Origin of the sequence: Natronomonas sp., assembly GCF_028274965.1 — an archaeon.
GTDB lineage: Archaea > Halobacteriota > Halobacteria > Halobacteriales > Haloarculaceae > Natronomonas.
In genome coordinates, this window is sequence record NZ_JAQCNO010000048.1 from 1 (window position 1) to 52,755 (window position 52,755).

Consider the following 52,755-nt stretch of genomic DNA (forward strand, 5'->3'; position numbering starts at 1 on the left):
CTACCGTACGCATCGGTCTTCACACGGGGGGTCTCGGGGTACGTGTGGCATCTCCCCGTGACCTCTGAGCCTGCCAAAGCACTCGGGGTCGACATCTGGGGATACCCGAAGGAGGTCGCCGACATCACCCACGATGACGACGGTTCAACCCGGCACACGTCCGTCCACATCGACGATCAGCATCTCATCGACGTGACGGTGGAGCGTCCGCCGATGCTCAGCCAGAGCGACTCGAGCGTGGGCTACACTACCAAAGACGGGAGTGTTCTCCGCGAGGAGTTGCAACTCGACGGCGACATCGGCATCTGGCCGTACAGTAGCGGCATCTCGTATACCCTGGGCGATCATCCGCGCGCACAGCGTCTCAAAAACTTGGACCTGAGTGAGCGTGCTCTGATGCGGTTCGCGGCCGACGCCGAGTTCGTCATTCACGAGGGGCAACGGATCGGCCCGGTATGAGACACGGGGTCCAGCGATTGGTTCATATCCGCGATAGCCAACCGTTCACCGCTACTGTTCGGTGTGACTGATACACGCTCTGTAGTTCGTGTAGCAGTTAGTGACAATACCTTAGCCCGGTGGTCGAGCGAGATCGGTACAGGCCAACGAGACAGGAGGTGTTGATTTACGTCCGCGCGACCGAAGGGAGCGTCCGGCCTTTTTCACCGATGTTTTTCAACGAGCGGTTCGCCGCAGGCGACCCCGACGCAGGAAAAGATCGGGACCCACAAGCGTTTAATCGACAGCGGCGGTACTGAGTGGTATGCCCGATTGCCCACTCGCGGACGATTGCCCCAGTTTCTCAGAACGCATCGAAGGCATGGGCTGTCAACACTACGGCGACCGCGGCGGCGCCGAGTGGTGTTCGCACTACAACCAGCCGATCAACGACCTCAAACAGCAGCCGGTCAAGCTCGGCGAGGAGGTCGTCGTCGACGTCGAGGACATCCACGAGTCGGGCGCCGGCGTCGGTCGGACCGAGGACGGGTTCATCGTGATGGTCGACGGCGTGCTGCCGGAGGCGCGCGCGCGAGTCAAGATCACGGAGGTGCGGTCGAACCACGCCCGCGCCGACGAACTCGAACGCCTCCCGATGGAGGACGACGAGCAGGACGGCGACGCGGCCGAGGCGGACGACACAGACGAGACGGACGAACGGGGCGATCGCGAGCGGGCACTCGACCGCGAACGGCTCGGAAGCCGCGAGAACTTCTGGGGCAACTGATCGCGGGGCAGAGACGTGTACGACAGCCAACCGCGGACGGCGGGCGGGCGAGGGCGATGACGGTTCCGGACGCCGACGAGTTGCTCGAACGGGCGGGGTTCGACGCACAGACGAACGTGCTGACCCGCCGGCAGGCGGAGGTGCTCGTGCTCCGCGAGGCGGGCGTATCCCAGGCGGACATCGCCGAGGAACTCGGGACCTCCCGCGCCAACGTCTCGAGCGTCGAAGCGAGCGCGCGCGAAAACGTCGCCAAGGCCGAGGAGACCGTGGCCTTCGCCGACGTCCTCAACGCGCCGGTGCAGTTGACCGTCGAGGCCGGCACGGACCTCTACGACGTGCCGAACCTGGTGTACTCGGCCTGCGACAGCGCCGACGTGAAGGTCAACCGCACCGCGCCCGACCTGATGAAGCTCATCGGCGACGCCGCGGGCGACGCCGTCCACGGCCGCGCCGTCCAGCGGGAGATCACCGTCACCGTGACCGGCGACGGCGAGGTCAGGGTCCGGACCTAAGCGGGGCGGGAAACCGGGAGGCCGGCAGGGGTGTTTATTTTCTCGGGCGCCGTGTCGGCTCGTATGGATCTCGGGATCGAGGGCAACGCGGCGCTCGTCACAGCCGGGACGGCCGGACTCGGGCTCGCAAGCGCGGCGGCGCTCGCCGAGGCGGGCGTCGACGTCGCCGTCTGTGGCCGCGACGAGACGCGACTCGAGGAGGCGACGGAGCGACTGGAAGGGATCGGCGGCGGCGACGCCCTCGGCGTCCGCGCCGACATCACCGAGCCGCGCGAAATCGAGCGCTTCGTCGAGCGCGCCGTTTCGGCGTTCGGACGGCTGGATCACGTCGTGACGAGCGCCGGCGGGCCGCCGCCGGGGTCGTTCCTCGAAACGGACGACGAGGACTGGTACGCAGCGTACGACCTGCTCGTGATGAGCGTTGTCCGGACCGTCCGGGCGGCCCACCCGACGCTCGCGGAGGGCGGCGGGACCATCGTCACGATCACGTCGCGGTCGGTCCGGGAGGTGCTCGACGATCTCGTCCTCTCGAACGCCGTCCGACGGGCGGTCACGGGGCTGACGAAGACGCTTTCGCGGGAGCTGTCCCCGGAGATCCGGGCGAACAGCGTCCTCCCGGGCGCCCACGAGACCGACCGGATCGAGGAGCTGATCGTCGACGGCGTCGAGCGCGGCGAGCACCCCGACTACGAGACGGCCCTCGAGGAGTGGGCCGCCGACGTGCCGGCCGGCCGGGTCGGCGATCCGAGCGAACTCGGCGCGGCGGTCGCGTGGCTCTCGAGCGAGCGGGCGTCCTACGTCAACGGCGTCGCGCTCGCCGTCGACGGCGGGTCGATGCGGAGTCTGTGAGGGACCGACCCCCATCGGCGGCCCGAACGTCTCGGGCCGGTATCGCCGGGGGGCGGGCACATCGGATCCCGAAACCGATCCTGAGTTTAAGTTATCCAGGCCGTAACCTGCGTCCGGATGGTCACCGCCTTCGAGTCGGTTCTATCCGCCGAGACGGCCCCGGAGCGGACGCTCGCCGTCGTCGACGGGACGCAGCCGGAGCCCGTACTGGACCTTTTTCAGGAGGCCTTCGGCAGCGTCGGCGCCGACCTCGAGTTCGCGCGGACGGAGCCCGCCTCGGACGCCGAGACGGCGGTCGCCCTCATCGAGGACGGCGAGGTGGTCACGACGTCGCCGATGGAGGCGGTCCGGAACGCGGTGCTTTTGGTCAACTCCGATCTCTACACGAGCGGCCTGAGCGGGATCGACAAGTTCGACGCCCCCGACGTGCTCACCGAACTCGACGATCAGGTGTACACGCTCCGCGGGTTCCCCGAATCGACCAAGGAGAAGCTCCTCTTGATCGTGATGTCGCGGTACATCGAAGCGCGGGCGCTCGAGGCCGGAGCGGGGCGGCTCGACGCCGCCTTCCAGGAGCTCTCCCGGGTGACCGACGAGTACGGGACCGAACGCGTCTACCAGCGGCTTGCGGACTCCGGCGTCGAGGTTCACGCCTACGGTCTCCCGGACGAGGACGCCCCCGGACCGGCGAGCATCGACGGGCTCCGGGTGCATCCGGGGCGCGACGAGCACTACCGGCGGTCGTGGTTCGTCGTGTTCTCCCCGTCCACGCCGGAGGCGGACCCGGCGGCGCTGCTCGCGGTCGAGACGGATCCGAGCGTCTGGCGCTCGATGTGGACGTACGACCCCGATACGGTCCGGCGGATACGCCGGCGGATCGACCGCCGGTTCCGGTAGTGAGCCGCCTATCGGTCCGTCTCACCAGGTCTCAATCCGCCCGTCGCGGACGTCCTCGACGCAGCCCCGACAGTCCGGGTGCTCGGCGTCGTAACAGGCCGGACGGCCCTCGGGGTCGACGGAGACGGCGCGCTTTTCGGCGTGGCGGCGACAGACGATCCGGGCGCGCCCGTCGTCGTCGGTCGGGAGGTCGGCCGTCGTCGCCGCTTTCGCGTCCGCGTAGGCGCGTTTCGCCTCCTCGAACTGCTGGCCGGCCGCGTTGAGTTTCGTCCGGAGGAGTCGCTCGAGGCGGCGACGGTTGCTCACGGACCACAATAGGGGCTGGGGAAACAAAGAACCGTCGGCGCCCGGCGGGGCTCATCGGAGCGGGTTCGCCGGTCGCGGTCCGGGTTCGGTTTCAGTTTCACTTTCACTCCGGGTCACCGACGGTTTTTATACCGACACGAACCAATTATCGTACGTCTCCCACTGAAAACACGCGGAGACGGAACCGCCATGACAGACCTGCGACAGCACGCGACAGAGATACGCGAACAGTTCTCCGACACCCTCGACGTCGGTGTCGACGAAATCGAATCACGCCTCGAGACGCTCGTCTCCGAGTACCGGGTCCCGATCGAGGAGGCCCGGCGCAGCGTCGTCTCGACGTACCTCGACGAGGCCGACATCGAGCGCGACGAGCTCGGCGGCGGAACGAGCGAGTCGGCGACCGTCACCGACATCGACGCCGCCGAACGGTGGATCGACCTCACCGCCAAGGTCGTCGACCTCTGGGAGCCCGGTGCCGACTCGATCGCACAGGTCGGGCTGCTCGGCGACGAGACCGGAACGGTGAAGTTCACCAAGTGGGCCAAAAGCGACCTCGACGAGCTCGCTGAGGGCTCGGTCTACCGGCTCGGGAACGTCGTCACCGACGAGTACCAGGGCCGGTTTTCGGTGAAGCTCAACTCCTCGACGACGATCGAGGAACTCGACGCCGACATCGAGGTCGGCGACGACGCGACGGAGGTCGAGGGCGCGTTGGTCGACATCCAGTCCGGCTCCGGGCTGATAAAGCGGTGTCCCGAGGAGGACTGCACCCGCGTGCTCCAGAACGGCCGGTGTTCGGAGCACGGCGACGTTGACGGCGAGTTCGACCTCCGGATCAAGGGCGTCCTCGACGACGGCACCGAGATCCACGAGGTCATCTTCAACCAGGAGTCGACGGAGGAGCTGACCGGGATCACCCTCGAGGAGGCCCAACAGATGGCGATGGACGCCCTCGACACCGAGGTCGTCGTCGAGGAGATGCGCGGCGACGTGCTCGGTCGGTACTACCGCGTCGCCGGGCCGACGCTCGGCCGGTACGTGCTCGCAAACGACATCGAACGGCTCGGTGCGCCGACCGACGCCGAGAGCGTGCTGATCAAAGCGAGGTCGATCTGAATGAGCGGCTCCGTCCCTAGCCGCGAGGTCGCCAGACGCGCCTTCGCGGCCGAGTTCAACGACGCGACGTACACGTTCAAGGAGTCCGACGACGAGCGCGCGCCGGTGTACTCGCTGTTGCCGAGTGGCCAGCGGGCCAACCGCGTCTTCGTCGTCGCCACGCTGACTGAGACCGAGGACGTCGGCGAGGACTCGGAGTACTGGCGCGGCCGCATCGTCGATCCGACGGGGACCTTCTTCGCGTACGCCGGGCAGTACCAGCCGGAGGCGACCGCCGTCCTCCGGGAGGTCGAGACGCCCGCCTACGTCGCCGTCGTCGGGAAGCCGCGCTCGTACGAGACCGACGAGGGCGAGACGAACGTCTCGTTGCGCCCCGAGTCGATCACCGTGGTGGACGACGCCACCCGGAACCGCTGGGTCGTCGAGACGGCCGACCGGACGCTCGGTCGGATCGAGGGCTTCGACGGCGCCGACGAGTACGCCGCGATGGCACAGACGCAGTACGACCCGGACCTGTCGGTGTACCGCGATCAGGTCATCGCCGCCCTCGAGGACGTAGAGGACGACGCCGAGGTGACCGCCGAGGCCTGAGCGGGCGGCCACTCGGTCGTGGGGTCGCCCGCGGGGCGCGGCGGCTATGACAGCCCCAACGCGCCGAGGGCGCCGAACATCAGATCGCCGACGCTCACCGCGAGCACGAGTCCGACGAACATCGGGACGACGAACGGAATGCCCGGCGTGATCCAGACGCGCTCGCGGTCCGGGTCGGCGACGATTCCGAGGCCGTCGCGGAGTTCCGCGGGCGCCGTTCCGTAGGCGTCGTGCTCGGAGAGAAACGCCTCGGCGCCCCACGGATCGTCGTCTGTGGGCTCGGCGTCGCCGGGCGCCGTGGCGTCGTCGTCCCGGATCGCGCCGTCGCCGGGGTCGTTCGGTGCCGCCGGCAAAGACCCCCGGAAGCGGTCGGGATCCGAGCGCAGCGCCGCGAGCGAGCGTCCGCGCCAGCGGAGGTACATCCGCAGGGCGTCGATGTCGAGGCCCCGCCGCGTGAAGCCGTCGGCGTCTTCCAGCAGCCGCCCGTACTCCCCGGGGAGGTCGGTCAGCGCGACCGGACGGCCGACAAACATCGCGGGCGTGATCTCGCCGTTCGGGAGGTTCCGGACCCCGAGCGCGAGCGGGTACAACAGCCCGACGACGACGGTGTTCGACAGGATGCTGAACGAGAACACGCCGAGCGGGGCGCTGTGGATCGGGTAGGCGCCGCCGAGGACGTAGTAGACCGGGTACGTCGGGAACACGACGGCGAGCGTGATGATCGCCTTGGCGTCCGCGCCGCCGAAGCCGCCGATCCGCCAGAAGACGTACCCGAGCGGGGCGACGAGACCGATCGAGACGACCGTCTGTACGGCGAACAGCCGGCGCTGAAACGCCGCCCCGTCGAGCACGGCGAGGAGGTCCCACGCCAGCGCGACCGCGCCGACGACGAGAAGCGGGGCCCAGGTCCGGTTCGGTATCCGGCGCGTCTCGAGGTCCCGGTAGGCCGCCCAGGCGAAGACCCCGACGGCCGACAGACGCAGCAGATCGGGCCCGCTTGCGAATCCGAACAGGAGCGACGACACGCCGGGTACTGCGTACAGCGGCGACATAAACGCCCGGCATCGCTCACCGCCCGACCCCGGTCACGAGACCTCGATCGGCATCGCCGGCGACGACCAGCGGAGCTCCTCGCCGGCGCGGAGTTCGAAGACGAGTCGGGCCTCCCCCGCGCTCGCGCCCTCGATGCTGACGACGGCGCCCTCGACGCTCGTTTCGATGAGCCTCGAGGGCGTGTCCGCCGTCGTCCGGACCGTCTGTCGGAACGTCTCGTCGGGGCCCAGCGGCACCGCGTTGGCCCCGGCGACCAGAAACCGCGTCCGCCCCGACCGCGTCCCGCCGGCGTCGATCTTCAGGGGCGACTGGTGCCAGTGGGACTTTTCCGTGCCGTGCCAGTGGACGTACGCCAGGCGGGCGTCGTCGGCGAAGCCCGTCCGCTCCTCGAAGTCCGTATCGACGAACTCGATCGGGAACGCGGAGCTCAGATACCGGTTGTCGTCGATCGCCAGGTCCGGGTCGGGGGGCTCAGAGTCCCCGTCGGTTCCGTTCTCGGGCGCGTTCGCCTCGCCGGACCCGAAACAGCCGGCCACCGACGCGGCGAGACCGAGGGCACCGGTAGCGCCGATCTTCAACAGCCGCCGTCGCGTCCGGCCGTCGGGCGTCATATCTGCGGGATTTACGCTGTCGACGCGTTTCAACGTTGTGCGGGCGGACACGCGAACGCACGACCGCCGACGCGGCGGCGATCGGGAACGCGGCGTTTCTTTTGTGGATAAAAACGGTCGGTTCCGGCCGGGACGAGCGATCGGAGCCCGTCGGTCAACGATCAGATGACGCGGTTCTGGAGGTAGTCCAGGTGTTTCGCGTTGTAGACGATCTTCACTTCGTCGGCAGCCGGACTGCCGATGCAGGTCAGGCGGACCATCCGCTCTTCGACCTCCTCGTCCGAGAGGATCTGCTGCATGTCCATGTCGATTTCGCCCTGCTTGACGATAGCGGCGCAGTTCGCACACGCCCCGGCCCGACAGGAGAAGGGCCAGTCGTACCCCTGCGCTTCGGCCGCCTCGAGGATGTACTCGCCCTCCGCGACGTCGAGTTCGCCGTGGTCCTCGGCGTCGAGGCCGGCGTCGGCCGCCTTCTCGAAGAGGTCCTCGTCCTCCATGTCCCAGCCGTGATCGTCCAACACTTCGTAGTTGAGATATTCTACTGTTGGCATCACTACGATGTTGGGCCTCCGGTATGTTGAACCTTGCTGTTAGCACGGGCGGACACACCCGTTCCGAGCGCGTCGGCGCCCGAGACGGGCCGAAAGGGCGCCGTTTCGGCCCCGTCGGTGCCCGGTCGAGACGACGCCTCGACGGGTGCGGTTTTATTATTCCGCCCCGCCGACGGCGGTACATGTTCCCGAGGTTCGAGGTCGTTCCGGCGATCGACATGCAGGACGGACGCGTCGTCCAACTCGTCGGCGGCGAGCGCGGCACCGGAACCGAGTACGGCGATCCGGTCGAGGCGGCGACGCGGTGGGTCGAACGCGGCGCGCGAACGCTGCACCTCGTCGATCTCGACGGCGCCTTCGACGGCGAGCGGGCGAACGCCGACGCCGTCGAAGCGATCGTCGGGGCGGTCGACGCCGATATCGACGTCCAACTCGGCGGCGGCATCCGGAGTGCGGCCGACGCGTTCGGCCTGATGGACGCTGGCGTCGATCGGGTCATCCTCGGCACGGCGGCGATCGAGACGCCGGAGATCGTCGGCCGAATAAGCGACCGGTTCCCCGGCAGCGTCGTCGTCAGCCTCGACGCCAGGGGCGGCGAGGTCGTCGTCTCGGGGTGGACCGAGGGGACGGGCCTCGACCCCGCCGAGGCGGCGGCTCGCTACGAATCCGAGGGCGCGGGCGCGATCCTCTTTACCGACGTCGACGTCGAGGGGCAGCTCTCGGGGATCCGTCGGGAGCCAGTCGAACGCGTCGTCGAGGCCGTCGACGTTCCGGTCGTCGCCAGCGGTGGCGTCTCGACGCTCGAGGACGTCGGGGCGCTCAGAGACGCCGGGGCGGCCGCCGCCGTGGTCGGGACGGCGCTGTACGAAGAGCGGTTCACCCTCGAGGAGGCGATGGCGGTCTGAGCCGCTCTCGGCCCTCCGCCCTCCTGTCGGGTCCGCCTCCGGGGTTCGACCGCGGGCTCGTCGGTCCGATCCCGGGGGCAATCGCTCGGGCGGGCCTCAGACCGCGCCGTCGATCGCGTCGGCGATCCGGGGGTAGCGCTCCTCGAGGTATCCTCGGAGCAGCACGAACCCCACGACGACGGCGGCGGCGAACGCCGCGGCGCCGACCGGGCCGAGCCGTTTCGCGCCGAGTTTCCAGGCCGACCACGCGAGTCCGAGGAGTCCGAGCATACCCCGCCCTTCGGCCCGTACCTTTAAAAACTGATCCGCCGGGGGTCGGATGGCAGGCGCTCAGCGTCGGGCGTCGATCGACGGGCAGGACGGCAGGGTGAGGTGGGGTGGAGGCGGGGGCGGGGGTGGGGGCGTTCTCAGTCGTCGACGACGACCTCGACCGGCTCGTCCGTGTCGTCCTCGACGGTGTCGGCCGACCCCTGCTGTTGGTAGAACAGCGCGGCGGCGACCCCGAGGATCAGCCACGACCGCCAGTTCGCGAGGTTCAGCGTGTAGCCGATGCCGAAGGGTTTCTCGACGAGCATCCCCTTGCCCGGCTGCCAGTACGCGGACAGCATCCGACCGAGGGAGGGGCGTTCGAAGTTGTACGGGACGCCGAACAGCTCGCCGGACTGCGGCTTGTCTGACATACTGAGGGGTACGGCGCCCCGGAACTTATACCCACTCCCCGCCGGTCGGTCATCGGTACCGCCCGCGGCGCTCGATCTCTCGCAGTCGCCGGAGCACCGCCTCGTCTCCGGCCGCGGCGTAGGCGTCCTCGAAGCCCGCTATCAGCGCCGTCGGGTCCGCGGCGGTCCCGGCGAGGGCTCCCTCGAAGACGTGAAGATCCATCGCGTAGTCCTCCGTCGCGTCGGTGTGGTACCCGAGCCCGAAGTCGATGAGCCACGTCCGGTCCTCGGAGACGCGGACGTTCCGCGGCGTCGGGTCGCCGTGGACGAACCCGGCCTCGTGACAGCGCGCGAGGTGTCTGCCGACCGCACCGACCCGTTCGGCCGAGACCGCGTCGCTCAAGTCCGCGTCGCCGACGAGTTCGAACGTAAGCGTTCCGGCGGGCGGATCGACGTCGAAGACGACCGGCGTCGGGACCCCCAGGCGCCTGGCCGCGCTCGTGAGGCGGGCCTCGGTCCGCGTCCGGCGCTTCCTGAGTCGTTCGTCGAGTTCCGGGTGGCGGTACGCCTTCGCGTGTCGCCGTTTGAACGCCCGCCCGGCTCCGGCGTCGAGTTCGACCGTCGCTTCGGCCCCTTGGGTCCGTTCGTCCGCGGGGGCGGGAGAGGCGGTCGTCCGCTCGGAGCGCCACGTCACGTCGACCTCGTCCGGGCGGAAGTCGGGCCGGACGCCGGAGGCGTCGATCGAAAGCGTGTCACCGGCGTCGTACATCGCCGCGCCGAGGACCGCGATCATGCCGGCGTTGTCCCGGAGGAACTCCGGATCGGGGGCGTAAAACGACGCCCCGCGCTCGGCGCACATCGCGTCCAACATCCCCCGCAACCGCTCGTTTTGGCCGACGCCGCCGCCCAACACGAGTTCGTCGGCGCCGGTCAGCGACAGCGCCCGCTCGGAGACCTCCGCGAGCATCGCGAACACCGTCTCCTCAAGTCCGCGACAGACGTCCTCGATCGGGACCCCGTCGTCGTAGGCCGCCTTCGCCGCCGAGGTGATCCCCGAAAACGAAAAATCCATGCCCTTGACGACGTAGGGCAACTCGACGTACTCGCCCGCCGTCGCCCGGGATTCGATCTTCGGCCCGCCGGGGTGGCTCCAGCCGACGTGTCGCGTGAACTTGTCGAGGGCGTTGCCGACGCCGGTGTCCATCGTCTCGCCGAGCACCCGGTATCGGCCGTCGTGGTAGCCGAGCACGTGCGCGTTCGCCCCGGAGGCGTTCAAACAGATCGGGGCGTCGAACCCCGACCGGTAGCGGCCGATCTCCAGGTGGGCGAGCATGTGGTTGACGCCGACGAGTTCGAGGCCGAGGCGGCCGGCCAGGGCGCGCGCGGCGGTCCCGACGATCCGCAGACACGGGCCGAGTCCGGGGCCTCGGGAGAACGCGACCGCGTCGAGCGCCTCGGCGGCATCGCCATGGGTTGCTTCGATCGTCTCGAGGATCGACCCGATTACGGTCGGGACCGCATCGCGCATGTGTTCGGCGGCCTCACGGGGATGGATGCCGCCGCTGTCCGGCTGGTAGGCCTCAGAGCGGATCGAAACGTCGCCGGTCGCGCCGTCGAAAACGGCCGCGCTCGCACACCAGGCCGTCCCCTCGATGCCGAGGACGCGGGTCACGGCCTACAGGTATTCGGTGTAGCTGCACTGCCCGCAGTGCCGGCGGTCACCGTACTCGCCGAGGAACGTATCGCCACAGCGGGGACACTGCTCTCTGTCGGTCGTTCCGTCGTCATCGTAGAGTTCGTACCGGGGCATCTCAGGCCTCTTCGGCGTCGGCGTTCTCGGCGGTGATCTTGTTGCGTTCGAGGGCGTGGTCCTGTTCGACCGCCTTGGCGTCCTCGGCGGCCTCGTAGACCTTGGCGTAGCCGATCGTCTTGCGCATCCCGTACTTCGTGTCGAGTTTGCGGACGACGACCTCCTCGGCGTCCTTGTTCAGTTTCGCCGCGAGCGAGTCCCGGACGGAGAGACGCGAGGGCGTCGCCTCCTCGTGTGTCAGTTGGAACCGAACGTCGGTCCGGTGCAGCATCGGGTTCTCCTCTTCGTCGATGAGTTCGATCTCCATGGTTGGTTACGTACTCGTTCCCCGGAAACACCTAAAAGGATTTCGAAGCCCTAAACGGTCGAGACCGCCGTTTTTTCGAGAATCGGAGCGTGCGCGTCGGCGCACAGCGCGGGCCCGCTACGCCGACAGGATCGCGTCGATCCGCTCGGGGTCGCTCTGCATCCGCTCGATGAGGTTCCGACAGCGCGTCCGGCTGTCGGCCCCGACCGGGACCGACACCATCCCCTCGTCGGGTTGGCCGTACACGACCGTCCCCCCGTCGGGCGTGGCGAGCACCGCCGGCAGCGACGCGAGGTCCTCCTCGCCGTCGACGACGATCACGACCGGACCGGCGATCGCCATCGCGCTCGCCATCGCCTCGAGGAGGTCGTCCGTGATCGTCGATTGGGGGTTCGCAACGTCGATCCGCTCGTCGAACCCCTCTATCGCCTCCCGGACGCTCCGCTCGACGCGCTCGCGTTTCGTTTTCCCGTCGACGATGGCCACGTCGGGGCGGCGGCCGGCCCCGATCAGGTGGTAGGTGACGATGTCGCCGACGGCGACGATCGGGTCGCCCGCCGCTTCGAGCAGCGTCTCGGCCGCCGTGTGGATCTCGCCGAGCGGCTCCTTGAGCTCGCTCCGCATCGACTGGGGGAGCTTGGCGAGTATCGTCGCCATCTCAGCGGACCTTCAGGGCGTACCGGCCGGACTCGGTGACGCCCATCTCCTCGGCGATCCGGCTCTCCTCGGGGTGGGCGATGACGACGTAGCCGGCCCAGTCCTCCGTCAGCGAGTTCGACCCACAGACGGGGCACTGTTCGTCGCCGTCGACCTCGAGGACGCGGTGGCAGTCCCGGCAGACGAGTCGGTCGGCCATCTAATCACCCGCCTGCGCCTGGCGGCTCTGTCGTTCGTCCTCGAGCCAGCCGTGCTTGCCGAGCCCCGGCTGTTTCGCGGTCAGCCCGATCTTCGAGTCCCGGGGGTTCCGCTCGTCGATGCTCTTCGTGACGATGCGGGCCCGGACGGCGTCGCCGACGCTCAACACGCGGTTCGAGTCCCGCGAGGCGAGCTGTTGGTTCTCGCCGTCGAAGGCGAGGTACTCGTCGGAGATCTGCGAGACGTGAAGGAGTCCGTCGACGGGGCCGATCCCGACGAACGCGCCGAAGTTGACGACCTCGACGACCTCGCCGTCGACGACCTCCTGCATCTGCGGATCGAAGGTGAGCGCGTCGAACTCGGCCCGGTAGTACACGCCGGGGCGGTTCGGCAACACGGCCCCGTCGCCGATGTCGTGGACCTCGGTCACCGAGATGACGCTACCGACGTCCTCGTCCATCTGTCCTTCGAGTTTGTCCTGCAACAGCCGCTTGACTAACTCGGGCGATACGTCAGCGAGGTGTCTGGGAGGGACCTCGACCGTATCTCTGAGTCGAACCCGTTTGTACATGTTATGGTTCAGTGATCTCGAATTTGGTTTGCCCGCGTAAACAGATTACGGGAACGTCCGCCTCGAGCAGCCGTCGCCGGAGCGGGCGGTCGCTCGTGACCGCGTACTCGCTCCGGTGGCCGATCTCGAGGACCGCGTCGTCGGCGTACGACGACTCGTGATCGACGCGGGCGCACTCCCGGCGCGCGAGGTCGCGCCCGACGCTCGCGGCGGTCGCCTCCTCGCCGGCGCCGGCCGCGAGGCGGTCGAGTTCCTCCAGTACGGCCCTCGGGACGACCGGGGCGTGCGCTCCGAGGAGCCGATCGAGTTCCTCGAAGGTCCGCACGCCGGCCTCGACCGGCGCCATCAGCGCGTTCGTGTCGAGTACCACGCGCATCGCCGTCACCGGAGCGTTCCGATCCCGATGAGCCGCCAGCGCGCGCCGACGCGGCGGTTGATAGCGATCTTCGCGCCGGCCGCCGCGCAGACGGGGCGTTTCAGCTGTACCTCGCACTCCTCGTCGCGGGCGCTCGTTACCGACCCGACGGTCGTCGCCGTGCCGACGGTCAACATCAGCGGTTCGCCCGTGCTTATCGGTTCGATCTCGTCGGTCTCCTCGCCGACGACCCGATCGAGGAGTTCGACGTCCATCGTGAATCGCTCGAGGGTCGGCGGGAGCGACCCCGGCGGGCCGGCGACCTGACCGGCGAGGGCGTCGCCCTTCGTCATCGATGGATCGAGGCCGGTTCCGACGCCCAACAGTCCGCCGGGCGTGACCTCATCGACGAACTCGCCGCCGGCCTGCAGCGACCGGATCGTCGTCTCGACGGGGCGGTACTCCGAACTGCCGCCCTCCTCGATCTCGCGGCCGGGTTTGATCTCGACGTCGTCGTCGACGGCGAGTTTCCCCTGCGTGAGCGATCCGCCGAGAACGCCGCCGGTCAGGTCCTCGTGGGTCGTGCCTGGGCGGTTGATGTCGAACGAGCGGGCGACCTGCATCCGCGCGTCCGTCCCGGAGTCGCGCTCCGGCGTCGGGATCTCCGATTCGATCGTTCCGATCAGGAGGTCGGTGTTCACGTCCTGTTGGGCGGAGATGGGGACGATCGGGGCCGACTCGGCGACCGTGCCCTCGACGAAGGACTCGATCTGTTCGTGGTTTCGGACGGCCTGTTCGCGGTCGACGAGATCGATCTTGTTCTGGGCGATGACGATGTTTTCGATCCCGATGATGTCGAGCGCCATCAGGTGTTCCTCGGTCTGTGCGCGGGGGACGGGCTCGTTGGCGGCGATGACCAACACCGCGCCGTCCATGATCGCCGCGCCCGAGAGCATCGTCGCCATCAGCGTCTCGTGGCCCGGCGCGTCGACGAACGACACCGTCCGGAGGGGTTCGCTCTCGGAGCCGTCGGGACAGGTCTCCTCGACAGTGTACCGCTCGGGTTCGTCGAGGCCCGGACACTCCCGGAACGTCGCGTCGGCGTAGCCGAGGCGAATGGAGATCCCGCGTTTCATCTCCTCGGAGTGCTGGTCGGTCCACTCCCCCGAGAGCGCCTCGACGAGGGTCGTCTTCCCGTGGTCGACGTGGCCGACCAGCCCGATGTTCACCTCCGGTTGTCGGTGTTTCCGCGTCATTTAGTAACGACGTGAACATCCGCTCCTGCGATTGATAAACCTACTGTTCCGCGGTTCGACCGCCGTTCGGCCTCGATGTCCTCCGATCGGGGGTCGAAGGGGGCGCCGAACGAACGGGGCCGGTGACGCACGCGCGCCGGGACGCTCGGGGTGGTGTCAGAGGGTCGCGTTCGATCGGCGAAGCAAAAAGGGGACGAGACGAAACCGAACGGAACGGGCGATCGGGTCGCTACGCGCCGAGTTCGACGACGAAGTCCGACTGCACCCACATGTCCGGGTCCTCCCGGTCGTAGATGACGACCTCGCCGTTGTCGAGCGAGAGGTGGGCGTACCGCTCGGAGTCGAGCGGCGTTTCCGGTGGTTCGACCGACGATGGGATCGATTCGTCCGTGTCGGAGGGTGCGCTACTCATTAGCATATGTCTGCAGGCGATCACCGGGTATAAGCGTTCGGCCCGGGGTGTGTTAACACTACATTGTGTATTATGCCATTAATACGCCTTCCCGGGCGGCGCCGGTACCGCTCCGGAGGACACGGAGGCCTTGAGGCGGGCTCGGATCCGTTCTCCGGGCGCCGGAGGCCGGGCGCAGGCTCAACTTTTTTGAACGGTTCGCCCCTACGGGAAACATGGGCAAATTCGCCTTTCTCATCAACTCCCCGCCGGGCAACCCCGGACCGGTCGCAAACAACTTAGAGTACGCCCGCGACCTCGACGACGCCGGACACGACGTGGTCGTGTTCTTCGACGGGCAGGGCACGCAGTGGATCCCCGAAGCCGAGGACAACCCCGACGGCGTGGTGCACGACTACTACGCGGAGGCCAAGGATCGGGGCCTCATCGACGGGGCCTGCGGGTACTGCGCGAGCTTCTTCGAGATCGACGACGACATCGAGGCCGCCGGAGTCGCCCTCGACGGCGGCGACGAGCCCGGCGCGGAGGGTCCCGGCGACCACCACGGGCCCGACGTCGCCGGGCTCGTCGCCCAGGGGTACGAGCTGATAAACGTCGGGTAGGACCCCGTTTCGACACCGGTGCGTCCGCGTGCGCACCTTCTGTCCGGCCGGCAGAAAGCGATCGCCCGACAGAGAGCGATCGCCGCGGGCGTCCCCGGGCGCCTCCGGCCGGGCGAGGGTCAACGTTGATAGGGCCGCCGGCCGATCACCCCGGTATGTCCGACCCGACGATCTTCGAGCGGATCATCGACGGCGAGATCCCCGCAGAGATCATCCGCGAGACCGACGACGTGATCGCCTTTCTGGACGCGAACCCGCTGGCGCCGGGGCATACGCTCGTCGTGCCCAAGGAGGCCCACGAGCGACTGCGGGACGTCCCGCCGGCGCTGTCGGGCGAGGTGTTCGGCGTCGTCCGGGACCTCGCACCGGCGATCGAGGACGCCGTCGAGGCCGACGCGACCACGGTGGGGATCAACGACGGCCGGGCGGCCGGCCAGGAGATCGAACACCTCCACGTCCACATCGTCCCGCGGTTCGACGGCGACGGCGGCGGGTCGCTGCACTCGGTGATGGGCGCCGCCGGGGGCGTCGACGACCCCGACCTCGGCGGGATCGCCGACGACATCGCCGCGGCGCTGGAGTGAGTCGCCGGGGACGTTCCCCCGCGAAGCGGCACCCTTTTGTCCGCACCCGAGCGACCCGATCGTATGTCAGAGACGGTCGCGTTCGTCGGCGCGGTCGGCGGCGGGGGCACGACCCGGCTGACGCTCGCGTGTGCGGAGTTGCTTGCGCGCAGCGGCCGCGACGTTGCGGTCCTCGACGCCGCCTACGGGACACAGGGGCTCGCCGACCGGGTGTCGGGCCGGATCGATCCGGACATGACGCGGCTGTGCGTGGACGACACGCCGCTCGAATCCGGCCTCATCGAGCGGTCGGTGACGGCCGACAGCGGCGGTCGACTCGCGGTCTGTCCGGCTCGCGCGCCGTTTTGCCGCGTTGCGGAGGCAAAGGCCCCCGAGGCCGCCGAGCGGTTCGGGGCGCGGATCGACGAGGCGGCGCGGCGGTTCGGGTACGTCCTGATCGATACGCCGCCCATCGCGGCCAACCAGGCGGTCGCGGCCGCCGCGGGCGCGGATCTCGTCGCGGTCGTCTGTGACGGCGCTCGGGCGGCGTCGGCCGTCCCCCGAACGATCGACCGGCTGGCCGACATCGGGGTCGACGAGTCCGTGACGGTCCTCACGCGTACGACGGGACACCCCGATGCCGACGTGACCGTTCCGGATCTCGGGGAGGAGCCGCCGGTCGTCGGCGGCGAGACGGGTCGGAACGCCGTCCGCGACGTGGTCGAGACGACGGTGGGCGTCTCGATCGAACGCGAGTCGACAGAGGGGATCCTCCCGGACGTCCCGTTCAGATAAGCCCGTCGAGGCCGTCCCTGGCGTCGGCCAGCGGGTCCTCGTCGTCCGGAACCGACGCCGTCTCCGCGACGGCCGTCTCCGCGCCGTCGATCGGATCGTGCGTCCTGACGTACACCGCGAGGGCGAACTCCGTCTCGCCGAGTCCCGAGAGCGTCCGCGCCTCCGTTCTCGGGAGTTCGCCGGCGAGAAAGTCGTCTACGACCCGGGCGGCCGTCGGTGTGAGCGGATCGATCGGTTCGCCGAGCAAAAACAGCGTCTTCGCCGCCGTCGTCTCGGGGACCGACGCGACCGCGGCCGCGCGACCGACGGACGCGCCCTCGACGTACGCCTCGAAAAGCGTCGCCGCGGCGTCCGGCGAACAGGGCAGTCGCTCGTCGAAGGGTTCGAGTCGGTCGGCGAGCGGTGTTCCCGTCTCGTCCGCGGTGGCGACCCCGCGTTCGCGCTGTTCGGCGGTCACCTCGATGCCCGCTGCGATCTCCGAGAGCGCCATGCCGTGGGCTGCGTCCCCGTGGTTTATAAAATCTTTCTCGACGCGAAAAATACCGGACGAGAACGGACTCGAGCGTACCGGTTACCGGTACGCTTCGGGCCGCGTTTCGCCTGCGCTCTCCCCGTTTCCGTTCCGCCTTCAAGTACCATCGAGGCGAAGTTTCGCACGTGATGAGCACGACGACACAGCGGGTCTGCCCCGAGTGCGGTGGCCGTCTGAAACGTACCGGCGTCGAAACCGTCTGTGACGAGTGCGGGCTCGTGGTCGCGGAGGACGAGCTCGATCGCGGCCCCGAGTGGCGCTCGTTTGCCGACGACCGGAACGATCCCGAGCGCTGCGGCGCGCCGCTTACCCGGTCGCGTCACGACCGCGGGCTCTCGACTGAGATCGGCCGTTCGACGCGTCTCACGGGGCGCAAGCGCCGGCAGGTCGCCCGCATGCGCCGACAGCACAGCCGGGCGCAGATCGGCTCGAAGCGGGAGCGAAACCAGGTGCACGGCTTCACCGAGATCCGGCGGCTGACCGGGCAGCTCGAGCTCCCGGACGACCTCCGGGAGCGGGCCTGCGTCCTCTTCGAGTCCGCACAGACCGAGGACCTCCTCCGGGGGCGCTGTATCGAGGGGTTCGCCGCGGCGGCGGTGTACGCGGTCTGTCGGACCGTCTCCGTCTCGCGCACGCTCGGGGAGATCGTCGCCGTTGCGAGCGCCGACGAGGACGAACTGAAGGTCGCATACGGCGCGTTGAACCGCGAGTTGGGGCTACAGATCGGGCCGATCGCCCCCGCGGAGTACCTCGCGCGCTTCGCCTCGGAGCTGGACGTCCCGAACGCGATCGAGCGCCGCGCGAGACGGCTCGCGACCGACGCCCACGAGTCCGGGACGACGGTCGGACGGAACCCAAGCGGCGTCGCTGCCGCGTGTCTCTACACCGCCGCTCGCAGCGCCGGGCACGAACTCACACAGCAGGCCGCGGCGGATGTCGCCGACGTCTCCGCCGTCACGGTGCGGAACACCTACCAGGACCTCCGGGACTGATCGGCGGGCGCCGTTGTGCTCCGGCGGGCGGTCGCGACGGTTCGGCGGCTACGAGCGATCGCCCTCGGCGCCGTCCTCCGCGAGGGTCACGAACGCGCTCGTCGGCACGTCGACGGCGTCGAGTCGCTCGCACAGCCCGTCCGGAACGGTCGAGAGCCGGGCCGCGATCCGCCGGTCCCGATCGATCTCCCCGGCGAGCGTCTCGACCGCCGAAAGCCCCCCGACGGCGGCGACGGCGTCGGCGGCGGCCGTCAGGTCCTCGGCGTCGGCCAGCGTCTCGGCGGTCTCGAGGCGGCGCTCCATCCGCCCGAGCCAGGCCTCGACCGCCGACGGGCGGTCCGTCGGGCGGCGCTCGCTGTGGACGATCCGGATCGGGGCGCGATCGACGACGGCGGGGGTCGCAAACCCGATTGGCGTCGATCCGGCGGCTGCCTCGAGTGTCACGCTACCGTCGTCCCACTCGCCGACCACGGTGCCGTCGACCCGCGGCGGCCAGACGGTGCCGTCGACGTCGGTTTCGAGGCGAACCGAGCACGGGCGGTCGGATTCGAGGACGGCCTCGACGAACGTCACCGGGTCGCTCCGGACGGTTTCGATGGACAGGTTCGGCACGCGGTGTGTGCCCGCCCGATCGATTATAAACAGGCGGTCGGGTGGCGGCCGAGTGACGGCGGGCGATCAGATCCGGTACACGGGCGCTTCGAGCCATCGCTCGGCCGCGTCGCGGCCCTCGAAGCGGCGGCAGGCGAGCGTCACCGGCGTCTCGACGCGGCCGGCGCGAACGAGTGCGAGCGCGGCCGAGACCGCGTCGGCCGCCTCGAACGACGCCGGGGTCCGCGAGGGGAGCGCCCCGAGGGCCCGCCGGACAGCAGGCCCAACGGCGTCGACGAGTTCCGCTCGGGCCGCGCGTCGGTCGTTCTCGAGGCGGTCCTGCAGCCGCAGTCGCCGGTCCCGGTCGTCCCGGGCGGCCCGGGCGCGCTCGCGTGCCGATTCGAGCGCCTCCGTCGCGGCGGCGTGTTCGGTCTCGGCCTCCGAGAGCGCGCCGAGCGCCGACCGGTAGTCGTCTCTGAGAGAGCCGTCGTCGGCCTCCTGAAGCCGGCCCCTGATCGTCGCGACGCGTTCGCGCTCGGCGTCGAGATCGGCGGCCGTCTCGGCGACTCGCCGCCGGGCGTCGGCGCGGGAGGGGACCGGTTCGGCGAGCGTTCGCAGTTCCGCCTCGGTCGCGCGGATCCGCTCGTCGACGCCCGTCGTCACGCCGATCGATCGGGCCGCGGCGGCGAGGGCTCTGCGGCGCGACAGCGACAGTCCGGGGGCGACGACGGCCACGTGGGGGTAGAGCCTCACAGCTCCCGCGCCCGCAACGCGTCGGGGACCGGGTGCGGGCGGTCGATCGCGAACTTCGCGTACGGGACGTTCCGGTTCGATCGCTCCTCGTATGCCCGCGCGGCCTCCCGGACCGCCTCGGGGACGTCCCGGAACTCGTTGAACGGGGCGGTCCGCTCGAGTTGGACGTCGTCGGGGTGTTTCTCGCGGAGGCGCAACCCGAGGAACGCGCCGTGTTCGGTCGGTTCGAGCAGTGCCGCCCGCCCGAGCCGGCGGACGACGCTTCCGTCGTGGGTCCGACAGACGTTCCGGAGGGAGTTCCGCGCGGCCCGTGAGTACGTGACGACCAGCAGCACGCCCGATTTTTGAGCGAAGCGATATATTAAAATTAACCCTCAATCGATCGGTTCGACCGTCGGTGCGACGGCGCCGGTGATCGACTCGACCCGATCGCGGGCGTCCCGCTCGGAGCTCGCGAGCACGACCGTCCCGTCGCCCGAGCGGTACGCCGAGAGGTCGCCGTCGAACTCCGTCGCGAACGTCCGGACGGCCGCGCGGATGCGCCGCTCACAGCCCGCCAGGTCCGTCTCGCCGGCCTCGAGTTCCGACAGCGCCGATTCGACCCGTCGGAGGGTTGCGATCCGGTCCATCTCAGATGTTCCGGATGTAGCCGTTCTGCGGCTCGTAGAGGTCGCCGCGCTTTTTCAGCTCGGAGACCCGGTGTTCGACCTTCGACTCCTCGATCCCGGCCTCGGCGGCCCGCTCGACGATGCGTTCCATCGGCGCGCCCGGTTCGTCCTCGTACTCCTCTTGGAGCTCCTCGATGATGTTCCGGAGCGTCTTCGCGCGGTCCCGCTGGCTCTTCGATTGGCCGGTCTCGACGACGTCGGCGTCGAACTCGCCGGTCTCGGGGTCGACGCCGATGTCCTGAAGACAGGAACGGACGATCTCGATGACCCGCTCGGCGTCGTCGCTGTCGATGGTGTCAGAAAGCCGCATCCGCGCCGAGGCCTCCGCGAGCCGCACGAGCGCCTCGAGCTTCCTGGCCGTCACCGGGACGGGGGCGTCCTCGCCTTGGCCCTTCGCGCGCAGGTCGACGTAAAAATCGCGGATCTGCGCCTTGGCCTCCTCGGTCATCATGGGGTAGCAGTTCCGCTTGGCGTAGGCGATGTACTTCCGGAGGAGTTCGGCGTCGATCTCCGGTTCGACGTTGCCGGTCACGTTGTCGACCTCCTCGGCGGTGACGTTCGATGTCGTCGTGTTCTCGCGGTGGGTGTGCAACTCGCCGGCGTAGTTCGTCTCGATGATGTGCTCGGCGAGGTCGGCGTCCTCCTCGGCGTCGGGCTGGTCGGTGACGGTGAAGATCAGATCGAACCGCGAGATAAGCGCCGGCTCCAGGTCGATCTGTTCGCCGATGGGCTCGTACTGGTCGAACCGGCCGTACTTCGGGTTGGCCGCGCCCAGGAGCGAACACCGGGATTTCAGCGTCGCATTGATCCCTGCCTTGGATATCGAGATGGACTGCTGTTCGAGCGCCTCGTGCATCGCCGAGCGGTCCTCCGGGCGCATCTTGTCCAGTTCGTCGACGGCCGCGATGCCCTGGTCGGCGAGGACGAGCGCGCCGGCCTCGAGCGTCCACTGCTGGCCGTCGCCGAAGTCGTCCCTGACGGCGGCGGCGGTGAGCCCGGCGCTCGAAGAGCCCTTGCCGGAGGTGTAGACGGACCTCGGAGCCAGGTTGCGAACGTACTGCAGGAGCTTCGATTTTCCGGTTCCGGGGTCGCCTATCAGGAGCATGTGCAGATCCCCCCGCGTCCGGGACCCGTCGGGCAGGTGCTTTGTCACCCCGGAGAACAGCTGCATGATGATGGCGAGTTTCTCCTGTTCGTACCCGTAGATCGAGGGCGCCATCGAGCCGACCATCCGATCGTAGACGTTCGGCTCGTTCGAGAGCTCGATGATGCGCTTTTTGTCCTCGTCGGTGATGTCCATGTCCTCGAACTGCTCGTCCTCGATCTCGACGGAGATCCCGTCCATGTACACGTCGAAGACGGGCGATTTCTCCTGGTTCGACCCCTGTTGGTCGAGATGGAGGATCCCGGTGACGCGGACGTGATCGCCGGCGGTCACGTGGCCGGTGATGTCGTCGTCGATGTGGACGTCGATGCTCTGGGGCGTCTCGCCGCCGCGGAGCCCCTCCGGCGACTCCTGGACGCGGATCTTCTGTGCGTCGAGGAACTCCGATTGGTCGAAGTTGATGTCGAAGGGGCCCTGTCGCTCACAGCCCTGGCACTCGTGGGGCTCGTGGAACTCGCCGGAGGTCTGGGGGATGCGGGTCAGCGTGCCGCAGCGCTGGCACTCGAAGGCCGCCTCGGTGATCTTCGGTCTGACGTCGGTCGCCTTCCGGATGATGCCCGTCACCTCGACGAGTTCGCCGCGGTGACGCGCGCGGATGTCCCGGATCCCGGTCGTCGTCTGGAGCCCCCGCACCCGGACGTGGGCCTGTCCCAGTTTCACGTCGACCGGGAGGTCGTAGAGCCGAAGCGCCTCCTCGGCGTACTCGCGCATCTGGTCCGGTTGGGCGATGAAGTCGTCGGCGACGTCCGAGTCGAACCGGTAGAGGTCGCCCCACTCGACGTACAGCGAGCGCTTCTCGTTGGGGTACTTCTGGGCGAGTTGGCCGATCTCGTTGCGGTAGTAGTCCCGGTAGAACTGCTCGAACTTGTCGATTATCTCCGTGTCCTCCGCGCGAGCCATCTGAGTACCACGTCTTGACGCGGGACCGAATAAGAACTTTCGCACCCGGGCTCGGTCGGCGTCGCGTCGACCGCGGCGCTCTTGACGCTCGAGGGCGTTCGTGGAGGCATGACATCCCGGCGTCGTCGCGCGGTCCGTGGATCGCTCGTCGAACGCGGCTACGACGTCTCCGAACGCGACGGGAGACTCCTCGCCGACCCGACGGCGGGAGCCGACCCGATCGGCGTTCCGGGGGCGCTTCTCGTCGTCGAGGCGGGCCCCGACCCGACCGCGCTGCTCGAGGCGGTCGGCTCGGCGGCGGCCGCCGACCGGACGGCGCTCGTCGTTTCGGGGGCCGAGACGGCGGGGGCGATCAGGCGGACGCTGACCGATCCGCCCGGGCTGGCCGCCCGAACGGAGCGAACGAGGACGTTCTACAACGCGCCCGACCGACTGCCCGCCGGCCAGAAGGGTCTGGCGTGCTGTCGCGCGGACGCGACGCCAGTCTGGCGCGAGGAGCCGATGGAGGGCGTGACCGGCGAGGGGACGCGGTACGTCCTCTACGCCGACGGCGATCCGGTCACCGCCTTCGAGAGCGTCGCGGCGCTTTCCTGCCCGTCGGCGGCCGCCTTCGAGTACGCCTACCGCCGGGGCGACGACGGGCGCTTCCGCGTCGAGAAGCTCCGGAGCGGCCGGACGGTCGGCCGGTTCGTCTCGGTCCGGGAACTGAAAGCGAACGCCTACCGTCCGGTTCCGGTCCCGCTCGTGCCGGAGGACGTCGTCGAGGGGTACCTGCCGGAGGCCTGGGCGCTCGCGGTCGTCGAGGACGACCGCGTCGTCTCGATTGAGGGGGCCTGAGGGACGCGACGGCGTCGCCGAAAAGTGCGGGGTCGTCACTCACGGGTCGTCGCGTCTCTCGCCGTCGCTCGGCCATTCAGACATGGGATCGCCCGGATTCGAACCGGGGTCCACAGCACCCAAGGCTGCGAGTATAGCCAAGCTAACCCACGATCCCTCGGGGGATCCTACCCCGGCCACGCGTGAAAGCGTTTCGCTCCCGGCCCAAAGGGATTTAGCGGGCCTCACCGAAGGCCGCCCATGGTAGCGACACTCGAAATCGGCCTGTTGGTGGCCGCGTTGGCGCTTCTGTTCGGCGCGTACGTGGTGCTCAAAGCGATCAAGCCGCTCGTCGTCAACGCCATCGTGGGGGTGATCGTCCTGGTGATCGCGAGTTTCCTCGGAGTCGGCGTCGAGATCACGCCGGTCGCGGTGCTCGTCTGCGCCGTCGGGGGGATCCCCGGGGCGCTTCTGGTCATCCTGCTTGCTTTTAGTGGCATTGCCTTCGCCGGGGTCGCCGTTCCGGTCGGCGTCTTGGCGCTCGTCTGATCGCCGGGAGATCACTCCTCCTCGCCGAGTTCGATCTCGGCGACGAGTTCGGCGGGGTCGGCCCCAGAGCGGATCGCATCGAGCATCGCGAACGCTTCGTTCGGCGCCAGGAAGTGCTCGGTGACGACCCGGCCGAGCGGCGTCGGCTCGAACCCCTCGATGAAGCCGTACTCGAGGAGTTTGCCGACCGCGTGTTTCGTCGGGACGTCGCCGACCATCCGGTCGTTGAGCCGCTTTGCCCCCTTGCCGGCGACGGTGATGTTCGCGAGCGTCTCCTCGATCGCCGCGGTCTCGTCGTACCGCGTGACGACCGGTTCCATCTCGCCTTTCAGGAGCATGAACGCGACCTCGTCCTCGGACATCTCCATGGAGTTGTGGTAGGCGCCGTCCGGTTCGACGAGCAGGTACACGGTTCCGAGGTCGTGGTAGTCCGGGCGGCCCGCCCGCCCGAGCATCTGCTCGAACTCCTGGACGGAGAGCCACTCGATGCCCATCGCCAGCGAGTCGAAGATCACCTGCGAGGCGGGGAAATCGACGCCGGCCGCGAGCGCCGCCGTGGTGACGACACAGGCGATCTCCTGGTCGCCGAAGCGCCGTTCGACGCGCTTTCGCTCGCCGTAATCCAGGCCGGCGTGGTACGGCGCCGAGTCGTAGCTGAGCCGCCGCGAGATCTCGTGACAGCGCCGGCGGGAGTTGGTGAAGACGATCGTCTGCCCCCGGTAGCCCTTCGAGGACGTCGCGTCGAAGGCCCGCCGGACGAGCGTGTCCTCGATGTCGATCTTCTCGGTGCCGTCAGCGAAGGTGACGTGGCGCTCGATCGGGACGGGTCGCTCCTCGAACTCGATGAGCTGCGCGCCGAGGCTGTCCGCGAGGTCGGCGGCGTTGCCGACGGTCGCCGAGAGGTACACCCACTGCGTGTCGCAGCCGTTCGTCTCGCAGTAGTGTTTCAGCCGCGAGACGAGGCCGTCGAGGCGGTGGCCGCGCTCGTCGGCCCCGAGGTTGTGGACCTCGTCGATGACGACCGTTCCGATGTCCCCGAGGTCCTTGCCGGTCCGGAGGGCGTGGTCGATCCCCTCGTAGGTGCCGACGATGACGTCGGCGTCGGGATCGAAGCGGGTGCCGTCGTCGCGGATGCGGGAGGCCCCGACGCGGATCGTCACGTCGAGCGCGTCGCCGTAGTCCTCGCGGAAGTCCTCGTGTTTCTGGTTCGCGAGCGCGACGAGGGGGACCAGAAACAGCATCTTCCCCTCGCCGCGGAGGGCGCGATCGACGCCGGCGAGCTCGCCGACGAGCGTCTTGCCGGTCGCGGTCGCGCTGACGACGAGTTGGTCCCGTCCCTCTAAGAGTCCGTTCCGGACGGCGAGACTCTGGACCGGCAAGAGCGTATCGAACGCCCCAAGTCTGGTCTTCAACGCGTCGTGGACGTCGAGGTCCTCTAAGGGGACGAGATCGATCTCGTCGGTCGTCGCGCTGATCTCGTCGAACTTCGTCAGCTCCGGATCGAGCTGTCCGGACAGCAGGTTGATGACGCGTTCGAGGTCGCCGACCTCCAAGAGGAGCTCCTCGAGGCGGTCGCGGGCCCCCGATCGGAGCCCCCGGTAGCCCGCCTCCCGTTCGAGTTCCCGCGTTGCGCAGTCCGGGCAGATGAACTCCCCGTCGGCCTCGATCGCCGTCTCCGTGGTCAGCGGTGAGTACCGACCCTTGTTCGCGCAGTACCGGCAGGTCCGGACCTGCTTCGCGCCGAGTTGGTACGCCCCGAGCATCGACTCGAGATCCCGGCGGCCCCCGGGGGCGGTCTGCTCGGAGATCCGGATCCGCGAGGCGCGGCGGGCCATCTCGACGAACTGCTCCGGGCGGCGGGGAACGTCGTCGTCGCCGTCCTTGACGCGGAACCGCCCCGGGCGCGGCCCGGCGTCGGTCCGTTTCAACTCGAGCCGACCGCGGAGCAACCGCTCGCCGTCGCGTCGGACGACGACCGCGTACTCGTCGCCGGACTCGTGTAAGAACAGCGTTCCCACGTCGGCGACCTGCTTCGACACGTCACCGGGTAGTGTGCCGGAGTATTTCAGCGGTTCGGCTCCGGGGGACGGGGAGCGAACCGGGTCAGGGCTCGGGGTACGCGTCGGCCCAGGGGCGGGCCCGCTCGATCGCCGCGGCGACGGCGAGGACGTCGTCCTCGGCGTGTCGGTGCCCGACGACCTGGACGCCGACCGGGAGCCCCTCGTCGGTGAACCCGGCCGGGACCGACGCGGCGGGGTGGCCGGTCAGGTTGAACACCCAACAGAGCATGGCGTCGGTCGGCACGCCGCGGACCGACTCGCCGTCGATCTCCGTCGGGAACGGGTCCGCGAGGCGCTTGCCGTAGGGCGGCACCGTCAGCGTCGGCGTGAGCAACGCGTCGTGATCCGAGAGCGCGGCCTCGATCCCGTCGTAGGCGGCCGTCCGGGGGCGGTTCCGGGCGCGCTCGTCGGCCGCCTCGAGCCCGTCGGCGAGCTCCAGCGTTGCGCGAAGCGTCGGTTCGAGGTCGGCGGCCCCGAGATCGAGGTCGTGTCGCGCCGCGAGCTGGTCGGCGAACGAACCGAAGAAGGCCCCGACCTGCGTGACGTACGCCATCGAGAGCTCGTCGTACGGCGGCAGCGACACGTCGGGCCGCTCGACGTCCGCGCCGGCGTCCGCGAGGTCCCGGACCGTCTCGCCGACCGGCGTCCGCACCGCCGGCGCGACCGGCTGGAGGTCGAGGTCCGGACTGTACGCGATCGAGAGCCCCTCCGTCGGCCGCTCGGTCGCCGCGACGTAGTCGGCGTCCGAGGCCGGAACGCTGTGTGGGTCCCGGCGGTCGGGACCGGAGAGGACCGACAGCAGGCGGGCGGCGTCGGCGGCGCTGCGGGCCATCGGGCCGCTGACCAAAAACGGGGTGTGGACGCCGAACCCGTCGGCCGGTTCGCGCTCCGGGACGACCCCGAGCGTCGGTTTCAGCCCGACGACGTTACAGCAGGCGGCCGGCACGCGGAGCGATCCGCCGACATCCGAACCGGTTGCGAGCCTGACGGTCCCGGCCGCGAGCGCGGCCGCCGACCCCCCCGAGGAGCCGCCCGCCGAGCGGTCGTGATCGAACGGCGTCGGCGTCGCGCCGACGAGGCGGTTCTCCGTCCTGATCGTGTGCCCGAGCGCCGGCGTGCTCGTCGTGCCGACGACGACGGCTCCGGCCGCCTCGAGGCGTTCGACGGTGATCGAGTCGGCGTCGGCGACGTTGTCCGCGAGCGCGTCGAGTCCCAGCGTGTGCCTGACGCCCCGCTTTCTGCCCCGGAGGTCCTTGATCGCGACCGGAACGCCGTGTAACGGGCCGAGGTCCTCGCCCCGATCGGCCGCCCGGTCGGCCTCGCGCGCCCGCTCGCGGGCGTCGTCCTCGATGATGGTGATGAACGCGTTCAGCGCGTCGGTCGCGTCGATGCGTCGCAGGGACGCCTCGAGGAGTTCGAGCGCGGAGCGGCGCCCCGAGCGGACGTCGGCCGCGAGCAGGTCGACCGGACGGTCGAGTGGCTCCACCATGCCGGGGCGTCTCGCGGTCGGATCATAAATCCGGGCGACCGCCGGCCGCGGCCCACAATCCTTAATATATCGCCGGCGTCGCCTTAACATATGACCGTTGTCAGCGTGTCGATGCCGGATTCGCTGTTGGATCGTCTCGACGAGTTCGCCGAGGAGCACGGGTACACGGGCCGAAGCGAGGTCGTCCGGGAGGCCTCGCGGAACCTCCTCGGGGAGTTCGAGGACAAGCGACTCGAGGGCAGAGAGCTGATGGGCGTCGTCACCGTCGTCTTCGATCACGAGACCTCGAGCGCCGAGGAGCGGATGATGAGCATCCGCCACGACCACGAGGACATCGTCGTCTCGAACGTCCACAACCACGTCGGCGACCACTACTGCATGGAGCTGTTCACGCTCGAGGGAACACTCGCGGAGATCTCGACGTTCGTCGGGAAGATCAGGGCGACAAGCGACACGCTCTCGGTCGATTACTCCGTGGTTCCGATCGACGACTTCGGGGCCGCCCTCGCGGAGTGAGGCGGCTCCCGTCGGCTCTTTTCGGCTCGGTCGGGGCGGTTACGGCGGTCGCTTCGGGACCGAAACGACAGGAACGAAGGGACGCGAGAACTCGTTACCGGAGGTCCGGGACGAGCGGTGCCGCTACCTCGCCGGCGTCGTAGCGCTTCCGCGCGCCGCCGTCGGCTCGGAGCGGCGTGGTGGGTTCGTCTTCTCGGGGCATCACCGGGACCATCGGTTCGATGTCGTCTCGCATCGTGTACCTGACCGGAAGGGCCGGTACGTAATAAATGTAATGATCGATCATCATGATACGGCAAACGCTGCCGGGGGACGGCCGACCGGCCGCGCCCCGAGGCCGCAGGGACCGGGGACGCCGCCGGTGTCGGGGGTCGAAACGCCAAGGAGCTATGAACGACGAGGACGACGTGTGGCTCATGAGCGACAACGAGCCGCCGGGGCGAGGGCGGACGCCCGAGGCCCGCGAGATCGAACCGGCCGCGCCCGAATCGTTCGGCCTCACGCAGGCGTGGTGGGGCGACGGCAAGGGAAAGACGACGGCGACGCTCGGGATGGCCTTCCGGGCGGCGGGCCACGGCTACCGCGTCCACGTCCTGCAGTTCATGAAAGGCGGGGCGGCGAGCGTCGAGGACGTCCGCGGCGAGTACAACGCGATGGCGGCGATGCCGGGGCTCACCTACGAGAACCTCGGGCAGTACGGCTGGCACGCGATGAACGACGGGACCGACGAGCGCGACCACGAGGCCGAGGCGAAAGCCGGCCTCGAGCGGGCCGAAGAGCTCGTCGAGGGGGCGGCGGCCGCGGACCTCTCGACGCCGTTCGACCCCGACGGGCCGCCCGTCGAGGGGGTCCACATGCTCGTGCTCGACGAGATCCTCTATGCGGCCGACAGGGAGCTCATCGAGCCGGAGGCGGTCCTCGGGCTGATCGACGACGCGCCCGAGGGGCTCGAACTCGTCCTCTCGGGGAGTCACAACCGGCCGGAGTACCTCCTCGAGGCGGCGGATCTCGTCACGAACGTCCGCAAGGAGAAACACCCGATCGACGCCGGCCAGCGCGCACGGAAGGGCACCGAGTACTGAACGGGCGGCGGGGCCGCGGCTACCGGGAGCGCTCTTGGATGTCCGAGACGACGTCGGGGTTGCGCAGCGTGCTCGTGTCGCCCAACTCCTCGCTGTTGGCGATGTCGACGAGCAGCCGTCGCATGATCTTCCCGGAGCGCGTCTTGGGCAACTCGGGGGTGAAGACGATCCGTTCGGGCCGGGCGATCGGGCCGATCGCCTCGGTGACGCCGTCGACGATGGCCTGTTCCATCTCCTCGCTTTCCTCGTAGCCGTCTTCGAGGATGGCGTAGACGTAGACCGCCTCGCCTTTCAGGTCGTGATCGCCGCCGACGGCCGCGGCCTCGGCGACGCCCTCGACGCCGACGACCGCCGATTCGATCTCCATCGTGCCGAGGCGGTGCCCGGAAACGTTGATGACGTCGTCGACGCGGCCGAGGATCGTGATGTACCCGTCGTCGTCGATCTTCGCGCCGTCCTCGGGGAAGTACACCCACTCGTCGGTCTCGGGATCGGAGTACCCCTCCCAGTACTCCGAGACGAACCGGTCGTCGTTTCGGTACAGCGTCCGCAACATCCCCGGCCACGGCCTGTCGACGGTCACGTAGCCGGCCTCGCCGGCCGCGACCGGATCGCCGCTCTCGTCGACGACGTCGGCGCTGACCCCGGGCAGCGGCGGCCCGGCGGAGCCGGGTTTCATCTCACCGACGGCCGGCAGCGTCGTGATCATCATGCCGCCCGTTTCGGTCTGCCACCAGGTGTCGACGATCGGGCACTCCTCGCCGCCGATGTGCTTGTAGTACCACTTCCAGGCCCGCGGGTTGATCGGCTCGCCGACCGTCCCGAGCAGGCGGAGACTCGAGAGGTCATGACGGTCGGGGTACGTCTCGCCCCACTTCATGAACGCCCGGATGGCCGTCGGCGCGGTGTACAGCTGGTCGACCCCGTAGGTCTCGACGATCTCCCAGAGGCGGTCTTTCTCGGGGTAGTCCGGCGTCCCCTCGTACATGACCGTCGTCGTGCCCAACGCGAGCGGCCCGTAGACGATGTAGCTGTGGCCCGTGATCCACCCGATGTCCGCCGCACACCAGTAGGTGTCCTCGGGTTTGACATCGAGGACGGCGTGGGCGGTCCAGGCGACGTACGACAGGTAGCCGCCGGTCGTGTGTTTGACCCCCTTCGGGGTGCCTGTCGTCCCGGAGGTGTACATGAGAAACAGCATGTCCTCGGCGTCGCGGGTGACCGGATCGACCGTCTCGCCCTCGTGGTCGGCGACGAGCTCGTCGTAGTCGAGTTGGTTCTCGCCGAGGTCGTGCTCGGACTCGGGGCCGAGGCGATCGACCACGACCGTCGTCGCGTCGTGCTCGACGCCGTCGAGTCCGTCGTTGGCCTTCGAGAGGTGATCGAGCGCGTCGCCGCGGCGGTAGTAGCCGTCGCAGGTGATCAGGTACTCCGAGTCGGCGGCGTTCATCCGGGTCGCCAAGGCGTCGGCCGAAAAGCCCGCGAAGACGACCGAGTGCGGCGCGCCGATCCGGGCACAGGCGAGCATCGCGATCGGCAGCTCCGGGATCATCGGCATGTACATCGTCACGACGTCGTCCTCCTCGATGCCGATCGAGCGCAGCGCCGCCGCGAACTCGTTCACCTCACGATGGAGCTCCGCGTAGCTGAACGACCGGGTGTCGCCGAGTTCGCCCTCCCACTGGATCGCGGTCTCGTCGCCGCGGTCGGCGAGGTGCCGGTCGAGGCAGTTCGCCGAGGCGTTGAGCTTCCCCCCGGTGAACCACTCGTAGAACGGCTCCTCGACGTCGTCGAGCACCTCGTCGTAGTCGCGCTCCCAGTCGAGTAGCTCGGCCGCCCGCTCCCAGCACTCGGGCCAGTCGTCCTCGAACGCCTCGTATATCCCGGGGTCGGAGACGTTCGCCTGCTCGACGAACGACTCGGGCGGCTCGAAGGCGTCCTGTTCGGCCAGCCGTGCTTCGAGTTGTGCGTCCTCGGAGTCGGACATGGTGTCCTATTGGACAGTTCCCGGTATAATAACGATTGTTGTGCACAAAAGCGCGCCCGGGGACGAACGCGGCGCGAGGCTGCCGACGGAACGAGCGCCGCCGCGGACCCCCGGTAGCTCCCAACTGACAGGCCGACGGGGCGGCCGCACCGATAGCGTTAGGGGCGCACCCGTCGTACGCCGCGTACGTGTCACGGATCGCAGTCGAAACCGGGGTGAACGCGGCATCGGCCGCCGGGCGGGCCGCACGCGTCGCGCACGTCGATTACGTCGCCGACGAACAGACCGAACGGGCGGACGCCGTGTCGTTTCTGAGCGAGGTGCTCTCGGACCCGTTCAACCTCGCGGTCGTCCTCACAAGCGGCGCCGTCGTCGTCGTCGGCCTGCTCGCGTACCTCGCAATCAGGCCGACGATCGAGGACATCGTCGTGCTCCGGGAGACCCTCGCCGGGTACGGCGATCTCGTCCCGTGGATGCTGCGGCTCTCGGCGGGGCTGCCGCTCATCGGCGCGGGGTTTCAGGGCTATCTGTTCGCGCCGACGGCGGGGTTCGACGTCGCCGCGAACCCGGCGCTGCGGCTGTTGTTCATCGGGCTCGGCTTTACGCTCCTGTTCGGGTTGGCGACGCGGACCGTCGCGGCGGTCGGCATCGCGGCGTACGCGTGGTCGCTCACCGCCGACCTCTCGGTCGTCCTCGCCGTCGAGTACGTCCCGATCCTCCTCTCGTTGGTGGTACTGGGGGCCGGACGCCCGAGCGCGGACGACATGCTCCTCGCGGTCGCGGCGGCGGAGGGCACCTACTACGGCCGCATCGACCCGGTGCACCGCTTCAAGCGGCGGGTGGACGCGGTGGTGCGCCGCTTCGAGCGGTTCGTCCCGGTCGTCCTCCGGGTCGGGATGGGGGTGTCGTTCGTCTATCTCGGCGCGGTACAGAAGCTCGCCTCCCCGGCGAGCGCGCTGTCCGTCGTCGAGAGGTACGGCCTGACGGCGGTCGTGCCGGTCGATCCGGGGCTGTGGGTTCTCGGTGCCGGGGTGGCCGAGATCGCCGTCGGGGTCGCGCTCGTGGTCGGGGCGTTCACGCGGGGGGCGGCGGCCGTCTCGTTCGGGCTGTTCACGCTCACGCTGTTCGGGCTCCCCGACGACCCCGTGTTGGCCCACGTCGCGCTTTTCGGCCTGGCGTCGGCCGTGTTCACGCTCGGCGCGGGGCCGCTCTCGTTCGACAACCGGTTCGGACGGCCGGCGTTGCGGCCCTCGGAGTCGGCCGTCTCGACCGACTGAGCGCCCGACGGCCCGCCGCGGGCTACAGGGTCGATCCCCCGCGGTACCGGTAGTCGCCGAAGCCGAGAAGCGGCCAGAAGACGACCGGGATCAGCCACAGGCCGACGCCAAAGAGGATGCCCTGTCCGAACTCCCGGGCGATGTCGAGGCTGACCTTGATGACGGCGACGAGTTGGACGAACGGGACGAAAAGCAGCGCGAACCACCACCACGCGTTGTCGCTTATCCGGACCATCACCCAGAGGTTATACAGCGGGATGACCGCAGCCCACCCCGGTTCCCCCGCCTTCTCGAAGGTCTTCCACGCGCCGGCGATCACGACCGCGAGGAACACGAGCGACAACAGCGACCCGAACGTTCCGCCGGCGTCTCCCGCCTGCAGGGGAGCGAGCGCTCCCGTAAAAAACGACATACGGGCTCTGTGCCGCCCGAGGCTATAAACGCTGTGTCGTTTGGCGCGCCGAACGGCCGTTATCGCTCCGCCGTCCGAAATCGGTATGACGGTCCCGCCCCGAGCAGTGGTGTGTCACGCGCTCGGACGGTCCTCGTCGCCGGGACCGCGAGTCACGTCGGCAAGTCCACCGTCGCCGCGGGGCTCTGTCGGCTGTTGGCCGATCGGGGCGTCGACGTCGCCCCGTTCAAGGCCCAGAACATGTCGAACAACGCCCGGGCGGTCGCCCGCGCGGACGGCGAGGGCTTCGGCGAGATCGGCGTCTCGCAGTACGCCCAAGCGGCAGCCGCCCGGACGCCGGCGACGACGGACCACAACCCGGTGCTTCTGAAGCCCCGCGGCGACGGCGAGTCGCAGCTCGTCGTCGACGGCGAGGCGGTGGGGCACTTCTCGGCCGGGACGTACTACGAGGACCACTGGGAGCGCGCCCGCGAGGCGGCGGCGGCCGCCCACGAGCGCCTCGCCGAACGCCACGACGTCGTGGTCGCCGAGGGGGCCGGATCGATCGCCGAGATCAATCTTCACGACCGGGATCTGGCGAACATCGAGACGGCGCGGTTCGCCGACGCGGACGTGCTGTTGGTCGGCGACATCGAGCGCGGCGGCGTGTTCGCCTCCCTCGTGGGGACGCTCGAGCTCCTGCCGTCCGGCGTTGCGGACCGCGTCGCCGGGGCACTCATCAGCAAGTTCCGGGGCGATCGGGCGCTCTTAGAGCCCGGGCTCGAAGCCTTCGAGGACCGGACGGGCGTGTCGGTCCTCGGGGTGCTTCCGTACGACGATCCCGGGCTGCCCGAGGAGGACAGCGTTTCGCTTCCAGCCCCCGACGCCGCGGCGACGATCGGCGACGGCGACGAGGTCGGGGACGAGCGGGCCGTGACCGTCGCCGTCCCGCGGTTCCGGCGGGCGTCGAACGTCACCGACGTCGAACCGCTCGCGGAGGTCCCCGGCGTCCGGGTTCGGTTCGTTCCGCTCGACGCGCCGCTTTCGGCCGACGCCGTCGTCCTCACGGGCACGAAAAACACCGTCGACGACGCGATCGAAGCGAAGGAGGCCGGCCTCTACGACGCCCTCCGGGCGTTCGAGGGGCCGATCGTCGGGCTGTGCGGCGGGTACCAACTGCTCGGCGAGCGGCTGTTGAACGCCGGCGTCGAGGGGACCGGCGACGCCGAAACGGTCCCCGGCGTCGGGCTGTTGCCGGTCGAGACCCGGTTTAGCCCCCGAAAGACGGTCGAGCCGATCGAGCGACGCTTGGAGGGGTGTGGGCCCCTCGAGGGGGCAGAGGGGGCCGTTTCGGGGTACGAGATCCACATGGGCGACAGCGAGCGCCTCAAGAGGACCGCCCGGCCGTTCGACGGCGAGGGGGCCGCAACGGACGACGTCCTCGGGACGTACCTCCACGGGCTCTTCGAGAACCGGGTCGCCCGCGAGGCGTTCGTCGATCGGGTCTACGAGTCGGCCGGCCGGGACAGACCGGAGACCGACGGCGAGGACCGAGACCCCTACGACCGGGCCGCCGGGCTCCTTGAGGGGGTCGATCTCGGGGCGCTCGGGCTCGGCTAGGACGTCGGCCTCACACCGCGCCGGCCGTCACGTAGAACGGAACGGTCTCGGTGCGGCGGTACTCGCCGCGTTCGAGCTGCGAAACGGCGTCGCGGCCCATCGCCCGCCACGCCGAGCGCAGCGCGTCGAGCGCCTCCTCGTCGCCGGCCATCGCCGGGCGGCGATCCCGGAGCCCGTCGCCGCGCGCCATCCGGCCGACGGCGGCCACGTCGCGCTCGGTGTAGGGCGGCTCGACGACGAGCGTCTGCTCGTAGCGGGCCGTCGTCACGTCCGACAGCCCGACCTCGCGGAACAGGTCGGCGGCGTCGGCCCCGAGGGCGACGTCGGTGTCGACGCCGCGGAGGTACCGCGTCCGGGCCCGCTCGGCGAGGCGGCTCTCGGCGTCGACCGTCGAGTCGATCCGCACCGCGTCGTTGTCCGGCTCGATGCAGGCGACGCGGTCGCGGGCGACCCGGGCGAACTCCTCGAGGGCGCGGCGGGGCTCGGAGAGGTTGATCAAAAGCGCCTGGCAGGCGACGAGATCGAAACACGCGTCGGCGAAGGGCAGGCGGTAGGCGTCGCCGCGGACGGTCGGGCCGGCGAGTTCGGCGAGCAGCCCCCCGTCGCGGTCGCAGCCGACGGCCTCGCCCGGCGACTCCTCGCGGAGGACGCGGGTCAACGCCCCCTCGCCGCAGCCGACGTCGAGGATCGACGAACGACTCGCGAGTTCGAGCGCCGAGAGCGCGGCGCGGCTGTCGTCCCACATCCCGCGGCGCGTCTCCCGAAGGTACTCGGCGTCGAACTCCCGCATCGGGCCCCGTTGGGCGGTGCCAGTCAAAAACCCCCGGACGCGCCCCGCCGGGCGAGGACGTACGCGACGGCCCCGATCCCGAGGACGGACGCGCCACAGACCACGAGGAGCGCCCGGTAGCCGGCGCTCGGGGTCCCGAAGGCCGTCTCGGCGACGAATGTGAACGCGACCGGCCCGAGCGTCTGTCCGAGCCGGAGCACGGCGGTCCGCATCCCCATCATGCCGGCCCGGAGATCCCCCGAGACCGCGGTCACGATGGCCGTGTCGACCGACGGGATCACGAGCCCGAACCCGACGCCGAAGAGCAGAAGCGACGCGCCGACGAAGGCCGGCGAGGGCGCGATCCGGACGGCGAGCAGGCTACAGCCGTAGGCGACGAAGCCGAGCGCGACCAACTCGGTCGCGTTTCGCCACTCCGAGACGCGGCCGTACTGCGAGGAGACGACGGCGCTGGCGACGGCGACGGCCGCCAGGAGTGGTCCGATCTCGGCCGACGAGAGGTCGAACTCGTCGCTCAAAAGCAGCGGGAGCGCGGTCTGGACGGCGCCGTAGAAGACGAAAAAGACGACGAAGATCGCGCCGAAGATCGCGAGCGGGCGGGGGCGGACGGCGACGGCCCCGAGCCCGCGGAGGTACGTCCGGACGTCGCTCGGGGCGCCCGTCTCCGGTTCGGGCAGGGAGACGGCGGCGGCGACCGCGACGGCGATCCCGATCCCGAAGAACAGAAACGGCACGCTCCAGCGGATCCCCGCCAACGCCCCGCCGATGAGCGGGTAGGCGGCCGAGCCGGTTCCGATCACGCTCGAGTTGATCCCCATGACGGCGTCCCGGCGGGGCCCGTCGTAGACGTCGCCGATGAGCGTCACGGCGAGCGTCACGAGCGCGCTCGCGCCGATGCCCTGCAGAAACCGGAGCGCGAGCACGGCGGAGAACGCCTCGACGAAGGCGATCCCGGCGCCGCCGGCCCCGAAGACGAAAAGCAGCGGAACGATGGTCCGTCTGCGACCGATGCGGTCGGCGACGAGGCCGACGAACGGCGTCAGAAACACCCCCGGCAGCGTGTACGCGGTGATAACGAGCCCGATCCGCGCGTCGGTCACGCCGAAGACCCCCCGGAGTTCCGGCAGGATCGGGCTGATGAGCGACACCCCCATGACGCCCATGAGCGAACTCGCGAGGATGACGTGAAGCGTGGGCGAGCGCCACGGGACGTCCGAGCCTCCGTCCGCGTCGCTGTCTGCACACATCATCGCGTCCGACTCGGCACTGGGCGGAGGGACGATTAAGGGGCGCGGTTCGGGGACCGAACGCGCGTCCGGGGGAGAGTCGAGGGTCGACGGTCGAGGGTCGGCGTCGGGCTACCGATCGGCCAACTCGCGGACCCGCTCGACGTTCCAGGCGTAGGACTTGCCGTCCTCGGTCGGCGTCTCCAAGACGAGCGGGACGTCGGCGACCGCGTCGTGGTTGATGAACGCCGCCATGCCCTCGTCGCCGATCAGCCCCTCGCCGACGTGGGCGTGTTCGTCCTTGTTCGTGCCGCAGGCGTGTTTCGAGTCGTTGAGATGGACGCACTCGAGGCGCTCGCGGCCGATCGTCTCGTCGAACGCCGCGAACGTCTCCTCAACGCCGGCGGGCGTCGAGAGGTCGTAGCCGGCGGCAAAGAGGTGCGCCGTGTCCAGACAGACGTCCAACTCGATCGAACACCGATCGAGGACGCCGGCGAGTTCCTCGAAGCTGCTGCCGAGTTTCGTGCCGCCGCCGGCGTCGGACTCGACGAGCACCGTGACGTCGTCGGGGACCTCGAGTTCCTCGAGCGCCGAGGCGGCGTTGTCGAGACCCCCCTCGACGCCCGCGCCCGTGTGCGCCCCGAGGTGGACGTTGACGTACGGAACGCCGAGCGTCGACGCGGCGTCGAGTTCCGCCTGCATCGACACGATCGATTTCTCGCGGAGCCCCTCCTTGGGCGTACAGAGGTTGACGAGGTAGGAACTGTGGATCACCCACGGGCCGATGTCGTGTTCGGCCGCGGTCTCGCGGAACCGCTCGGCCTCCTCGTCGCCGACGTCCGGATCCTGCCAGACCTGCGGCGAGTGCGTGAAGATCTGCCCGCAGTTGCCGCCGTACTCGATCTGTTCGTCGACCGCGTTGTCGATCCCGCCCGCGATGGAGGTGTGGGCACCGATCCTGAGCATACCCACACTCCGCGGAGGCGGCGCATAGTGGCTTCGGATCGCCGCGAGCCCTCGACCCGGGTATCGCCCTCACGCCGCGGGGTCGCTCCGGGATCGCACCCAACGGTCGTGGTCGTACTTGCGTTCGCACAGCGCCGCGGCCGAGTCGCGCTCGGCGTCGGTCCACGAGCCGAACTCGGCGTCGGCCCACGCGGTCAGCGAAGCGGTCAGTTCCTCGACGAACGCGGAGCGCTCCGGGGCGGCCTCGCCGAGGACGTCACAGAGTCCACAGACGCGGTCCCCGAACTCGGCCGGCGAGAGGGGCGGATCGGCGACGCAGGCGAGGTGGGCCTCGGGGTCGGACTCGTAGGTCAACGACCCGTGTTGGACGATCGCCTCGCGCGTTCGGTACTGGGCGTTGCCGGCGATCTTCCGGCCGTCCGGTCCGACGAGGTCGTGTGCGGGATCGAGCCCGCGGAGATAACAGAGGGGGTCGTACAGCGACGGCGACTCGGCGGGGGCGAACCCGACCTCGGCGCCGACCGACTCGAAGGCGTCCACCACCGGGGCCAGGAGCCGCCGGTAGCACTCGGTCACGTCGCCGGGGAACTCCGAGGCCGGCGCGACGATCGAGTACGCGACGTCGCCGAACCCGTCGTGGTAGATCGCGCCCCCGCCGGTCTGGCGTCTGGTGACGTCGATGTCCCGGTTTCGGCAGTGGGTCCAATCGACGACCGAGGGATCGGTGCCGTACCCGAGCGTGAGCGTGCTCGGGGTCCACCGGTAGAGCCGGACCGTCGCCGGGCCGCCCGAGGCGACGGTCTCTGCGGCCACCTCATCGAGCGCCATCGCGGTCGGGCCCCCGAGTTGCTCCTCGGGGATCACTCGCCACTCCATGCCCGGGCTTCGCCGCGGAGCGAAAAAGCGGTTGTGCCCTACGGGAACAGCTGTCGGTCGAGCCGTTCGACCGCGGTGTCGGCGACCTCCCGTAGGTTGACGGCGTCCTCGCGGTTGTACGAGACGAGCGTATCGAGCGCGCCGTCGACGCCGCGCTCGTGTTCACGCCACAGCCGGACGGCGTCCTCCCCGGAGATGTCGGGGCGGTCCCGCTCGACGCCGACGGCCGGTTCGATCCGTTTCAGCCCGCCGGTTAGTCCGACGCGTCGGCAGGGGTACATGAGATCGAGATGCGGCGCATCGATCGCGATGCCGAAGGAAGTCTCGAGGAACGGAACGTCGAAACGGGCCCCGTTGAACGTGATCAAAAGCGGCGCGTCGAGGAGTTCACGGAGGTTCTCGGCGGTCAGGTCGTCGCCGCGAACGAGCGTTTCGGTCCGGCCGCCCCGGTGGGCACTGACGCAGGTCACGTCGTCGCGAGCGTGGTTCAGCCCCGTCGTCTCGATGTCGAAGAAACACGCCGCGTCGCGGAAGTTCTCGTAGAGCCGCCACCGCGCTCCGTCCGGGAGTTCCCGGTCGAAAAACGCCGCGTCCCCGTCGGCCAGTCGGGGGCGAGCGTGGTCGATGAACGACTCGATGCGGTCGGCCGTCGTCGGCCCGCAGAGCGTCGGATCGAACTCCGACCAGGTCCGTGCGCCGGCCGCCCAGATGTTCCGTTCGGTGGTTTCGCCGACCCCGTCGACGGCGATGTACGTGTTTTCGAGTCGCACGTATCCTCCTGTGTCGGGCAGGCCCCTAAATCGATCGCTCGTACTCCAACTCGCCGGCGACCGCCTCGGCGAGTGCCGGCCCGCACTCGCGTTCGACGACGTGGAGCGCGAGGTCGAACCCCGAGGTGATACCGCCGGCGGTGAGGACCACTCCGGCGTCGACGACGCGCTCCTCGCGCACGTCGACGCCCATCGCCCGGAGGTCCTCGCGTGCGGTGTGGTGCGTCGCCGCCGGTCGGCCCTCAAGAACGCCCGCCGCGGCGAGCAAGAGCGATCCGGTACAAACCGAGCCGACGGCGCCGCCGGCCTCGAACCGTTCGGCGATCGACTCGGGGATGTCGCCGCGGTCGTACTCGCGTCGGACGCCGGGCGCATCAGGGTCGTTCCAGCCGCCGCCCGGGACGAGAAGGAAGTCGGGCTCCGAGAGCGTGCCGTCGGGTTCGACCCGGAGACCGCTTCTGGCTTCGACGCGGTCGGCCGGGGCGACGGTCACGAGGGCGGCGTCGATCGCGCCGCCGCGGCGGTTCGCGATCCGGAACACCTCGTAGGGAGCGATCGCGTCGAGTTCGTCGAAGCCGTCGAAAACGAGGATCTCGGTGTCCATGCCGATCGCTCGGCCGGGGCGGACTTAGCCGCCCCGGTCGTAAACCGCATGTGACGATATCAAACGCGAACTCGTCGGAGCCGCGCCTCGGATGGTGAGTCGGACGCGAGGGTTATATGCCGGCTGATCGTTCGCCGAGCCATGCGGGTTTCAAGCGGCGTCGCGGGGCTCGATTCCCTCGTCGGGGGCGGGCTACCGGCCGGACGGCTCTACGTGTTGTCCGGGCCGCCGGGCAGCGGGAAGACGACGCTCTCGACGCAGTTTCTCGTCAACGGCGTCCGGCAGAGCGAGGCCGGGCTGTTCGTGAGCATGCACGAGTCGCGCTCGGACATCGTCGAGGACATGTCCGGCTACGAGTTCGGGTTCGACCGCGCGATCGACACCGATCGGCTCACGTTCGTCGACGTCTTCTCCTCGGAGGGCAAGCGGCTGTTTCGGCCCCCCGGGAAACACCGGGACGCGTCGAGTCTCGTCAACCGCCTCACCGGGTTCATCGACTCGAACGGGATCGAACGGGTCGTCGTCGACTCGACGATGCTTCTGAACCACTTCCTCTCGGACGCCGAGAGCAACACGGTGCAGTTTCTGACCTCGCTGAAACGCACCGACGCGACGGTCGTGTTGGTCTCGGAGATGACCGATCCGTCGGCGTACGCCGACGAGCACTACCTCGCACACGGCGTCGTCTTCCTGCACAACTTCTTAGAGGACGGCGGGATGCAGCGGGGGATACAGGTGCTGAAGATGCGCGGGACGGCGATCGATACGGACATCCACTCCCTGTCGTTCGGCGACGAGGGGCTACGCGTCGGCGAGCGGCGCGGCCGGAACTGATGTACGACCGATACTTCGAGGACGAGGAGGCGGGCGAGTACAGCACCCGGGAGACGCTGGATCGGGCCTACGCCCTCGGCGTCGCGTCGGTCTGTGGCGACCCGGACGACGACGCGTTCGAACGCCTCAAGCGGCGCTCGCCGGACGTCTACGACGAGAGCATCGTCGAACTCGCCTACGAGGAGGGCCGCGCGGAGGCCCTCAAGTTGGAGGCCGAGGGAGGGGACGACGACGAGGAGATCTGGGAGCGACTCGTCGAGGGGGCTCTCGAGGACACCTCGGAGGGCTCCGAACCGCCCGAGGGCCTCCCCGCGGCGCTGTCGGGTCCCGACGACGGCCCCGAGGAGGGGCCGCCGGACCGGCTCGATCTCCCGTCGTTTCTGCGCCGGTAGGCTCCGTATTATCGACCCGGGCGCTCGCCGGCGCGGACCTCGTCGCCGACACCGATGGTCCCGCCGCGGGAGGCCTCGGGGACCTCGGTGATGAGCATCGCGCTGAAGGGGCTCTCCAGGGCGTCCTCGTCGACCCAGGGGGGAAGCGTCTCCCGCCGGCGCTCGGTGAGCCGGCGTCGGAAGTCCTCGGTCCGCTCGCCGGTGTCGGGGCTCCGCGACGGGACGACGCACCGAACGCAGGCCTCGACGCCCTCGAAGCGGACGTCGCCGATCGCGAATCCGGCGCCGTCGGCGAGAAACCGGTCCTCCCAGAAGGCGGGGACGCCGCCGATCTCGACGTTCGGCCGGAACCGCGCCCGGGCCCCCTCGAGGGTCATGCCGTCGAACCACGAGGCGATCTCCTCGAGCGTTCCGGTGCTGACGACGGAGGGGCCGAGGTGGGGCCGATCGAGGAACCCGGGCGGATCGCGGCGACGCAGCCGCAGCGGCCGGCCGGCGAAGGCGCTGAACCACTCGCTCGCCGCGTCTCGCTCGGTCGCGAGATCGAACCGGACGGACTCCGCGCCCGCGCGGTCGATCTCGAGTACGCCCCTCGAGGCGTCGAACGTCGAGGCGATCTCGTTGAGGTTGTCGATCTCCTTGCCGTTGAACGTCCGTCCGACGGTGTCGAACTCGCCGTTGAGGTCCGTGGCGTCCGGGTCGACCATCGCGTACTCCCGATCCCCCGAGAGCGTCCCGGCCTGGGTGAGACGGGTCGTCTCGACGCGCGTCGCCTCAAGGCCCTTGATCGGGTAAATGAAGACGTTCTCGACGTGTGCCATAGGGCGCCCTCGGGGCGGGAGTGACAAAAGCCGGTCGGCGGCGTCTCGGGGTTTGATATCGTCACATGTAGTTTATTCTCCGATCGGGGCCACACGGGGCGCTTTTGCCCATCCGGGCACTATCGCCGGTGAGATGGTCCAAAACGTCGCCACGCGGATGGCCGAGTTGGAGGAGGGGGACTTCCACCTGCTGTCCGGGATCGAACACGGCATGCGGTTCTCGCGGTGGGTGGCCGCGGGCAAACTCCCGGAGTTCTCCCGGCTCGACCCCGGCGAGATCGACCACCGGATCGACCGGTGTATGGACCGCGAGTTGCTCGAGCGGAAGACGATCCAGTACACCGGCTACCGGCTCACGTTCGAGGGCTACGACGCGCTCGCGTTGCGGACGTTCGCCGAACGGGAAACCGTCGAGGGGGTCGGGGCGCCCCTCGGCGTCGGCAAGGAAAGCGACGTGTACGAGGCGCGCTCGTTCCAGCCGCTCGCGCTCAAGTACCACCGCGAGGGCTACACGAACTTCCGGGAGGTCCGAAAGGAGCGGGAGTACACGGCCGACAAGGAGCACCGCTCGTGGCTCTACACCGCGCGGAAGGCCGCCGAGCGGGAGCACGAGGCCCTCGAGTCGCTGTACCCGGCGGTGTCGGTCCCCAGACCGATCGACCAGAACCGCCACGCGGTCGTGATGGAGCGGATCGACGGCGTCGAGCTCTCCCGAGCGAAACTGGAGCCCGAACAGGTGCGCGGCGTCCTCGATCTCGTGTTGACCGAGATGGCCGCCGCCTACCGGGCGGGGTACGTCCACGCCGACATGAGCGAGTACAACGTGTTCGTCGCCAGCGACGGGGTGACGGTCTTCGATTGGCCGCAGGCGGTCCCGACGGACCACGAGAACAGCCGCGAGCTGCTCGAGCGCGACGTCGAGAACCTCGTCGGGCACTTCGAACAGACGTATCCGGGGGAGACGCCGGAACTCGACCAGAGGCGGCTCGTCGATTCGATCGTGGCGGACTCCTTCGAGGGCGTCCGCGCGGTCGGGTCCTAAAGCGTATGCGGCGATAGCGAACCGCAGACCGCCCCGGAGCGTTCCGAAGCCCTTAACCACGGCAGCGGCGAACTCCGGGCAACGCGCCGGAGAGCGGGCACCGGTGGGCGCCTGTCTACGCAGGTCGGGATGTGACCACCCGGCGGTCGGGGGGTTGAACCACGCAACGCCCGTGGTGAAACCATGGCACGAAGCTTCTATTCGCACATTCGGGAGGCGTGGAAAACGCCGAAGGAGGGACAGCTCGCGGAACTGCAGTGGCAGCGCCAACAGGAGTGGCGCGACCAGGGCTCAATCGAACGGATCGACCGACCGACGCGGCTCGACAAGGCCCGCTCGCTCGGCTACAAGGCAAAACAGGGCGTCGTCGTCGCGCGCGTCTCCGTCCGCAAGGGCAGCGCGCGCAAACAGCGGTTCAAGGCCGGGCGGCGCTCGAAGCGACAGGGCGTCAACAAGATCACCCGCCGAAAGAACCTCCAGCGGATCGCAGAGGAGCGCGCCGGGCGCAAGTTCCGGAACCTCCGCGTGCTGAACAGCTACTGGGTCGGCGAGGACGGCTCCCAGAAGTGGTTCGAGGCCGTTCTGCTCGACCCCGAGCACGGGGCCATTGAGAACGACGACGACCTCGGGTGGATCTGCGACGACAGCCAGCGGGGGCGGGCCGACCGCGGCCGGACCGCCGCCGGCAAGCGCGGTCGGGGGCTCCAACAGCGCGGCAAGGGGACCGAACACACCCGTCCGAGCGTCCGATCGAACGACAACCGCGGCAAGTGACGTCCCGGGGGGCGACACCCGCCGTGTCGGCCGCGTCCTGACCGGCGTGGACGCACACAGCAACGTTTTCAGAACAGCCGCCGTCGGAACGGTATGCGCAGCTTCGAAATCGGCCGGATCACCGGTATCCCGATCAGGCTCAACATCACGCTCGTCGTGTTTCTCCCCCTCTTGGCGTGGCTCATCAGCCGCGACGCGCAACTGGCCTTCTACGCGGACGTGGTCAACGCGATCTCGCCGCAGGCGGTCGATCTCGCCGTGATCAGCTCCGGGTCGACGCCGATTCTCGTCGGCGTCGGGACCGCGCTCGGCCTGTTCGTCGGCGTGTTGTTGCACGAACTCGGCCACTCCTGGGCGGCCCGTCGGTACGGCGTCACGATCAGTTCGATCACGCTTTGGATCTTCGGCGGGATGGCCCACATGGAGAACCTCCCGGAGGACTGGGACGTCGAACTCTACGTCGCGCTTGCCGGGCCGGCGATGAGCGTCCTCGTCGGCGCGGTCTGTTATGCGCTCCTCTTTGTCGTGCCCGCCCAGTCGACCGTGCTCTTCGTCGTCGGCTGTCTCGCGGTCATCAACGTCACGCTCGCGATCTTCAATCTGATCCCCGCGTTCCCGATGGACGGCGGCCGGGTGCTGCGGGCGCTGCTCGCCAGGAGCCGACCCTACGCCGAGGCGACCCAGACGGCGGCCAGCGTCGGCAAGCTGATGGCGATCCTGATGGCCGCCTTCGCGGTGTTCGCGTTCGCGCCGCTTCTGTTGCTCGTTGCGATGTTCGTCTACGTCGCCGCCGGGGCCGAGTCCCGGACCACCGTGCTCAGGGAACTGCTCCGCGGGATGACCGTCCGGGAGATGATGTCGACGGACGTCCGGACCGTCACCCCGGAGACGACCGTCGCCGAGTTCCTCGATCGCGTCGTGACAGAGCGGACGACCGCGTATCCGGTGATGGACAGAGGAACCGTCACCGGCGTCGTGACGCTCGGGTCGGTCCGGCAGGTCGATCCGGAGGCGCGGGCGAACACCACCGTCGCGGACGTGATGGGTGCCGCCCCGCCCGCGGTCGATCCGGGCGCGGACGCCTTCGAGGCGCTCGCGGCGATGAGTGCAACAAAGGGCGATCGGGTGCTCGTCGTCGAGGACGGTCGCTTCGTCGGCCAGTTGACCGCGAGCGACTTCACCACCGCGATCGAGGTGCTACAGGGGCTCGGTCCGCGGCGCGGGGTCGATCTGCCCGACGGGTACGCCTGAGAGGCCCGGACGCGGCGGTCCGCGGCGCCGGTGTGGCGCCGACGCCGGTGTCGACGCTGGCGCCGACGCCGACGGTTTATATCCGAACGCGCGGCCAGCGGGCGTATGGGTCACCGAACACTCGTCGCCTACGACAGGGACGGGTACGATCTGCACTACGCGCACTGGGGGGTCGATCCGGCGGCGCTCACCGCCGAAACGCCGTTCGGCGGTCGGCCGGACGAGGGGTGGGCGCGCGACCGGGCGGAGCGGCTGCTCGATCCCGAGGGCGGCCGGCTGTCGGACCCGCCGGAGACCGCAGTCGAGACCGATCCGATCGCGACGGGCATTTCGTTCGTCGAGATCGGCGAACACGTCGACGCGCTCGAACACGAGGCGCTGTACGTCGTCGCGGACGATTTCAGCGTCCGGACGTACCTGGTCTTCGCGCTCGATGGGTACGCCGTCGGGCGCGAGGGCGGTCCCGCGATCGCGCTCGTCGGGCACGACGGGGCGGCGGACGCGGCGTATCTCCGCGGGTGGCTCGCCGGCGCGCGCGCTCTCAGAGGCGTCTGCGGCCCCGACGACGGGGCGATCGTGCGGGCGTTGCGGTGGCTCGACCCCGAGCGGGGAACCGTCGTGTGGCTGGCCGGCCGCGGTGAGGCGGCCGGTAACGCTTAACCGCAACAGGCGAGTACCCGGAGCCGTGAGCGAGAACCCGGCCGACGCTGAGCGGTCCGGACCCCGGGTGCGGACGGACCCGACGGTGCCCGAGGCCGAGGCGTTCGTCAGCGCCGCGCTCGATCGCGGATCGCTCGTGACGCTTTTCGGCCGCTGTACGGTCGAGTACGACGGTCGCGCGGCGTCCGAACTCGAAAGCGGGGAGCGACACCTCATGCTGAAACCCGACGGGACGCACCTGGTCCACACCGACTCGGGGCAGCAACCGGTCAACTGGCAGCCGCCGGGAAGCGACCACGAGTGCCGGATCGAGTCGGACGCGCTGGTGATCGAGAGCGTCCGGACGGCGCCCGACGAGCGACTCGCGGCGACGGTGACGGACGTGGCCCACGCCGCCGCGTTCGACGTCGACGACGAGGCCTCCGTCGATCTCGTCGGGAGCGAGGCGGACCTGAAACGGCGGATCCTCGAATCGCCCGGCCTCGTCGAGGAGGGGTTCACGCCGCTGTCGACGGAGCGGGAGACGCCCGCAGGCGCGGTGGACGTCTACGGCGAGGACGCCGAGGGGCGGACGGTCGTGTTGGAGTTGAAGCGGCGGCGGGTGGGTCCCGACGCCGTCGGACAGCTAAAGCGGTATGTCGGGGCGCTCGGTCGGGACCTCCACGCCGACGCGGAGGTCCGCGGCGTCCTCGTTGCGCCCTCGGTGACGGGGCGGGCCGAGGAGCTGCTCGCGGAGGAGGGACTGGAGTTCGTCCCGTTGACGCCGACGGGGTGAGCGGGCGTCGGGCGCTACTCGATCTCGGAGCGGAGCCGCGACAGGATGTTCAGCGCCTCGATCGGCGTCGTCTCGGCGAGGTCGACCGACCGCAACTCGGCGACGAGCGCCTCGCGGCCGCCGTCCGTCGAGGCGGCGTCGCGATCCGGCGCGTCGGCGGCGCTCGTTGGGGGCTCGGAGGCGTCCCCGCGTTCGTCGCCGAGGAGGTCCCCGGCGCGTCCGACGACGTCGTCGGGGACGCCCGCCATCTCGGCGACCTCGACGCCGTAGGACGCCTCCGCCGGGCCGGGTCGGAGGTCGTGTTCGAACTCGACGCCGTCGGGCGTTCTGGCGGCCGAGAAGTGGTAGTTTCGCGCCCGCGGGAGCGACGCCGCGACCCCGGTCAGTTCGTGGTGGTGTGTCGCGAACAGGGTGTACGCGCCGACCGCGTCGTGGAGGTACTCCGTCGCGGCCTGTGCGATCGCGTAGCCGTCGCGCGTCGAGGTGCCGCGGCCGACCTCGTCGAGGACGACAAGCGAGTCCGCGTCGGCCCCCTCGAGGATGTCGGCGAGTTCCGTCATCTCGACCATGAACGTCGAGCGACCGCCCGCGATGTCGTCGGACGCCCCGACGCGGGTGAAGACCCGATCGAGCACCGGGAGCGCGGCCCGCTCGGCGGGGACGAACGAGCCGATCTGCGCGAGGACGCAGATCAGCGCGACCTGTCGCATGTACGTCGACTTGCCGGACATGTTCGGCCCCGTGAGGACCGCCATCGGTCGCTCGCGGGCGAGTTCGGTCGGGTTCGGCACGAACGCCGACTCGGTTCGCTCGACCACGGGGTGTCTGCCGGCCTCGATGTCGATCGCGTCGCCCCCGACGGTCGGCCGGCAGTAGTCGTACTCGGCCGCGACGGCGGCCAGCGACCGCAGCGCGTCGAGTCGCGCGATCGCCGAGGCGGTCCGTTGGATCCGCTCGGTCGCCTCCGCGACCCGGGTTCGGAGCTCACCGAACAGCTCGTACTCGCGTTCGTCGGCGCGCTCTTCGGCCCGGAGTATCTCCTCTTCTCGCTCCTTGAGCGCCGGCGTGTAGAACCGTTCGGCGTTTTTCAGCGTCTGTCGACGCCGGTACGCCTCGGGGACCGAACCGAGGTTCGGGTCGGTGACCTCGATGTAGTAGCCGTGGACCGAGTTGTGCCCGACCTTCAGGGAGTCGATCCCGGTCCGCTCGCGCTCGTCGGCCTCCAGCTCGTCGATCCAGGCCTTCCCGTCGCGCTCGGTTCGGCGCAGCGAGTCGAGGGTCTCGTCGTACCCCTCGCGGATGACGCCGCCCTCGGTGATCTCGACGGGCGGGGACTCGACGATCGCCGAGTCGATTTCGTCTCTGATCTCGGGACAGTCGTCGAGGTCGGCCGCGACGTCGGCCAGCAGCTCGCTTTCGGATCGGGCGTCGGCCAGACACGCCCGGAGATCGGGGACGACCGACAGCGTCGATTCGAGCGCCCTGAGGTCGCGGGCGTCGGCGCGCCCCCTCGAGACCCGCGACACGAGCCGTTCGAGGTCGTACACGTCGGCGAGGAGGTCCCCGGCCCGTTCGCGCTCGCCGACGCGGGTCACGAGCGCCTCGACGGCGTCGAGGCGGGCCTCGATGCGGTCGGGATCGAGAAGCGGCCGCCGGAGCCGATCGCGCAACTCGCGGCGGCCGAGCGCGCTCGCAGTCCGGTCGATCGTCTCCGACAGCGCCGCCCCCTCGAGGCCGTGGACGTGTCTCGGTTCGAAGATCTCGAGCGACCGGACCGCGACCGCGTCGAGAAGCATGTACTCCCGGGGGTCGTACCGCGTGAGGTGGTTGAGATACGACAGCCGGGTCGTCTCGCCGTCGGTCGTCGCGCCGCGGGCGTACTCGGCGTAGTCGAGCAGCGCGCCGCAGGCCCGGATCTCGGGCTCGCTCGCGAGCGGCGTCTCGCCGACGTACGACCGGAGCTTCGACCGGGCGGCCTCGAGTTCGAACGCCGAGCGCTCGTAGGGCGTGACCATCGGGTCCGATCCGAACGGCTCCGCGGGGGCGTCGGGGCCGACGATGGCCTCCCTCGGGGCGAAGCGTTCGAGTTCGTCGGAGACGGCCTCAAGTCGGTCGAGCCGCGTCGCGTAGAAGTCCCCCGTCGACACGTCGAGCAACGCGAGGCCGTACCCCTCGGTCAGACAGGCGACGAAGTTGTTGTTGGCGTCCGAGAGGAGTTCCGCCTCGGTGAGCGTCCCCGGCGTGACGACGCGGGTGACGGCGCGATCGACTAACCCCGAGGCCTCCTCGGGCGTCTGGACCTGGTCGGCGACGGCGACGCGGTAGCCGGCGTCCAACAGCGTCTCGATGTACGACTCGGCGTTGTCGATCGGGATGCCGGCCATCGGGTAGGTGCCGGTCGAGTCCTCCCGCTGGGTGAGCGTGATCTCGAGGACCCGAGCGGTCGCCTCGGCGGCCGCACAGAACGTCTCGTAGAAGTCGCCGACCTGAAACAGGACCAACGCGTCGTCGTAGCGCTCGCACAGTTCGAGGTACTGCGAGAGCATCGGGGTGAGGTCGTCGGCTTTCTCGGCCATAGCGGGGGGCGGACCCAGCGCCTCGTCCATGCCGGAGGGGTGCGTCTCGTCGGTCAAATAGCCACCGGAGGGCGGGTACCGACACCGTTTTTGCCGGTTCGACCGAAACGCTCGCATGAGCGAGGACGCGCCCGAACGGATCACGCTGGCCTTCGAGTTGGCGGCGTTAGAACGGCTCACCGACCCCGGGGGCGTCATCAGCGACACCCGGGGGTGGACGGACCACATGGGGATCGTCAGCGACGAGCCGACCCATCTCGTCAGGAAGCGCGCCCGCGATTACGGCTTCAACCCCGATTTCCTCCCCGGGCCGCGGACGAAACCGGAGAGTCTGATCAAGGTGAACAACCAGCCCGAACACGAGGCGGATCGGTACGTGCTCGTCTCGGCCGACGAGTCGATCGAGGAGACGGCAGAAAGCGCCGGCTGGGAGTACCGACACGTCGAGGAGGCGGCCGAGACCGCCGGCTGGCGGCTCGCCGCCGAGACGGACGACGCGAGCGACGCCGAGCGGACCGGGTGGCCCTGAGGCCGGCGGCGTCGGGCGGGGCATCGGGGTTCGGAACTCGAAACTCAGAGGTCGACACCCGGGGGTCGGACGCCGCCCTCCAGCGGGGTACGCGACGAGCGATCGCGGCGGCGCGTCGGGGGCGTCGGTGTCGGGCTCCCGGGGCCCTGTGTCGGCTCTCCGGGGCGGATACCGCCGAACGTCGGTAGATTTAACACCGGACTGGATCAGCCAACCGTATGGACGTTCGGGGGGAGTTCCTGTCGATATACCGCCAGGCGCTCCCGGTGCTTCTCGTTGCGCTGTTGGGCGGTCTCTTCGCCGGATTGGTGCTCGAGGAGATCCTCGAACGCGCCTCGCGGTTCCCCGGGCTGTTGGTGATCGTCCCCGTGTTCCTCGCGACCAGGGGGAACGTCTACGGCGCCCTCGGCGGGCGGATCGCGAGCGGGCTCCACCAGGGCCTCCTCCGGCCGAGATTCGAGTACGACGAGCGGCTCGTCAACGCGGTCCTGGCGTCGTTTATCAACGGGATCGGCATCTCGGTGACCATCGCCGTCATCGTCTGGGTCGGGCTGACGCTTCTGCCCGGGTGGGACGTGGCCCCGCTCGGGCACCTGGTCGGCATCATGCTCATCGCCGGCGTGTTGACGTCGTTCGTGCTGATCTTCGGGCTGTTGGCCCTGATCTTCACCGGCTACAGGCTCGGGTACGACCCGGACAACCTCGTCGGGCCGATCGTTACGACGCTCGGCGACGTCTTCGGGATGGTGTTTCTGCTCATCGCCGTCGCCGTCGTCGGGGTGGTCGTCTGATGGTCGTCCCGTCGGACCCCCTCGGGAGCTGGCGGACGAGACGCATCGTTGCGAACATGTTCCCGCTGTTGGTGGCGCTGTCGGTGATCGTCCTCTTTGCCGGGTTGGTCCTCGAGGGGGCCGAACGGAACCTAGAGGAGTTCGCCCTGCTCGCGGTGATGGTGCCGACGATGGTCGACATGGGGGGCAACCTCGGCGCCATCCTCTCCTCACGGCTCTCGACGCGGCTCCACCTGGGGACGACCGAGTTCGACCCCCGGGACCGCGTCCTGTGGGCCAACGTCGCCGCGGTCTTCGCGCTCGCTACGACCGTGTTCACCGCCCTCGCGGTCGGGACCTGGCTCATCGGCGGCGTCATCGGCGCGGAGTTGGGCCTCGTCGATCTGCTCGTCATCTCGCTGACGAGCGGGGCGCTTCTGTCGGTCATCGCGACCGTCTGCAGCGTCGGGGCGACGTACGGCTCCTACCGGCTCGGGATCGACCCCGACGACACGACGATCCCGATTGTCACGAACGTCGTCGACGTCTTCGGGATGATCATCTTCCTCACGGTGGCGGGGATCAGACTCGGGTTTCCGGCCCCGCTGCCGGTCTGAGCGGTTCGGTTCGTGGCGGGGCGGAAGCCAGAGGCAGAAGGAGAGCAGAGAAAAACGGAGCGCGGCGATCAGGCCCGCGCGAGCCCCTCGAACTGTTCGGCCGCCGTCCGGGTGCTCTTGGCGATGACGACGTCCTCGCCCCGCAGTTCGACGTCGGCGTCGGCGACGAGGATCCACCCCTCGTCGGGGCGCCGGATGGCGATGACGGAGACGGTCACGTCGGCGTCGGGGACCCCGGCCGAGACCGTCGTCCCGTCGAGGGCGCTGTCGGCCGCGATCTCGGTCCGGGTGATGATCTCGTCGCTCTCCTGGACGGCCAGCCGCACGACCGGATGGGCCTCGATGTCCCGCAGCACGCCCTCGCTGATGTCGATCGCGGCGTCGCTTATCGACTCGGTGCTCGTCCCGAGGTGGATCAGCCCGCGCAGCGACACCGGGTCCTCGGCGTCGGCGGCCGCCCGGAGCACCCACGCCTCGAACCGCGACTGCAGCGCGTCGACCTCGACCTCGAGGTTCTGGACCTCCTCGGCGAGCTGTTCGCTGTCGAACAGCGCGCTGCTGTACGCGAGATCGACCGCGAGCTCCGAGAGGTTCTTCATGTGGAGGATGGTGTCGACCGCCCGCCCGAGGTCGTCGACGGTCTCGGTCGCGGCGGCCGGGGGCTCGTAGGCCGACCCCGTCAGGGTCCGGTAGACGCCGGACATCTCGGATTCGGGGCCGCGGAGCAACGCGACGTCGTCGGGCTCGATCCGGGTGTGCGGCCCGGGGTTCAACAGCCACTCCGAGCCCCGGCGGAGCGCGATCACGCGGACGCCGGTTTCGGACTCGAGGTCGATGCGCTTCAGCGTCCGGTCGGCGTACGCCGAGTCGGCGGCGACGACGCCGCGGACGAGCGTCTCGACGGCGTCGGGGAGCGCCGCGCGCATGGCCTCCGGCAGGCCGATGTCCTCCAGGATGATCTTCGAGATGTCGCCGGCCGCGTCGCTGATCTGGTCGGCGGCGCCGACGATGCCGAGCACCGGCGCGAGCCGTTCGGCGTCGTCCGGGCTCCGGGCGGCCATCAGGAGGCTCATTCGGGCCCGCATCTCGAGGACGTCCATCCGCTCTTCCAGCCGGAGGACCTCCTCGGCGAGCGCCCGGTTGCGGTGTAACACCGCCGAATAGGACAGGTCGATGAGCAGTTCGGCGGTGTCTTTCATCTCGACCAGCACGTCCTTGACGCTCACTGGCTCGTAGTTCACCGGCGACGAGGCCTCGGCCTCAAGGGGGTCCATACCCGGTACAACCGGTGGCCATTAAAAAAGCGTTTCCCGCCGGGGGCGGCGCGGCTTCGGCGCGTCGGCGCGTCAGTACGTCACGCCGGTCTCGGACTCCGAGAGCGACCAGAGCCGCTCGGCGAGGGCCTCGTCGTAGGAGCGCTCGCTGGATCGCTGCGGTTCGGGGTACCCGCGCATGTTCAGAAAGCCGTCCGGGCCGATGTACTCGCCGCCGGAGACGTCCGGGGCCGTCGCGGCGTACAGAAGCGGCAACGCCCCCCGCTTTGGCGACTGCGCGAAAAGGCGGTTCGCCGCGCGCATCCCGAGCGCGCGGAGCCGAGACCCCATGCGCTCGGGGCCGCGCCGCTGGAGGTTCGTCGCGGCCCACCCGGGGTGACACGCGAGACTCGAGAGGCGGTCGCCGTGGCGGCGGTCGAGTTCGTACGCAAAGAGGACGTTCGCGAGTTTGCTCTGTGCGTAGGCGTCCCAGCGGTCGTAGCTCGTCTCGCCGTGGGGGTCCTCGAAGTCGATCGAACCGCGGGCGTGCATACCGCTGCTGTGCGTGACGACGCGGGGCTCCGGGGCGGCCTCGAGCAGGCCGAGGAGCCGCCCGGTGAGCGCGAAGTGACCGAGGTGGTTGATGCCGAACTGCGATTCGAAGCCGTCGTCGGTCTCGGCGCGCGGGAGCGCCATGACCCCGGCGTTGTTACAGAGGACGTCGAGTCGTGCGAGGTCGTCTGTGAGCGCCTCGGCGAACGCCTCGATAGACGACAGCGAGGCGAGATCGAGTTCGAAGACGCTGAGCGAGGCGCCCTCGATATCGCCGCTGATCGACGCCTCCGCCCGGCGGGCGCGGTCGACGCTTCGGCACGCCATCACGACGTGGGCACCGGCGCGGGCGAGTTCCCGCGTCGCCTCGTAGCCGAGGCCGCTGTTGGCGCCGGTGACGACCGCCGTCCGCCCCGAACAGTCCGGCATCTCGTCGGTCGTCCACTGCTGCATACGCCCCGTAGGCGTCGGGTCCCTATATGTCC

At 69.6% G+C, this 52,755-nt stretch carries 64 protein-coding genes and 1 tRNA gene; 28 read left to right on the top strand and 37 right to left on the bottom strand.

All coding sequences use genetic code 11. The annotated features are described in order from the left end of the window. The 5 genes from Q0916_RS06110 to Q0916_RS06130 all read left to right on the top strand — a co-directional run. Window positions 1–459, top strand: a 459-nt coding sequence (locus Q0916_RS06110; RefSeq protein ID WP_299235739.1) for an acetoacetate decarboxylase family protein, incomplete at its 5' end; no start/stop codon positions are given. A 304-nt stretch (window positions 460–763) separates the two neighbouring features. Continuing rightward, window positions 764–1,225: a TRAM domain-containing protein gene (locus tag Q0916_RS06115; RefSeq protein WP_299235742.1), complete on the top strand. Its 462-nt coding sequence runs from the start codon at window positions 764–766 to the stop codon at window positions 1,223–1,225. A gap of 56 nt (window positions 1,226–1,281) precedes the next feature. Beyond that, the gene (locus Q0916_RS06120) at window positions 1,282–1,737 is read left to right on the top strand and encodes a Tfx family DNA-binding protein (protein WP_299235745.1); all 456 of its coding nucleotides are present in this window, start codon (window positions 1,282–1,284) and stop codon (window positions 1,735–1,737) included. Between the two features lie 63 nt (window positions 1,738–1,800). Then, entirely contained in the window at window positions 1,801–2,586 is a 786-nt protein-coding gene (locus Q0916_RS06125; RefSeq protein WP_299235749.1) for an SDR family oxidoreductase, read from the top strand. A 117-nt stretch (window positions 2,587–2,703) separates the two neighbouring features. Next, window positions 2,704–3,483, top strand: coding sequence for a DICT sensory domain-containing protein (locus Q0916_RS06130; protein ID WP_299235752.1), 780 nt, complete (start codon window positions 2,704–2,706; stop codon window positions 3,481–3,483). Window positions 3,484–3,504: 21 nt separating this feature from the next. Here the strand turns inward: Q0916_RS06130 and Q0916_RS06135 are convergent, their stop codons facing one another. Continuing rightward, complete coding sequence (locus Q0916_RS06135; protein ID WP_299235754.1) at window positions 3,505–3,789, bottom strand: DUF7091 family protein; 285 nt, start codon at window positions 3,787–3,789, stop codon at window positions 3,505–3,507. 189 nt (window positions 3,790–3,978) lie between these two features. Between Q0916_RS06135 and Q0916_RS06140 the strand changes: the two genes are divergently transcribed. Together Q0916_RS06140 and Q0916_RS06145 are read left to right on the top strand one after the other, a co-directional pair. Beyond that, window positions 3,979–4,908: a replication factor A gene (locus Q0916_RS06140; protein WP_299235756.1), complete on the top strand. Its 930-nt coding sequence runs from the start codon at window positions 3,979–3,981 to the stop codon at window positions 4,906–4,908. After that, window positions 4,909–5,499 (top strand): RPA family protein, encoded by a 591-nt coding sequence (locus Q0916_RS06145; RefSeq protein WP_299235759.1) that lies wholly within the window; start codon window positions 4,909–4,911, stop codon window positions 5,497–5,499. Between the two features lie 44 nt (window positions 5,500–5,543). Here the strand turns inward: Q0916_RS06145 and Q0916_RS06150 are convergent, their stop codons facing one another. The 3 genes from Q0916_RS06150 to fer form a co-directional block, all read right to left on the bottom strand. Beyond that, window positions 5,544–6,551: an A24 family peptidase gene (locus tag Q0916_RS06150; RefSeq protein WP_299235762.1), complete on the bottom strand. Its 1,008-nt coding sequence runs from the start codon at window positions 6,549–6,551 to the stop codon at window positions 5,544–5,546. A gap of 33 nt (window positions 6,552–6,584) precedes the next feature. Then, entirely contained in the window at window positions 6,585–7,163 is a 579-nt protein-coding gene (locus Q0916_RS06155; protein WP_299235764.1) for a hypothetical protein, read from the bottom strand. Window positions 7,164–7,324: 161 nt separating this feature from the next. After that, entirely contained in the window at window positions 7,325–7,714 is a 390-nt protein-coding gene (fer, locus tag Q0916_RS06160) for a ferredoxin Fer (protein WP_299235767.1), read from the bottom strand. 182 nt (window positions 7,715–7,896) lie between these two features. On the opposite strand from fer, the gene hisA reads away from it, so the two are divergent. Further along, window positions 7,897–8,619 carry a 1-(5-phosphoribosyl)-5-[(5-phosphoribosylamino)methylideneamino]imidazole-4-carboxamide isomerase gene (gene hisA / locus Q0916_RS06165; protein ID WP_299235770.1) on the top strand — a complete coding sequence of 241 codons (723 nt, stop codon included), beginning with the start codon at window positions 7,897–7,899 and terminating at the stop codon, window positions 8,617–8,619. Between the two features lie 96 nt (window positions 8,620–8,715). Here hisA and Q0916_RS06170 read toward each other — a convergent pair whose 3' ends face one another. The 11 genes from Q0916_RS06170 to Q0916_RS06220 form a co-directional block, all read right to left on the bottom strand. Then, the gene (locus tag Q0916_RS06170; protein WP_299235774.1) at window positions 8,716–8,889 is read right to left on the bottom strand and encodes a hypothetical protein; all 174 of its coding nucleotides are present in this window, start codon (window positions 8,887–8,889) and stop codon (window positions 8,716–8,718) included. A 137-nt stretch (window positions 8,890–9,026) separates the two neighbouring features. Continuing rightward, entirely contained in the window at window positions 9,027–9,299 is a 273-nt protein-coding gene (locus Q0916_RS06175) for a DUF5808 domain-containing protein (protein WP_299235778.1), read from the bottom strand. A 49-nt stretch (window positions 9,300–9,348) separates the two neighbouring features. Further along, window positions 9,349–10,950 carry a bifunctional N(6)-L-threonylcarbamoyladenine synthase/serine/threonine protein kinase gene (locus tag Q0916_RS06180; protein WP_299235781.1) on the bottom strand — a complete coding sequence of 534 codons (1,602 nt, stop codon included), beginning with the start codon at window positions 10,948–10,950 and terminating at the stop codon, window positions 9,349–9,351. A gap of 3 nt (window positions 10,951–10,953) precedes the next feature. Continuing rightward, complete coding sequence (locus tag Q0916_RS06185; RefSeq protein ID WP_299235784.1) at window positions 10,954–11,088, bottom strand: 30S ribosomal protein S27ae; 135 nt, start codon at window positions 11,086–11,088, stop codon at window positions 10,954–10,956. Window position 11,089: 1 nt separating this feature from the next. Next, a complete protein-coding gene (locus Q0916_RS06190) occupies window positions 11,090–11,395 on the bottom strand; it encodes a 30S ribosomal protein S24e (RefSeq protein ID WP_299235787.1) in 306 nt (101 codons plus the stop codon). Between the two features lie 117 nt (window positions 11,396–11,512). Then, window positions 11,513–12,052 (bottom strand): GTP-dependent dephospho-CoA kinase family protein, encoded by a 540-nt coding sequence (locus Q0916_RS06195; protein ID WP_299235790.1) that lies wholly within the window; start codon window positions 12,050–12,052, stop codon window positions 11,513–11,515. 1 nt (window position 12,053) lies between these two features. After that, entirely contained in the window at window positions 12,054–12,251 is a 198-nt protein-coding gene (gene spt4, locus Q0916_RS06200; RefSeq protein ID WP_299235792.1) for a transcription elongation factor subunit Spt4, read from the bottom strand. Continuing rightward, entirely contained in the window at window positions 12,252–12,821 is a 570-nt protein-coding gene (locus Q0916_RS06205) for a DNA-directed RNA polymerase (protein WP_299235795.1), read from the bottom strand. It lies immediately after the preceding gene. 1 nt (window position 12,822) lies between these two features. Then, window positions 12,823–13,197, bottom strand: a complete 375-nt coding sequence (locus Q0916_RS06210; protein WP_299235798.1) for a PIN domain-containing protein — start codon at window positions 13,195–13,197, stop codon at window positions 12,823–12,825. 5 nt (window positions 13,198–13,202) lie between these two features. Beyond that, a complete protein-coding gene (locus tag Q0916_RS06215) occupies window positions 13,203–14,432 on the bottom strand; it encodes a translation initiation factor IF-2 subunit gamma (protein WP_299235801.1) in 1,230 nt (409 codons plus the stop codon). A 229-nt stretch (window positions 14,433–14,661) separates the two neighbouring features. Continuing rightward, window positions 14,662–14,844: a DUF7331 family protein gene (locus Q0916_RS06220; RefSeq protein WP_299235803.1), complete on the bottom strand. Its 183-nt coding sequence runs from the start codon at window positions 14,842–14,844 to the stop codon at window positions 14,662–14,664. Between the two features lie 215 nt (window positions 14,845–15,059). Between Q0916_RS06220 and Q0916_RS06225 the strand changes: the two genes are divergently transcribed. The 3 genes from Q0916_RS06225 (at window position 15,060) to Q0916_RS06235 (ending at window position 16,804) form a co-directional block, all read left to right on the top strand. Beyond that, window positions 15,060–15,446, top strand: a complete 387-nt coding sequence (locus tag Q0916_RS06225) for a DsrE family protein (RefSeq protein ID WP_299235805.1) — start codon at window positions 15,060–15,062, stop codon at window positions 15,444–15,446. Window positions 15,447–15,601: 155 nt separating this feature from the next. Continuing rightward, window positions 15,602–16,030 (top strand): HIT family protein, encoded by a 429-nt coding sequence (locus Q0916_RS06230; protein WP_299235808.1) that lies wholly within the window; start codon window positions 15,602–15,604, stop codon window positions 16,028–16,030. 63 nt (window positions 16,031–16,093) lie between these two features. Further along, complete coding sequence (locus tag Q0916_RS06235) at window positions 16,094–16,804, top strand: ParA family protein (RefSeq protein ID WP_299235811.1); 711 nt, start codon at window positions 16,094–16,096, stop codon at window positions 16,802–16,804. On the opposite strand, the gene Q0916_RS06240 is transcribed toward Q0916_RS06235, so the two are convergent. Then, window positions 16,797–17,294, bottom strand: a complete 498-nt coding sequence (locus tag Q0916_RS06240) for a hypothetical protein (RefSeq protein ID WP_299235814.1) — start codon at window positions 17,292–17,294, stop codon at window positions 16,797–16,799. The genes Q0916_RS06235 and Q0916_RS06240 overlap by 8 nt on opposite strands. A 170-nt stretch (window positions 17,295–17,464) precedes the next feature. Here Q0916_RS06240 and Q0916_RS06245 point away from each other — a divergent pair, with 170 nt between their 5' ends. After that, a complete protein-coding gene (locus tag Q0916_RS06245) occupies window positions 17,465–18,328 on the top strand; it encodes a transcription initiation factor IIB (RefSeq protein WP_299235815.1) in 864 nt (287 codons plus the stop codon). Between the two features lie 48 nt (window positions 18,329–18,376). Here the strand turns inward: Q0916_RS06245 and Q0916_RS06250 are convergent, their stop codons facing one another. The 5 genes from Q0916_RS06250 to Q0916_RS06270 form a co-directional block, all read right to left on the bottom strand. Next, on the bottom strand, window positions 18,377–18,940 hold the full coding sequence (locus tag Q0916_RS06250) for a hypothetical protein (protein WP_299235817.1): 564 nt from the start codon (window positions 18,938–18,940) through the stop codon (window positions 18,377–18,379). Window positions 18,941–19,006: 66 nt separating this feature from the next. Continuing rightward, window positions 19,007–19,672: a hypothetical protein gene (locus Q0916_RS06255; protein WP_299235819.1), complete on the bottom strand. Its 666-nt coding sequence runs from the start codon at window positions 19,670–19,672 to the stop codon at window positions 19,007–19,009. Next, on the bottom strand, window positions 19,669–20,007 hold the full coding sequence (locus tag Q0916_RS06260) for a hypothetical protein (RefSeq protein ID WP_299235820.1): 339 nt from the start codon (window positions 20,005–20,007) through the stop codon (window positions 19,669–19,671). The genes Q0916_RS06255 and Q0916_RS06260 overlap by 4 nt, the downstream gene beginning before the upstream one ends. A 39-nt stretch (window positions 20,008–20,046) precedes the next feature. Beyond that, complete coding sequence (locus Q0916_RS06265; RefSeq protein ID WP_299235821.1) at window positions 20,047–20,301, bottom strand: hypothetical protein; 255 nt, start codon at window positions 20,299–20,301, stop codon at window positions 20,047–20,049. 1 nt (window position 20,302) lies between these two features. After that, window positions 20,303–22,405 carry a minichromosome maintenance protein MCM gene (locus tag Q0916_RS06270; RefSeq protein ID WP_299235822.1) on the bottom strand — a complete coding sequence of 701 codons (2,103 nt, stop codon included), beginning with the start codon at window positions 22,403–22,405 and terminating at the stop codon, window positions 20,303–20,305. A 108-nt stretch (window positions 22,406–22,513) separates the two neighbouring features. Between Q0916_RS06270 and Q0916_RS06275 the strand changes: the two genes are divergently transcribed. Continuing rightward, a complete protein-coding gene (locus Q0916_RS06275; RefSeq protein ID WP_299235823.1) occupies window positions 22,514–23,242 on the top strand; it encodes a hypothetical protein in 729 nt (242 codons plus the stop codon). Window positions 23,243–23,325: 83 nt separating this feature from the next. On the opposite strand, the gene Q0916_RS06280 is transcribed toward Q0916_RS06275, so the two are convergent. After that, window positions 23,326–23,399: transfer RNA gene (locus tag Q0916_RS06280), tRNA-Pro, on the bottom strand. A gap of 83 nt (window positions 23,400–23,482) precedes the next feature. Between Q0916_RS06280 and Q0916_RS06285 the strand changes: the two genes are divergently transcribed. Further along, window positions 23,483–23,770 (top strand): pro-sigmaK processing inhibitor BofA family protein, encoded by a 288-nt coding sequence (locus Q0916_RS06285; protein WP_299235825.1) that lies wholly within the window; start codon window positions 23,483–23,485, stop codon window positions 23,768–23,770. An 11-nt stretch (window positions 23,771–23,781) separates the two neighbouring features. Here the strand turns inward: Q0916_RS06285 and Q0916_RS06290 are convergent, their stop codons facing one another. Both Q0916_RS06290 and Q0916_RS06295 read right to left on the bottom strand, forming a co-directional pair. Further along, the gene (locus tag Q0916_RS06290; RefSeq protein WP_299235827.1) at window positions 23,782–25,809 is read right to left on the bottom strand and encodes a DEAD/DEAH box helicase; all 2,028 of its coding nucleotides are present in this window, start codon (window positions 25,807–25,809) and stop codon (window positions 23,782–23,784) included. Window positions 25,810–25,873: 64 nt separating this feature from the next. Continuing rightward, window positions 25,874–27,319, bottom strand: coding sequence for an amidase (locus tag Q0916_RS06295; protein ID WP_299235830.1), 1,446 nt, complete (start codon window positions 27,317–27,319; stop codon window positions 25,874–25,876). Between the two features lie 90 nt (window positions 27,320–27,409). On the opposite strand from Q0916_RS06295, the gene nikR reads away from it, so the two are divergent. Next, on the top strand, window positions 27,410–27,835 hold the full coding sequence (gene nikR, locus Q0916_RS06300) for a nickel-responsive transcriptional regulator NikR (protein ID WP_299235832.1): 426 nt from the start codon (window positions 27,410–27,412) through the stop codon (window positions 27,833–27,835). A gap of 94 nt (window positions 27,836–27,929) precedes the next feature. Here the strand turns inward: nikR and Q0916_RS06305 are convergent, their stop codons facing one another. Beyond that, window positions 27,930–28,070 carry a hypothetical protein gene (locus Q0916_RS06305; RefSeq protein WP_299235834.1) on the bottom strand — a complete coding sequence of 47 codons (141 nt, stop codon included), beginning with the start codon at window positions 28,068–28,070 and terminating at the stop codon, window positions 27,930–27,932. 181 nt (window positions 28,071–28,251) lie between these two features. On the opposite strand from Q0916_RS06305, the gene Q0916_RS06310 reads away from it, so the two are divergent. Next, window positions 28,252–28,917 carry a cob(I)yrinic acid a,c-diamide adenosyltransferase gene (locus tag Q0916_RS06310; protein WP_299236090.1) on the top strand — a complete coding sequence of 222 codons (666 nt, stop codon included), beginning with the start codon at window positions 28,252–28,254 and terminating at the stop codon, window positions 28,915–28,917. Between the two features lie 19 nt (window positions 28,918–28,936). Here the strand turns inward: Q0916_RS06310 and acs are convergent, their stop codons facing one another. Further along, a complete protein-coding gene (acs, locus tag Q0916_RS06315) occupies window positions 28,937–30,904 on the bottom strand; it encodes an acetate--CoA ligase (protein ID WP_299235836.1) in 1,968 nt (655 codons plus the stop codon). Between the two features lie 197 nt (window positions 30,905–31,101). Between acs and Q0916_RS06320 the strand changes: the two genes are divergently transcribed. Further along, window positions 31,102–32,181 (top strand): DoxX family protein, encoded by a 1,080-nt coding sequence (locus tag Q0916_RS06320; RefSeq protein ID WP_299236092.1) that lies wholly within the window; start codon window positions 31,102–31,104, stop codon window positions 32,179–32,181. 22 nt (window positions 32,182–32,203) lie between these two features. Here the strand turns inward: Q0916_RS06320 and Q0916_RS06325 are convergent, their stop codons facing one another. Then, the gene (locus tag Q0916_RS06325) at window positions 32,204–32,593 is read right to left on the bottom strand and encodes a DUF5684 domain-containing protein (protein WP_299235838.1); all 390 of its coding nucleotides are present in this window, start codon (window positions 32,591–32,593) and stop codon (window positions 32,204–32,206) included. Window positions 32,594–32,704: 111 nt separating this feature from the next. On the opposite strand from Q0916_RS06325, the gene Q0916_RS06330 reads away from it, so the two are divergent. Continuing rightward, window positions 32,705–34,192: a cobyric acid synthase gene (locus Q0916_RS06330; RefSeq protein ID WP_299235840.1), complete on the top strand. Its 1,488-nt coding sequence runs from the start codon at window positions 32,705–32,707 to the stop codon at window positions 34,190–34,192. A 10-nt stretch (window positions 34,193–34,202) separates the two neighbouring features. Here Q0916_RS06330 and Q0916_RS06335 read toward each other — a convergent pair whose 3' ends face one another. The 6 genes from Q0916_RS06335 to Q0916_RS06360 form a co-directional block, all read right to left on the bottom strand. Continuing rightward, a complete protein-coding gene (locus tag Q0916_RS06335) occupies window positions 34,203–34,982 on the bottom strand; it encodes a class I SAM-dependent methyltransferase (protein ID WP_299235842.1) in 780 nt (259 codons plus the stop codon). Between the two features lie 23 nt (window positions 34,983–35,005). Next, window positions 35,006–36,232, bottom strand: coding sequence for an MFS transporter (locus Q0916_RS06340; RefSeq protein ID WP_299235844.1), 1,227 nt, complete (start codon window positions 36,230–36,232; stop codon window positions 35,006–35,008). Window positions 36,233–36,340: 108 nt separating this feature from the next. After that, window positions 36,341–37,174 carry a deoxyribonuclease IV gene (locus tag Q0916_RS06345; RefSeq protein WP_299235845.1) on the bottom strand — a complete coding sequence of 278 codons (834 nt, stop codon included), beginning with the start codon at window positions 37,172–37,174 and terminating at the stop codon, window positions 36,341–36,343. A gap of 69 nt (window positions 37,175–37,243) precedes the next feature. Beyond that, complete coding sequence (locus Q0916_RS06350; protein WP_299235847.1) at window positions 37,244–38,050, bottom strand: lipoate--protein ligase family protein; 807 nt, start codon at window positions 38,048–38,050, stop codon at window positions 37,244–37,246. A gap of 38 nt (window positions 38,051–38,088) precedes the next feature. After that, complete coding sequence (locus tag Q0916_RS06355; RefSeq protein WP_299235849.1) at window positions 38,089–38,820, bottom strand: ribonuclease H-like domain-containing protein; 732 nt, start codon at window positions 38,818–38,820, stop codon at window positions 38,089–38,091. Window positions 38,821–38,845: 25 nt separating this feature from the next. Next, a complete protein-coding gene (locus Q0916_RS06360; protein ID WP_299235851.1) occupies window positions 38,846–39,424 on the bottom strand; it encodes a DJ-1/PfpI family protein in 579 nt (192 codons plus the stop codon). 141 nt (window positions 39,425–39,565) lie between these two features. Here Q0916_RS06360 and Q0916_RS06365 point away from each other — a divergent pair, with 141 nt between their 5' ends. Next, complete coding sequence (locus Q0916_RS06365; protein WP_299235853.1) at window positions 39,566–40,258, top strand: RAD55 family ATPase; 693 nt, start codon at window positions 39,566–39,568, stop codon at window positions 40,256–40,258. Beyond that, on the top strand, window positions 40,258–40,650 hold the full coding sequence (locus Q0916_RS06370) for a hypothetical protein (RefSeq protein WP_299235855.1): 393 nt from the start codon (window positions 40,258–40,260) through the stop codon (window positions 40,648–40,650). Before Q0916_RS06365 ends, Q0916_RS06370 begins: the two co-directional genes overlap by 1 nt. A gap of 8 nt (window positions 40,651–40,658) precedes the next feature. Here Q0916_RS06370 and Q0916_RS06375 read toward each other — a convergent pair whose 3' ends face one another. Beyond that, window positions 40,659–41,471, bottom strand: coding sequence for an MOSC domain-containing protein (locus Q0916_RS06375; protein WP_299235857.1), 813 nt, complete (start codon window positions 41,469–41,471; stop codon window positions 40,659–40,661). 133 nt (window positions 41,472–41,604) lie between these two features. Between Q0916_RS06375 and Q0916_RS06380 the strand changes: the two genes are divergently transcribed. From Q0916_RS06380 to nucS, 5 genes are all read left to right on the top strand, one after another. After that, window positions 41,605–42,513, top strand: a complete 909-nt coding sequence (locus Q0916_RS06380; protein WP_299235859.1) for a serine/threonine-protein kinase RIO2 — start codon at window positions 41,605–41,607, stop codon at window positions 42,511–42,513. Window positions 42,514–42,696: 183 nt separating this feature from the next. Next, window positions 42,697–43,287: a 50S ribosomal protein L15e gene (locus tag Q0916_RS06385; protein ID WP_299235861.1), complete on the top strand. Its 591-nt coding sequence runs from the start codon at window positions 42,697–42,699 to the stop codon at window positions 43,285–43,287. Window positions 43,288–43,380: 93 nt separating this feature from the next. Continuing rightward, on the top strand, window positions 43,381–44,538 hold the full coding sequence (locus Q0916_RS06390) for a site-2 protease family protein (RefSeq protein ID WP_299235863.1): 1,158 nt from the start codon (window positions 43,381–43,383) through the stop codon (window positions 44,536–44,538). A 105-nt stretch (window positions 44,539–44,643) separates the two neighbouring features. Next, window positions 44,644–45,198 carry a DUF6735 family protein gene (locus Q0916_RS06395; protein WP_299235865.1) on the top strand — a complete coding sequence of 185 codons (555 nt, stop codon included), beginning with the start codon at window positions 44,644–44,646 and terminating at the stop codon, window positions 45,196–45,198. Window positions 45,199–45,265: 67 nt separating this feature from the next. Further along, on the top strand, window positions 45,266–45,973 hold the full coding sequence (nucS, locus tag Q0916_RS06400) for an endonuclease NucS (RefSeq protein WP_299236094.1): 708 nt from the start codon (window positions 45,266–45,268) through the stop codon (window positions 45,971–45,973). A gap of 14 nt (window positions 45,974–45,987) precedes the next feature. On the opposite strand, the gene mutS is transcribed toward nucS, so the two are convergent. After that, complete coding sequence (gene mutS / locus Q0916_RS06405; protein ID WP_299235867.1) at window positions 45,988–48,579, bottom strand: DNA mismatch repair protein MutS; 2,592 nt, start codon at window positions 48,577–48,579, stop codon at window positions 45,988–45,990. An 85-nt stretch (window positions 48,580–48,664) separates the two neighbouring features. Here mutS and Q0916_RS06410 point away from each other — a divergent pair, with 85 nt between their 5' ends. The 3 genes from Q0916_RS06410 to Q0916_RS06420 all read left to right on the top strand — a co-directional run bounded on the left by Q0916_RS06410 (window position 48,665) and on the right by Q0916_RS06420 (window position 50,465). Continuing rightward, window positions 48,665–49,078: a DUF7124 domain-containing protein gene (locus Q0916_RS06410; RefSeq protein WP_299235869.1), complete on the top strand. Its 414-nt coding sequence runs from the start codon at window positions 48,665–48,667 to the stop codon at window positions 49,076–49,078. 218 nt (window positions 49,079–49,296) lie between these two features. After that, a complete protein-coding gene (locus tag Q0916_RS06415; RefSeq protein ID WP_299235871.1) occupies window positions 49,297–49,869 on the top strand; it encodes a magnesium transporter in 573 nt (190 codons plus the stop codon). Next, window positions 49,869–50,465, top strand: coding sequence for a magnesium transporter (locus tag Q0916_RS06420; protein ID WP_299235873.1), 597 nt, complete (start codon window positions 49,869–49,871; stop codon window positions 50,463–50,465). The genes Q0916_RS06415 and Q0916_RS06420 overlap by 1 nt, the downstream gene beginning before the upstream one ends. Before the next feature lie 68 nt (window positions 50,466–50,533). Here the strand turns inward: Q0916_RS06420 and Q0916_RS06425 are convergent, their stop codons facing one another. Together Q0916_RS06425 and Q0916_RS06430 are read right to left on the bottom strand one after the other, a co-directional pair. Beyond that, window positions 50,534–51,739, bottom strand: coding sequence for a potassium channel family protein (locus Q0916_RS06425; RefSeq protein WP_299235875.1), 1,206 nt, complete (start codon window positions 51,737–51,739; stop codon window positions 50,534–50,536). A gap of 72 nt (window positions 51,740–51,811) precedes the next feature. Then, entirely contained in the window at window positions 51,812–52,723 is a 912-nt protein-coding gene (locus Q0916_RS06430; RefSeq protein ID WP_299235878.1) for an oxidoreductase, read from the bottom strand. Between the last annotated feature and the right edge of the window lie 32 nt (window positions 52,724–52,755).

What these genes read in the sequence shown, in the direction of transcription:
- Q0916_RS06175 (WP_299235778.1), bottom strand. Translation starts at nt 9,299, where the DNA reads ATGTCAGACAAGCCGCAGTCCGGCGAGCTGTTCGGCGTCCCGTACAAC.
- Q0916_RS06195 (WP_299235790.1), bottom strand. Translation starts at nt 12,052, where the DNA reads ATGGCGACGATACTCGCCAAGCTCCCCCAGTCGATGCGGAGCGAGCTC.
- Q0916_RS06365 (WP_299235853.1), top strand. Translation starts at nt 39,566, where the DNA reads ATGCGGGTTTCAAGCGGCGTCGCGGGGCTCGATTCCCTCGTCGGGGGC.
- Q0916_RS06210 (WP_299235798.1), bottom strand. Translation starts at nt 13,197, where the DNA reads ATGCGCGTGGTACTCGACACGAACGCGCTGATGGCGCCGGTCGAGGCC.
- Q0916_RS06415 (WP_299235871.1), top strand. Translation starts at nt 49,297, where the DNA reads ATGGACGTTCGGGGGGAGTTCCTGTCGATATACCGCCAGGCGCTCCCG.
- Q0916_RS06230 (WP_299235808.1), top strand. Translation starts at nt 15,602, where the DNA reads ATGTCCGACCCGACGATCTTCGAGCGGATCATCGACGGCGAGATCCCC.
- Q0916_RS06190 (WP_299235787.1), bottom strand. Translation starts at nt 11,395, where the DNA reads ATGGAGATCGAACTCATCGACGAAGAGGAGAACCCGATGCTGCACCGG.
- Q0916_RS06350 (WP_299235847.1), bottom strand. Translation starts at nt 38,050, where the DNA reads ATGGAGTGGCGAGTGATCCCCGAGGAGCAACTCGGGGGCCCGACCGCG.
- spt4 (WP_299235792.1), bottom strand. Translation starts at nt 12,251, where the DNA reads ATGGCCGACCGACTCGTCTGCCGGGACTGCCACCGCGTCCTCGAGGTC.
- Q0916_RS06340 (WP_299235844.1), bottom strand. Translation starts at nt 36,232, where the DNA reads ATGATGTGTGCAGACAGCGACGCGGACGGAGGCTCGGACGTCCCGTGG.
- Q0916_RS06185 (WP_299235784.1), bottom strand. Translation starts at nt 11,088, where the DNA reads ATGCCCCGGTACGAACTCTACGATGACGACGGAACGACCGACAGAGAG.
- Q0916_RS06125 (WP_299235749.1), top strand. Translation starts at nt 1,801, where the DNA reads ATGGATCTCGGGATCGAGGGCAACGCGGCGCTCGTCACAGCCGGGACG.
- Q0916_RS06385 (WP_299235861.1), top strand. Translation starts at nt 42,697, where the DNA reads ATGGCACGAAGCTTCTATTCGCACATTCGGGAGGCGTGGAAAACGCCG.
- Q0916_RS06205 (WP_299235795.1), bottom strand. Translation starts at nt 12,821, where the DNA reads ATGTACAAACGGGTTCGACTCAGAGATACGGTCGAGGTCCCTCCCAGA.
- nikR (WP_299235832.1), top strand. Translation starts at nt 27,410, where the DNA reads ATGACCGTTGTCAGCGTGTCGATGCCGGATTCGCTGTTGGATCGTCTC.
- Q0916_RS06115 (WP_299235742.1), top strand. Translation starts at nt 764, where the DNA reads ATGCCCGATTGCCCACTCGCGGACGATTGCCCCAGTTTCTCAGAACGC.
- Q0916_RS06310 (WP_299236090.1), top strand. Translation starts at nt 28,252, where the DNA reads ATGAGCGACAACGAGCCGCCGGGGCGAGGGCGGACGCCCGAGGCCCGC.
- Q0916_RS06420 (WP_299235873.1), top strand. Translation starts at nt 49,869, where the DNA reads ATGGTCGTCCCGTCGGACCCCCTCGGGAGCTGGCGGACGAGACGCATC.
- hisA (WP_299235770.1), top strand. Translation starts at nt 7,897, where the DNA reads ATGTTCCCGAGGTTCGAGGTCGTTCCGGCGATCGACATGCAGGACGGA.
- acs (WP_299235836.1), bottom strand. Translation starts at nt 30,904, where the DNA reads ATGTCCGACTCCGAGGACGCACAACTCGAAGCACGGCTGGCCGAACAG.
- fer (WP_299235767.1), bottom strand. Translation starts at nt 7,714, where the DNA reads ATGCCAACAGTAGAATATCTCAACTACGAAGTGTTGGACGATCACGGC.
- Q0916_RS06170 (WP_299235774.1), bottom strand. Translation starts at nt 8,889, where the DNA reads ATGCTCGGACTCCTCGGACTCGCGTGGTCGGCCTGGAAACTCGGCGCG.
- Q0916_RS06240 (WP_299235814.1), bottom strand. Translation starts at nt 17,294, where the DNA reads ATGGCGCTCTCGGAGATCGCAGCGGGCATCGAGGTGACCGCCGAACAG.
- Q0916_RS06270 (WP_299235822.1), bottom strand. Translation starts at nt 22,405, where the DNA reads ATGGCTCGCGCGGAGGACACGGAGATAATCGACAAGTTCGAGCAGTTC.
- Q0916_RS06120 (WP_299235745.1), top strand. Translation starts at nt 1,282, where the DNA reads ATGACGGTTCCGGACGCCGACGAGTTGCTCGAACGGGCGGGGTTCGAC.
- Q0916_RS06225 (WP_299235805.1), top strand. Translation starts at nt 15,060, where the DNA reads ATGGGCAAATTCGCCTTTCTCATCAACTCCCCGCCGGGCAACCCCGGA.
- Q0916_RS06395 (WP_299235865.1), top strand. Translation starts at nt 44,644, where the DNA reads ATGGGTCACCGAACACTCGTCGCCTACGACAGGGACGGGTACGATCTG.
- Q0916_RS06410 (WP_299235869.1), top strand. Translation starts at nt 48,665, where the DNA reads ATGAGCGAGGACGCGCCCGAACGGATCACGCTGGCCTTCGAGTTGGCG.
- Q0916_RS06220 (WP_299235803.1), bottom strand. Translation starts at nt 14,844, where the DNA reads ATGAGTAGCGCACCCTCCGACACGGACGAATCGATCCCATCGTCGGTC.
- Q0916_RS06325 (WP_299235838.1), bottom strand. Translation starts at nt 32,593, where the DNA reads ATGTCGTTTTTTACGGGAGCGCTCGCTCCCCTGCAGGCGGGAGACGCC.
- Q0916_RS06390 (WP_299235863.1), top strand. Translation starts at nt 43,381, where the DNA reads ATGCGCAGCTTCGAAATCGGCCGGATCACCGGTATCCCGATCAGGCTC.
- Q0916_RS06140 (WP_299235756.1), top strand. Translation starts at nt 3,979, where the DNA reads ATGACAGACCTGCGACAGCACGCGACAGAGATACGCGAACAGTTCTCC.
- Q0916_RS06235 (WP_299235811.1), top strand. Translation starts at nt 16,094, where the DNA reads ATGTCAGAGACGGTCGCGTTCGTCGGCGCGGTCGGCGGCGGGGGCACG.
- Q0916_RS06145 (WP_299235759.1), top strand. Translation starts at nt 4,909, where the DNA reads ATGAGCGGCTCCGTCCCTAGCCGCGAGGTCGCCAGACGCGCCTTCGCG.
- Q0916_RS06305 (WP_299235834.1), bottom strand. Translation starts at nt 28,070, where the DNA reads ATGCGAGACGACATCGAACCGATGGTCCCGGTGATGCCCCGAGAAGAC.
- Q0916_RS06430 (WP_299235878.1), bottom strand. Translation starts at nt 52,723, where the DNA reads ATGCAGCAGTGGACGACCGACGAGATGCCGGACTGTTCGGGGCGGACG.
- Q0916_RS06345 (WP_299235845.1), bottom strand. Translation starts at nt 37,174, where the DNA reads ATGCTCAGGATCGGTGCCCACACCTCCATCGCGGGCGGGATCGACAAC.
- Q0916_RS06285 (WP_299235825.1), top strand. Translation starts at nt 23,483, where the DNA reads ATGGTAGCGACACTCGAAATCGGCCTGTTGGTGGCCGCGTTGGCGCTT.
- Q0916_RS06425 (WP_299235875.1), bottom strand. Translation starts at nt 51,739, where the DNA reads ATGGACCCCCTTGAGGCCGAGGCCTCGTCGCCGGTGAACTACGAGCCA.
- Q0916_RS06245 (WP_299235815.1), top strand. Translation starts at nt 17,465, where the DNA reads ATGAGCACGACGACACAGCGGGTCTGCCCCGAGTGCGGTGGCCGTCTG.
- Q0916_RS06370 (WP_299235855.1), top strand. Translation starts at nt 40,258, where the DNA reads ATGTACGACCGATACTTCGAGGACGAGGAGGCGGGCGAGTACAGCACC.
- Q0916_RS06380 (WP_299235859.1), top strand. Translation starts at nt 41,605, where the DNA reads ATGGTCCAAAACGTCGCCACGCGGATGGCCGAGTTGGAGGAGGGGGAC.
- Q0916_RS06295 (WP_299235830.1), bottom strand. Translation starts at nt 27,319, where the DNA reads ATGGTGGAGCCACTCGACCGTCCGGTCGACCTGCTCGCGGCCGACGTC.
- Q0916_RS06335 (WP_299235842.1), bottom strand. Translation starts at nt 34,982, where the DNA reads ATGCGGGAGTTCGACGCCGAGTACCTTCGGGAGACGCGCCGCGGGATG.
- Q0916_RS06150 (WP_299235762.1), bottom strand. Translation starts at nt 6,551, where the DNA reads ATGTCGCCGCTGTACGCAGTACCCGGCGTGTCGTCGCTCCTGTTCGGA.
- Q0916_RS06155 (WP_299235764.1), bottom strand. Translation starts at nt 7,163, where the DNA reads ATGACGCCCGACGGCCGGACGCGACGGCGGCTGTTGAAGATCGGCGCT.
- Q0916_RS06275 (WP_299235823.1), top strand. Translation starts at nt 22,514, where the DNA reads ATGACATCCCGGCGTCGTCGCGCGGTCCGTGGATCGCTCGTCGAACGC.
- Q0916_RS06265 (WP_299235821.1), bottom strand. Translation starts at nt 20,301, where the DNA reads ATGGACCGGATCGCAACCCTCCGACGGGTCGAATCGGCGCTGTCGGAA.
- Q0916_RS06215 (WP_299235801.1), bottom strand. Translation starts at nt 14,432, where the DNA reads ATGACGCGGAAACACCGACAACCGGAGGTGAACATCGGGCTGGTCGGC.
- mutS (WP_299235867.1), bottom strand. Translation starts at nt 48,579, where the DNA reads ATGGACGAGGCGCTGGGTCCGCCCCCCGCTATGGCCGAGAAAGCCGAC.
- Q0916_RS06360 (WP_299235851.1), bottom strand. Translation starts at nt 39,424, where the DNA reads ATGGACACCGAGATCCTCGTTTTCGACGGCTTCGACGAACTCGACGCG.
- Q0916_RS06375 (WP_299235857.1), bottom strand. Translation starts at nt 41,471, where the DNA reads ATGGCACACGTCGAGAACGTCTTCATTTACCCGATCAAGGGCCTTGAG.
- Q0916_RS06130 (WP_299235752.1), top strand. Translation starts at nt 2,704, where the DNA reads ATGGTCACCGCCTTCGAGTCGGTTCTATCCGCCGAGACGGCCCCGGAG.